The sequence below is a fragment of the Ruegeria sp. AL7 genome (genome assembly GCF_056536105.1).
In genome coordinates this window covers 55269-112939 of the sequence record NZ_JBQFJF010000001.1, presented here as the reverse complement: position 1 = coordinate 112939, position 57671 = coordinate 55269, and the positions used below count along the sequence as shown (strand labels likewise).

The 57671-nt window shown below is 58.1% G+C and carries 50 protein-coding genes, 2 tRNA genes and 2 pseudogenes (2 of these 54 cut by a window edge); 33 read left to right on the top strand and 21 right to left on the bottom strand.

The genetic code is table 11. The features are described 5' to 3' along the window. Positions 1–844: the 3' portion of an NAD(P)/FAD-dependent oxidoreductase gene (locus ACR3E2_RS00590; protein ID WP_480482092.1), read on the top strand. 497 nt of this gene lie to the left of the window's left edge; the window shows 844 of its 1341 coding nt (coding positions 498–1341); its start codon lies off the left edge, out of view; the stop codon is at positions 842–844. 9 nt (positions 845–853) lie between these two features. Here the strand turns inward: ACR3E2_RS00590 and ACR3E2_RS00585 are convergent, their stop codons facing one another. Next, positions 854–2401 (bottom strand): trimethylamine methyltransferase family protein, encoded by a 1548-nt coding sequence (locus ACR3E2_RS00585; protein ID WP_480482094.1) that lies wholly within the window; start codon positions 2399–2401, stop codon positions 854–856. A 228-nt stretch (positions 2402–2629) separates the two neighbouring features. Between ACR3E2_RS00585 and ACR3E2_RS00580 the strand changes: the two genes are divergently transcribed. The 3 genes from ACR3E2_RS00580 (at position 2630) to ACR3E2_RS00570 (ending at position 5230) form a co-directional block, all read left to right on the top strand. Next, positions 2630–4096 carry a flavin-containing monooxygenase gene (locus ACR3E2_RS00580; RefSeq protein ID WP_480482096.1) on the top strand — a complete coding sequence of 489 codons (1467 nt, stop codon included), beginning with the start codon at positions 2630–2632 and terminating at the stop codon, positions 4094–4096. Then, complete coding sequence (locus ACR3E2_RS00575) at positions 4097–5098, top strand: alpha/beta fold hydrolase (protein WP_480482098.1); 1002 nt, start codon at positions 4097–4099, stop codon at positions 5096–5098. 55 nt (positions 5099–5153) lie between these two features. Beyond that, positions 5154–5230: transfer RNA gene (locus tag ACR3E2_RS00570), tRNA-Met, on the top strand. 57 nt (positions 5231–5287) lie between these two features. Here the strand turns inward: ACR3E2_RS00570 and ACR3E2_RS00565 are convergent. Beyond that, complete coding sequence (locus ACR3E2_RS00565; RefSeq protein WP_480482100.1) at positions 5288–5845, bottom strand: ZrgA family zinc uptake protein; 558 nt, start codon at positions 5843–5845, stop codon at positions 5288–5290. A 248-nt stretch (positions 5846–6093) separates the two neighbouring features. Here ACR3E2_RS00565 and ACR3E2_RS00560 point away from each other — a divergent pair, with 248 nt between their 5' ends. From ACR3E2_RS00560 to speB, 10 genes are all read left to right on the top strand, one after another. Then, a complete protein-coding gene (locus ACR3E2_RS00560; protein WP_480482102.1) occupies positions 6094–7365 on the top strand; it encodes an imelysin family protein in 1272 nt (423 codons plus the stop codon). A 93-nt stretch (positions 7366–7458) separates the two neighbouring features. Then, entirely contained in the window at positions 7459–7752 is a 294-nt protein-coding gene (locus ACR3E2_RS00555) for a (2Fe-2S)-binding protein (RefSeq protein WP_480482354.1), read from the top strand. Then, the gene (bfr, locus tag ACR3E2_RS00550; protein WP_267365109.1) at positions 7700–8185 is read left to right on the top strand and encodes a bacterioferritin; all 486 of its coding nucleotides are present in this window, start codon (positions 7700–7702) and stop codon (positions 8183–8185) included. The genes ACR3E2_RS00555 and bfr overlap by 53 nt, the downstream gene beginning before the upstream one ends. Continuing rightward, positions 8145–9692 carry a di-heme oxidoreductase family protein gene (locus tag ACR3E2_RS00545; protein ID WP_480482104.1) on the top strand — a complete coding sequence of 516 codons (1548 nt, stop codon included), beginning with the start codon at positions 8145–8147 and terminating at the stop codon, positions 9690–9692. Before bfr ends, ACR3E2_RS00545 begins: the two co-directional genes overlap by 41 nt. 3 nt (positions 9693–9695) lie before the next feature. Next, positions 9696–10706, top strand: a complete 1011-nt coding sequence (locus tag ACR3E2_RS00540) for an imelysin family protein (protein WP_480482106.1) — start codon at positions 9696–9698, stop codon at positions 10704–10706. A 3-nt stretch (positions 10707–10709) separates the two neighbouring features. Next, positions 10710–11795: a DUF1513 domain-containing protein gene (locus ACR3E2_RS00535; RefSeq protein ID WP_480482108.1), complete on the top strand. Its 1086-nt coding sequence runs from the start codon at positions 10710–10712 to the stop codon at positions 11793–11795. Between the two features lie 100 nt (positions 11796–11895). Further along, positions 11896–13785, top strand: coding sequence for a biosynthetic arginine decarboxylase (gene speA / locus ACR3E2_RS00530; RefSeq protein ID WP_480482110.1), 1890 nt, complete (start codon positions 11896–11898; stop codon positions 13783–13785). Between the two features lie 22 nt (positions 13786–13807). Further along, positions 13808–15031 carry a saccharopine dehydrogenase family protein gene (locus ACR3E2_RS00525; protein ID WP_480482112.1) on the top strand — a complete coding sequence of 408 codons (1224 nt, stop codon included), beginning with the start codon at positions 13808–13810 and terminating at the stop codon, positions 15029–15031. Positions 15032–15116: 85 nt separating this feature from the next. Then, positions 15117–16286 (top strand): carboxynorspermidine decarboxylase, encoded by a 1170-nt coding sequence (gene nspC / locus ACR3E2_RS00520; protein ID WP_480482114.1) that lies wholly within the window; start codon positions 15117–15119, stop codon positions 16284–16286. Then, positions 16283–17125, top strand: coding sequence for an agmatinase (gene speB, locus ACR3E2_RS00515; protein WP_480482116.1), 843 nt, complete (start codon positions 16283–16285; stop codon positions 17123–17125). Before nspC ends, speB begins: the two co-directional genes overlap by 4 nt. On the opposite strand, the gene ACR3E2_RS00510 is transcribed toward speB, so the two are convergent. Further along, positions 17122–17712, bottom strand: a complete 591-nt coding sequence (locus ACR3E2_RS00510; RefSeq protein WP_267365093.1) for an HD domain-containing protein — start codon at positions 17710–17712, stop codon at positions 17122–17124. The two genes, speB and ACR3E2_RS00510, sit on opposite strands and share 4 nt — an antisense overlap. Before the next feature lie 101 nt (positions 17713–17813). Here ACR3E2_RS00510 and ACR3E2_RS00505 point away from each other — a divergent pair, with 101 nt between their 5' ends. Then, positions 17814–18647 (top strand): LysR family transcriptional regulator, encoded by an 834-nt coding sequence (locus tag ACR3E2_RS00505; protein WP_480482118.1) that lies wholly within the window; start codon positions 17814–17816, stop codon positions 18645–18647. 2 nt (positions 18648–18649) lie between these two features. Here the strand turns inward: ACR3E2_RS00505 and lptF are convergent, their stop codons facing one another. Further along, positions 18650–19789 (bottom strand): LPS export ABC transporter permease LptF, encoded by a 1140-nt coding sequence (gene lptF / locus ACR3E2_RS00500; protein WP_480482120.1) that lies wholly within the window; start codon positions 19787–19789, stop codon positions 18650–18652. A gap of 444 nt (positions 19790–20233) precedes the next feature. Between lptF and ACR3E2_RS00495 the strand changes: the two genes are divergently transcribed. Further along, entirely contained in the window at positions 20234–20446 is a 213-nt protein-coding gene (locus ACR3E2_RS00495) for a hypothetical protein (RefSeq protein WP_480482122.1), read from the top strand. 164 nt (positions 20447–20610) lie between these two features. On the opposite strand, the gene ACR3E2_RS00490 is transcribed toward ACR3E2_RS00495, so the two are convergent. Further along, positions 20611–20686, bottom strand: a tRNA-Trp gene (locus ACR3E2_RS00490). Positions 20687–20827: 141 nt separating this feature from the next. Here ACR3E2_RS00490 and ACR3E2_RS00485 point away from each other — a divergent pair. Beyond that, entirely contained in the window at positions 20828–21532 is a 705-nt protein-coding gene (locus tag ACR3E2_RS00485; RefSeq protein WP_480482124.1) for a lysophospholipid acyltransferase family protein, read from the top strand. On the opposite strand, the gene ACR3E2_RS00480 is transcribed toward ACR3E2_RS00485, so the two are convergent. The 5 genes from ACR3E2_RS00480 to ACR3E2_RS00460 form a co-directional block, all read right to left on the bottom strand. Beyond that, the gene (locus tag ACR3E2_RS00480) at positions 21529–21774 is read right to left on the bottom strand and encodes a MoaD/ThiS family protein (RefSeq protein ID WP_170346142.1); all 246 of its coding nucleotides are present in this window, start codon (positions 21772–21774) and stop codon (positions 21529–21531) included. The genes ACR3E2_RS00485 and ACR3E2_RS00480 overlap by 4 nt on opposite strands. Then, positions 21767–24022 (bottom strand): xanthine dehydrogenase family protein molybdopterin-binding subunit, encoded by a 2256-nt coding sequence (locus ACR3E2_RS00475; protein ID WP_480482125.1) that lies wholly within the window; start codon positions 24020–24022, stop codon positions 21767–21769. Before ACR3E2_RS00475 ends, ACR3E2_RS00480 begins: the two co-directional genes overlap by 8 nt. Next, positions 24022–24501 (bottom strand): (2Fe-2S)-binding protein, encoded by a 480-nt coding sequence (locus ACR3E2_RS00470; RefSeq protein WP_209597982.1) that lies wholly within the window; start codon positions 24499–24501, stop codon positions 24022–24024. The genes ACR3E2_RS00475 and ACR3E2_RS00470 overlap by 1 nt, the downstream gene beginning before the upstream one ends. Next, entirely contained in the window at positions 24498–25364 is an 867-nt protein-coding gene (locus ACR3E2_RS00465) for an FAD binding domain-containing protein (RefSeq protein WP_480482127.1), read from the bottom strand. Before ACR3E2_RS00465 ends, ACR3E2_RS00470 begins: the two co-directional genes overlap by 4 nt. 125 nt (positions 25365–25489) lie before the next feature. Further along, a complete protein-coding gene (locus ACR3E2_RS00460) occupies positions 25490–28702 on the bottom strand; it encodes a 2Fe-2S iron-sulfur cluster-binding protein (protein ID WP_480482130.1) in 3213 nt (1070 codons plus the stop codon). Positions 28703–28777: 75 nt separating this feature from the next. Between ACR3E2_RS00460 and ACR3E2_RS00455 the strand changes: the two genes are divergently transcribed. Together ACR3E2_RS00455 and ACR3E2_RS00450 are read left to right on the top strand one after the other, a co-directional pair. Continuing rightward, positions 28778–29680 (top strand): LysR family transcriptional regulator, encoded by a 903-nt coding sequence (locus tag ACR3E2_RS00455; protein ID WP_480482132.1) that lies wholly within the window; start codon positions 28778–28780, stop codon positions 29678–29680. Positions 29681–29811: 131 nt separating this feature from the next. Further along, complete coding sequence (locus tag ACR3E2_RS00450) at positions 29812–30513, top strand: SDR family oxidoreductase (RefSeq protein ID WP_480482134.1); 702 nt, start codon at positions 29812–29814, stop codon at positions 30511–30513. Positions 30514–30515: 2 nt separating this feature from the next. Here ACR3E2_RS00450 and ACR3E2_RS00445 read toward each other — a convergent pair whose 3' ends face one another. From ACR3E2_RS00445 to ACR3E2_RS00435, 3 genes are all read right to left on the bottom strand, one after another. Next, positions 30516–31787 (bottom strand): NAD(P)/FAD-dependent oxidoreductase, encoded by a 1272-nt coding sequence (locus tag ACR3E2_RS00445; protein WP_480482136.1) that lies wholly within the window; start codon positions 31785–31787, stop codon positions 30516–30518. A 176-nt stretch (positions 31788–31963) separates the two neighbouring features. After that, entirely contained in the window at positions 31964–33121 is a 1158-nt protein-coding gene (locus tag ACR3E2_RS00440; protein ID WP_480482138.1) for an acyl-CoA dehydrogenase family protein, read from the bottom strand. Between the two features lie 142 nt (positions 33122–33263). Further along, the gene (locus ACR3E2_RS00435; RefSeq protein ID WP_480482140.1) at positions 33264–33827 is read right to left on the bottom strand and encodes a TetR/AcrR family transcriptional regulator; all 564 of its coding nucleotides are present in this window, start codon (positions 33825–33827) and stop codon (positions 33264–33266) included. Positions 33828–34130: 303 nt separating this feature from the next. Here ACR3E2_RS00435 and ACR3E2_RS00430 point away from each other — a divergent pair, with 303 nt between their 5' ends. Further along, positions 34131–34595: a nuclear transport factor 2 family protein gene (locus ACR3E2_RS00430; protein ID WP_209504702.1), complete on the top strand. Its 465-nt coding sequence runs from the start codon at positions 34131–34133 to the stop codon at positions 34593–34595. 11 nt (positions 34596–34606) lie between these two features. Beyond that, a complete protein-coding gene (locus ACR3E2_RS00425; RefSeq protein ID WP_480482142.1) occupies positions 34607–35227 on the top strand; it encodes a pyridoxamine 5'-phosphate oxidase family protein in 621 nt (206 codons plus the stop codon). 220 nt (positions 35228–35447) lie between these two features. On the opposite strand, the gene ACR3E2_RS00420 is transcribed toward ACR3E2_RS00425, so the two are convergent. Further along, positions 35448–36110 carry a TetR/AcrR family transcriptional regulator gene (locus ACR3E2_RS00420; protein ID WP_480482144.1) on the bottom strand — a complete coding sequence of 221 codons (663 nt, stop codon included), beginning with the start codon at positions 36108–36110 and terminating at the stop codon, positions 35448–35450. A gap of 65 nt (positions 36111–36175) precedes the next feature. Here ACR3E2_RS00420 and ACR3E2_RS00415 point away from each other — a divergent pair, with 65 nt between their 5' ends. The 8 genes from ACR3E2_RS00415 (at position 36176) to ACR3E2_RS00380 (ending at position 47162) form a co-directional block, all read left to right on the top strand. Further along, complete coding sequence (locus ACR3E2_RS00415) at positions 36176–37492, top strand: flavin-containing monooxygenase (RefSeq protein ID WP_480482146.1); 1317 nt, start codon at positions 36176–36178, stop codon at positions 37490–37492. Further along, positions 37489–38391, top strand: a complete 903-nt coding sequence (locus tag ACR3E2_RS00410) for a bile acid:sodium symporter family protein (RefSeq protein WP_480482148.1) — start codon at positions 37489–37491, stop codon at positions 38389–38391. Before ACR3E2_RS00415 ends, ACR3E2_RS00410 begins: the two co-directional genes overlap by 4 nt. Continuing rightward, complete coding sequence (locus ACR3E2_RS00405) at positions 38328–39320, top strand: SDR family oxidoreductase (RefSeq protein WP_480482150.1); 993 nt, start codon at positions 38328–38330, stop codon at positions 39318–39320. Before ACR3E2_RS00410 ends, ACR3E2_RS00405 begins: the two co-directional genes overlap by 64 nt. Then, on the top strand, positions 39317–40081 hold the full coding sequence (locus ACR3E2_RS00400) for an SDR family NAD(P)-dependent oxidoreductase (protein WP_480482152.1): 765 nt from the start codon (positions 39317–39319) through the stop codon (positions 40079–40081). Before ACR3E2_RS00405 ends, ACR3E2_RS00400 begins: the two co-directional genes overlap by 4 nt. Positions 40082–40160: 79 nt before the next feature. Beyond that, the gene (locus ACR3E2_RS00395; RefSeq protein WP_480482154.1) at positions 40161–42629 is read left to right on the top strand and encodes a heavy metal translocating P-type ATPase; all 2469 of its coding nucleotides are present in this window, start codon (positions 40161–40163) and stop codon (positions 42627–42629) included. Then, positions 42626–43015, top strand: a complete 390-nt coding sequence (cueR, locus tag ACR3E2_RS00390) for a Cu(I)-responsive transcriptional regulator (RefSeq protein ID WP_480482156.1) — start codon at positions 42626–42628, stop codon at positions 43013–43015. The genes ACR3E2_RS00395 and cueR overlap by 4 nt, the downstream gene beginning before the upstream one ends. 59 nt (positions 43016–43074) lie before the next feature. Beyond that, a complete protein-coding gene (locus ACR3E2_RS00385) occupies positions 43075–43989 on the top strand; it encodes an NAD(P)-dependent oxidoreductase (RefSeq protein ID WP_480482356.1) in 915 nt (304 codons plus the stop codon). Between the two features lie 107 nt (positions 43990–44096). Next, on the top strand, positions 44097–47162 hold the full coding sequence (locus ACR3E2_RS00380; protein WP_480482158.1) for an aminotransferase class III-fold pyridoxal phosphate-dependent enzyme: 3066 nt from the start codon (positions 44097–44099) through the stop codon (positions 47160–47162). Between the two features lie 49 nt (positions 47163–47211). Here the strand turns inward: ACR3E2_RS00380 and ACR3E2_RS00375 are convergent, their stop codons facing one another. After that, a complete protein-coding gene (locus ACR3E2_RS00375) occupies positions 47212–47688 on the bottom strand; it encodes a hypothetical protein (protein WP_480475589.1) in 477 nt (158 codons plus the stop codon). Continuing rightward, positions 47685–47852 (bottom strand): hemin uptake protein HemP, encoded by a 168-nt coding sequence (gene hemP, locus ACR3E2_RS00370; protein WP_209504713.1) that lies wholly within the window; start codon positions 47850–47852, stop codon positions 47685–47687. The genes ACR3E2_RS00375 and hemP overlap by 4 nt, the downstream gene beginning before the upstream one ends. A 217-nt stretch (positions 47853–48069) precedes the next feature. Here hemP and gph point away from each other — a divergent pair, with 217 nt between their 5' ends. Both gph and ACR3E2_RS00360 read left to right on the top strand, forming a co-directional pair. After that, positions 48070–48729, top strand: coding sequence for a phosphoglycolate phosphatase (gph, locus tag ACR3E2_RS00365; protein ID WP_480482160.1), 660 nt, complete (start codon positions 48070–48072; stop codon positions 48727–48729). A gap of 327 nt (positions 48730–49056) precedes the next feature. Next, positions 49057–50760, top strand: a complete 1704-nt coding sequence (locus ACR3E2_RS00360) for a SulP family inorganic anion transporter (protein WP_480482162.1) — start codon at positions 49057–49059, stop codon at positions 50758–50760. Positions 50761–50777: 17 nt separating this feature from the next. Here the strand turns inward: ACR3E2_RS00360 and ACR3E2_RS00355 are convergent. The 4 genes and pseudogenes from ACR3E2_RS00355 to ACR3E2_RS00340 form a co-directional block, all read right to left on the bottom strand. After that, positions 50778–50951, bottom strand: a pseudogene (locus ACR3E2_RS00355) (D-lactate dehydrogenase); the annotation flags it as partial. Positions 50952–50973: 22 nt separating this feature from the next. Next, positions 50974–51426 (bottom strand): annotated as a pseudogene (locus ACR3E2_RS00350) (integrase core domain-containing protein); the annotation flags it as partial. A gap of 113 nt (positions 51427–51539) precedes the next feature. Next, complete coding sequence (locus ACR3E2_RS00345; RefSeq protein ID WP_480482164.1) at positions 51540–52106, bottom strand: tetratricopeptide repeat protein; 567 nt, start codon at positions 52104–52106, stop codon at positions 51540–51542. A 30-nt stretch (positions 52107–52136) separates the two neighbouring features. Beyond that, the gene (locus ACR3E2_RS00340) at positions 52137–52619 is read right to left on the bottom strand and encodes an Lrp/AsnC family transcriptional regulator (RefSeq protein ID WP_480482166.1); all 483 of its coding nucleotides are present in this window, start codon (positions 52617–52619) and stop codon (positions 52137–52139) included. 108 nt (positions 52620–52727) lie between these two features. Here ACR3E2_RS00340 and putA point away from each other — a divergent pair, with 108 nt between their 5' ends. Both putA and ACR3E2_RS00330 read left to right on the top strand, forming a co-directional pair. Beyond that, the gene (gene putA, locus ACR3E2_RS00335) at positions 52728–56126 is read left to right on the top strand and encodes a bifunctional proline dehydrogenase/L-glutamate gamma-semialdehyde dehydrogenase PutA (protein WP_480482168.1); all 3399 of its coding nucleotides are present in this window, start codon (positions 52728–52730) and stop codon (positions 56124–56126) included. 42 nt (positions 56127–56168) lie between these two features. Next, entirely contained in the window at positions 56169–56912 is a 744-nt protein-coding gene (locus ACR3E2_RS00330; protein ID WP_480482170.1) for a rhomboid family intramembrane serine protease, read from the top strand. Positions 56913–56930: 18 nt separating this feature from the next. Here ACR3E2_RS00330 and ACR3E2_RS00325 read toward each other — a convergent pair whose 3' ends face one another. Then, positions 56931–57671, bottom strand: partial view of an inositol monophosphatase family protein gene (locus ACR3E2_RS00325; protein ID WP_480482172.1) — the 3' portion only. 45 nt of this gene lie beyond the right edge of the window; only the last 741 of its 786 coding nucleotides appear in the window; its start codon lies off the right edge, out of view — the gene reads right to left on this strand; it ends in the stop codon at positions 56931–56933.

The following is a 57671-nucleotide window of genomic DNA, read 5'->3' as shown; positions in this document are numbered from 1 at the left end:
TTTAGATCAGCAGCAGATGCAAGAGGTCACGGGCAGCCCGCACTATACCTCGGGACTTTATGCGCCGGGGACAGTGATGATTCAGCCTGCGGCTTATGTGCGTGCGCTATCCGCCCGTCTGGCCGGGCAGATCGAAGTGTTCGAGCATTCACCCGTCACCGGTTTGGAACAACAAGGCGCAGGCTGGGTGGTCAGCACCAACAAGGCCAAGGTGAGCACCGGGCGGATAATTCTGGCCAATAACGGCCACCTGGAGAGCTTTGGGTTCTACCAGCGGCAATTGATGCACATTTGCCTTTACGCCTCGCTCACAGCCCCGCTGAACGAGGCGCAGATCAAGACACTAGGCGGGAAGTCGCGCTGGTCGGTGACGCCAGCGAACCCGATGGGGACGTCAGTACGGCGCATTTCCGGCAGCTATGGGGATCGCATCCTGATCCGCACCTGCTCCAGCTTTCATCCAACAATCGAGACCAGTCCAATGCGACTGCGCAATGCAGGCTGGGTGCATGACCGAAAGTTTAGGGAACGCTTCCCGCATCTGCCGGATGTGCAGATGGAACATCGCTGGGCCGGGATGCTTTGCCTCAGCCGCAATGGATCGGCTGCGTTCGGCGAGCTTGAGGACGGTGTCTACTCAGCCTGTTGTCAGAACGGTCTGGGCATTGCACGGGGAACACTGCAAGGCATGGGCATCGCTGAACTGTTGTTGGACCAGCAGTCTGACATCGCCGATCATTTTCTGGCGCAACCGGACTTGCCGCGTTTGCCGCCCGAGCCATTCGCCTCGCTTGCCGCCAACAGCTATCTAATCTGGAAAGAGTGGCGGTCCGGTAAGGAATGAACTTGACCGTCAGTAAGTCTGGTTCAACTCATCTGCTGCCGGAATTTCCCTCTCACGGCGGGCGATATAGTCCAGAAGGGCGTCGTTCTTGGCCTCGTCCAACTTTGGTTCCTGATACTCGGCTAAAAGCTTCCTCGCGTATTTCAGAGCGCGTTCGGTGATTTCAACTTCACCTTCCGCCACCCATTGTTCGATCGAGTTGTTGTCAAACAGTTCGGGCATGAAAAAAGCCGTCTGAAAATTCTCCTGGGTGTGCGGATGCCCCAAATAGTGCCCGCCGGGACCCACATCCGGAATTGCGGCCAAGCCTTCGTCAAAATCATGCCATTTAGGCCCCTCCGCCATCCGATAGGCCATCGCGCATTGTTCCGCGTCCACAACAAACTTGGCGACCGAACAATGCATCCCCGCCTCGTTCCAGCCTGCCGAATGCCAGATGTAGTGGGCCCCTGCATGCAGAACAGCGCCCAGAGTTGTGGCGGATTCGTACCCGGCCTGCGCGTCAAACGTCTTGGCCCCGCCCAGCGTGTTCGAGGTGCGCCATGGCACATCGTAAAAGCGCGCCATCTGACCAATCATGAAATTCATCAGACTGATTTCAGGCGTCCCTGCCATCGGCGCACCGGATTTCATCGAAACGGTTGACAGATAATGCCCCCAAATCGCCGGACAGCCCTTGCGGATCACCTGCGTATAAGCCAGTGCCGAAAGCGCCTCGGCGGTTAGCTGTGCCACGGTTGCGGGTACCGATGCGGGCGTATTGGCACCGCCCAGAACGAAGGGCGAGCACAAAACCGGCTGATTCCGGCGGCAGAAGGCGCGCATTGCACCCAGCATGGTTTCATCCCAGACCAGCGGGCTGTTGCCATTGCAGTTGCCCGTTGTAACCGGGTGGTCATCAATGAACCCTTGGCCGAAAAGGATATCGCACATGTCCATCACGTCTTCGGCATTCCGGGGCGAGGTGGTCATGCCCATGAACGTTTTGTCCGAGTATTTCATCGACGAATAAGTGATGCGCAGGTGCCGCTGGCTGATCGGGTGGTCGTAAGGTTCGACGATATGATGGGCCGAGCTGTGCAATGCGGGCATCATGTGCGACAGTTTGTGAAACATCGCCAGATCGTCCAGCGTCGGGTTCCGGCGCACGTCGTCAAGATCACGAAGAAACGGCGCGCCGGTCATCGGCACGAAGATCGAGTGCTTGCCGCCTAGAGCGAGGTTCTTTTGCGGATCGCGCGCGTGATAGGTGAATTGCGCCGGAATGGTCGCGATCAGCTCGCGCACCATGTTGCGGTCCAGAAAGACCAGCTCTTCTTCGACCTTTGCCCCCGCTTTCTTCCAGTCTTCCACTGCGGTCGGGTCGCGGAACTGGACACCGACGTTCTCCAGAATATCCATGGCGGCCTTGTCGATAAGCTCAACCTGACTTCCGTCCATAACTTCGCAATGCGGGATGCCGCGTGTCAGCCCCGGCAGCATGTCAAAATTCGGCGCAGTGCGAAGAGCGCGGCGCGCGGAACGCCCACCAGCGCGTGTAAGAGTACGGGTCGACAAGGGGCAATCCTCCTGTTTTGAATCAGACTGGCGGAATTACGCCGCGTTCACCTCTCTGATTGCGATATGTGTTTGCAGGAAGCGACACCGCCCTGATGACGGTTTTTCGCCATGTCTGTTCACGTAAGGTCGTTCGGTCAATTTACCTTGTGTGACCTACTTCACTGCCAATCACGTGCAGACATCTGCAACAGATATCCATAAAGTTGTTTCAGGAGGGGCGCTTCAATGCACCACACGACAGAGATGCTGATCATCGGTGCCGGGTTCTCGGGGCTGACGATGGCGCTTGAGGCGCGCAAGCGTGGCATCAAAGATATCGCCATTCTGGAAAAGGCCGAAGATATCGGTGGCACGTGGCGCGAGAACACCTATCCTGGCGTCGCCTGCGATGTTCCTTCGCATCTGTATTCCATGGCGACCCACCCTAATCCGCACTGGAGCCGCGCCTATGCCGGTGGCGCAGAGATACAGAAATATCTGCAAAATGTCGCGCATCAGGAAGGGTTGTATGATCTTTGCCACTTTGGGCAGGCGCTGAAATCGGCAAAATGGGATGGCACGCTTTGGCAGGTCGAAACCATGGATGGCCAGTTCTGGTCGGCCCGGTTTCTGGTCTCGGCCATCGGCGCGCTGCATCATCCCAGCATTCCGGACATTCCTGGCGCGGGCAGTTTTCCCGGCCCCTGTTTTCATTCGGCCGAGTGGGATCACACCGTCGATCTGATCGGAAAGCATGTGGCTGTTGTCGGCACCGGGGCGTCAGCCGTTCAGTTCGTGCCCGAGATTGCCAAGGTTGCGGGCCACGTCACCGTTTTTCAGCGCAGCGCGCCTTACGTCATGCCGCGCCCTGACGGCCCGATCGCACCTTGGGTGCGCAAACTATATGCCTACCTTCCCCTGCTTCCGCGCATCCGGCGCAAACTGATTTTCATGTTCTTCGAGTTTCGTCACCGCGTGTTCAGGGGCGAGGAACGCGCGATGAACTTTGCTCTGAAGATGTGGCGAAAATCGTTGGAAGGCGCGATTGCCGACCCCGAAGAACGGCGCATTCTGACCCCGGACTATCGAATTGGGTGCAAACGCATTCTCAGTTCAAATGACTGGTACCCGGCGCTGGCCCGCGACAATGTCAGCGTCATTCCGCACGGCGTGGCCAGTATCGATGGCAACAGCATCCTCGCGTCAGATGGCACCAGGGCAGAGGCAGACTCGCTGATCTGGGGCACCGGGTTTCAGGTTACCAATGTCGTAGAGAGGTTGGATATTACTGGCACAGATGGGCTAACGCTGCGGTCGGCCTGGACAAACGGGATGTCTGCTCATCTGGGCACGGCGATAGCCGGTTTTCCCAACTTCTTCATCCTTCTGGGGCCTCATACCGGGCTTGGGCATAATTCGGTCGTGTTGATGATCGAAGCCCAGGTCGGGCATATCGGCCGGGTTCTGAGCGAGATGCAACGCAAGGAACTGTCGGTGATCACCCCCGATGCGGCGAAACAGGCGGCCTTTACACAGGAAATGCAGGACCGCCACGCGGACAGTGTCTGGCAGACCGGAGGCTGCACATCCTGGTACATTGATGCGGACGGGCAAAACACGACGCTTTGGCCCGGAACAGTTGCCGAGTTTCAGAAACGCATGTCACAATCGGGATTGGAGCAATACATCCCTATTAGGACCGGAGACAGCTAGATGACAATTTTTCTTAGCCTGGTTGCGGCCTTTGCCGTCTTTCTTCTGGCCATGGCCCTGTGGACCCGGCGTATAACCCGTCAGGGGCTAAAAACCGTGCCGCAGATGGGCCAGATCGTGCCCGTGCAGGGCGGCAGCATCCACTATGTGGAAAAGGGCAATCCGGACGCGCAGACGGTTATCCTGATTCATGGTCTGGCTGGGCAGTTACAGCATTTTACCTACGCGTTGGCAGATCAACTGGCCGAGGATTTCCACGTCATCGCGCTGGATCGCCCCGGTTGCGGATATTCAACCCGGGATACGGCAGAACTCGCACAATTGCCGCAGCAGGCCGCGATGATAGCTGAGTTTCTTGAAACCAAAGGCGTGAATCAGGCCGTGCTGGTCGGGCATTCACTGGGTGGTGCGGTGTCGCTGGCGCTGGCTTTAGACCACCCCGAGCGGGTATCCGGCCTCGCTCTGTTGGCACCACTAACGCACAGGGTGCCTGAAACACCGGTGATCTTCAAACCGCTCGAGATCCGGACCAAATGGCTGCGCAGCCTGATTGCCAACACGATTGCAGTGCCCATGGCCTCAATAACAGCGCCGCACAGTCTGGGCGTGGCATTTGATCCTGAAACCCCACCAAATGACTTTCTGGACCGTGCGGGTGGTGCACTCGGGCTGCGCCCGTCGGCCTTTGTCACGGCCTCGCAGGACGTTATCGGGTTGGATGCCAGTTGCGATGTGCTGGTGGCCAGATACCCCGAGCTGTCGGTCCCCGGCGGGATATTGTATGGAAGTCAGGATGCGCTTCTGTCCCCTGCCCTTCACGGGCCGCCGATGGTCAAATATGGTCTGAGCTATGAAGAGCTTGACGGTCTGGGTCATATGATCCTGATCACAGAACCGGAGATATGCGCCGCGTTTATCCGCAGAACGGTGGACACCACGATATTCCGTCAGACGCCCTTGCAGGACCCGGTGAAAGAGCCCGTGAAAGAATTCCCCGGTTAGGGCGATTTCCCTCTTGACCCTTCCCGGCCCCTCGCTTACATCGCCTCTCACTCACGGCGGAGTAGCTCAGTTGGTTAGAGCAGCGGAATCATAATCCGCGTGTCGGGGGTTCAAGTCCCTCCTCCGCTACCAATTCCCCAGAGCATCAAACCGAAACACCACTTGTGGTTTTTCTTTTGATTTCAGCGCTCATCGATCCGGCTGAAGATCGAGATATGGTGCCGCGCGTGTGATTTCGACAGCGTCCTGTACCCCGTTCGTATTCAAGTGGATGTTCAGCTGGTCGGTCCCACTGAACCGCGCGAAATAGGCGAACTCGATCATGTTCAGCGCATTCATATCCTGACACTGAATGACATAGTCCGCCTGAAACTCCGAGTGACCCTCCGCCGTTGTGGAGCCTGTGACTGCGTTCGCCTCACCACTCTGCAGTGTGATGCCATATGTCAGAACCACATGGGCGGCCACCGTAGAGCACCCAGCTTCGGGCGGGGTTACGAACAGGTTCAGCGGGTCGGAAAGTTTTGACATTGCTATGGCCACACGTGTGCGGCTGTCATCGTTTTCAACCGGGGTTTCAAACCCGACGATGTCCATGCTTGGCACCCTCAGCGCCAAGGCGAACCCGGTGTCAGAAAACACGATGTCGATCTGGGCCGAACCATGGTGATGAGGCGTGGAAACCTGCGTTGCTTGCGCCGCAAGTGCCGCAGGAAACAGGAACAAGGCCAGAACCACGCGCTTCATGAACAACAAACCACCTACAAAGAATCACTTGGCTGATTTTAGCCCGAAACATGTACCGCACAATGTGATCCGCCGGACCGAACCCCCGCCAGATATGGGGATAGTGGCAACCGAGTCAGCGGTTTCATTATCCGACAAAAAAACTCAGATTGACAATGTTGACTTTTTAACTCAGTTATTTCAACGGAAGCCGCCGCGGGAACAAACCCGCCTGATCTGACAGTTCTGAAAAGAGAGTATCGACCTCCATGACCAAGTTGTTTGCAACAGCCAGCGCTTTGACATTTGCGACAGCCACTTTTGCTTTTGCCGGTGATGTGCCGACAAAAGCGGATATCCTGGAAACCTATGCCGATATTGCCGAAGCCAAGTATGACGACAGCCTGACTGCGGCAAAGGTTTTGCGGGACGCAGTCGGTGCGCTGATTGCCGAACCCTCGGACGCGACCCTGACTGCGGCACGGGCAGCATGGGTTGCAGCGCGTGTGCCTTATCAACAGACCGAAGTTTATCGTTTTGGCAACGCAATCGTTGATGACTGGGAAGGCAAATTAAACGGTTGGCCACTGGATGAAGGTCTGATTGATTATGTCGACGCGGCCTATGGTGGCGCGACGGATGAGAACGAGTTTGCGGTTCTGAATGTCATCGCCAACCCCAGCTTCGAACTGTCGGGCGAAACCATTGACGCCAGCGAGATTACTCCGGAACTGCTGAGCGAAACCCTGCACGAAGCTGATGGTATCGAAGCCAATGTCGCAACCGGCTACCACGCTATCGAGTTCCTGCTGTGGGGTCAGGACATGAACGGCCACGGCGCCGGTGCAGGCAACCGTCCAGCCACTGATTATGCAAACGGCGATACCTGCACTGGTGGCAATTGCGACCGTCGTGCCCAGTATCTGAGCGCCGCAACCGACCTGCTGGTCAGCGATCTGACCTGGATGGCCGATCAGTGGAAACAAGGCGGCGCGGCGCGCACGGCGCTGATGGAAAATGAAACGGCGGGTGTCAGTGCGATCCTGACCGGTATGGGTTCACTGTCTTACGGTGAACAAGCGGGTGAGCGGATGCGTCTGGGCCTGATGTTGAACGACCCGGAAGAAGAACATGATTGCTTTTCGGACAACACCCACAACAGCCATTACTACGATGGGCTGGGCGTTCTGAACGTCTATCTGGGCAGCTATACCCGCATCGATGGAACACCTGTTTCAGGCGCATCGCTGGCCGATCTGGTAATCGCAACTGATCCGGCACTGGACGCCGAGATGAAGGCGAAACTGGCCGTCACGATGCAAGCCCTTGGCAGGATCAAATCGACCGCGGAAGCAGGGTTTGCCTATGACCAAATGCTGGAACGCGGCAACGAAGGCGGTGAAACCCTAATCATGGCCGGCGTCAACGGCCTGATCGACCAGACCAAGACAATCGAGCGCATCGTGACCGCACTGGAACTGGACCAGATTGAATTTGAAGGATCAGACAGTCTGGATAACCCCGACGCGGTATTCCACTAAACAAGAACGCGCGCCGGGGGCTTGCCTGCCCCCGGTACACTCAGCACACTGACCCGCCAGCCCTTTGAACCACACAAACCCAAGCCAACATTCATGATTGTCTGCCACTGCACCAACATCTCGGACCACGACATCCGCGCCGCCATCGACTGGATGCGGACAGCCGACCCCCAAACCATCATCACCCCCGGCAAGGTTTACCGTGCTCTTGGAAAATCGGCGGATTGCGGCGGATGCATGCCTCTGTTTCTGGACACGATGCGGTCAAGCGATAATCTCGAAGTACCCATGCAACTCCGCGCCCTGCGCGCGGCAGTATCACAGGAGAGTGCAGATGAAGGGCGATCCAAAAGTCATCGAATATCTCAACAAATCTCTGCGGCATGAACTGACTGCAGTCAGCCAATACTGGCTGCACTACCGGTTGCAGGAAGACTGGGGGCTTGGCCACATGGCCAAGAAAAGCCGCGAGGAAAGCATCGAAGAGATGGGCCACGCGGACAAGCTGATCGAACGGATCATCTTTCTGGAAGGCCACCCCAACCTTCAGAAGCTGGACCCGCTTCGGATCGGTCAAACACCAAAGGAAACGCTGGAATGTGACCTTGCGGCCGAGATCGATGCACGGGCCTTGTACAAGGAAGCGCGCGAATATTGTCGGGATGCCGGCGACTATGTCTCGATGTCGCTGTTCGAGCAGTTGATGTCCGATGAAGAGGGCCATATCGACTTTCTCGAAACGCAGCTCGACCTCTATGAAAGGATCGGCGAAGCCAACTATGCGCAACTCAACGCATCGAAAATGGACGAAGGCGAATAGCCTTGTCGCCCTGTCGGTGGTCGCCTTTGCGGCCACCCCTTCCCTGTCAGCCGAGCTACAGGACCTGCATCTGAACGTCACCCCCCGCACTGACGAAGAACGCGCCCGAATTGCCGTTGTCACAGCACCGCCCCAGGATTTCAGCGCACCGCAGCAGTTTGAAGAACTGCCCGCCGGGGCTGCGACTGTTCGGGTCCGTACTGACGCGGATGCGTTCTCGCAACCGTCAGACAACCTGAGCTTTGAACAGGAGCTGAATTTCAAAGTCGGAAACGGGCTGTTCAAGAAGGTCTGGGTTTCGTCGCCCTCATCGACGCTCGCCTCTGACGGGTTGGGGCCGCTCTATAACGCGCGGTCGTGCCAGCGCTGCCACATCAAGGATGGGCGCGGACACACGCCAAACGGGCCCGATGACAACGCGGTTTCGATGTTTCTGCGGGTCTCGATCCCCGGCACGTCGGAAGATGGCTATGCAGCGATAGAAGATTACATCGCCACTCTGCCCGAGCCTACCTATGGTGGGCAGATGCAGGATTTCGCACTGGCAGGTCATCCAGCGGAATACCGGCTGGACATCTCGTACGAAGAAATCCCGGTGGAGCTTTCTGACGGTGAAACCGCCTCACTGCGCCGCCCGACTTATCAGGCAGCCGATCTGGGTTATGGCCCGCTGCACCCCGACGCGATGCTAAGCCCCCGGGTCGCGCCGCAGATGATCGGGCTTGGCCTGTTGGAAGCGATCCCGGTCGAAGACCTGCTTGCCAACGCCGACCCGGACGATTTGGATGGGGACGGCATATCGGGCCGCCCGAATATCGTCTGGTCTGTCGAGTTTGACACGCCGATGATGGGCCGGTTCGGACACAAGGCGGGGATGCCGACAGTGATGGAACAATCGGCTGCTGCTTTTGCCGGGGATATCGGCATATCGAACCCACTCTACCCTGCTCCGCACGGGGATTGCACCAATGTGCAGGTGAACTGCATCCAAGCCCCGCATGGCGACAATGATGAGCGCGGCTTTGAGATCGATCATCAGGGTATGGACCTAGTCGCTTTCTACAGCCGCAATCTGGGCGTGCCGGGTCGCCGCGACATGGACAACCCCAGGGTCCTTCGCGGGAAAGAGGTGTTTCATGCAACCGGCTGCGCGTCATGCCACACACCGTCACATGTCACTCATCGGATGGAAAACCGGCCCGAGCACAGTTTTCAGCTGATATGGCCCTACACCGACCTGTTGCTTCATGACCTGGGCGAAGGTCTGGCCGACAATCGCCCCGAGGCCCGCGCAACGGGCCGGGAATGGCGCACGCCGCCTTTGTGGGGCGTTGGCCTGACCGAACGCGTCTCTGGCCACACAGAATTTCTGCATGACGGGCGTGCGCGCGACTTGCTTGAAGCAATCCTGTGGCATGGCGGTGAAGCGCAGGCTGCCCGCGACACCGTTATCTCGATGCCCAAGGCAGACCGTGACGCCCTGATCCAATTTCTGGAGAGCCTCTGACCCATGCGAGTTCTTACCCTTGTTGCAGCGTTGATCATGCCACTTACCGCGCAGGCACAGGATCGCGCGCCGATCCTGATGGATGTAACAGAAACCCATATCCTGCCCCGGTTCGACACACTCCCGGAAACGACGGGCGCGCTAGTCAGCGCATCACTGGTTGAGTGCGATCCGACCTCACCGGCGCTGCGCGCGGCCTACGATGCGGCTTTCGATAGCTGGATATCCGCCAGCCACCTGCGGTTTGGTCCGACCGAGGTCGATGACCGCGCTTTCGCCATGGCGTTCTGGCCGGACACGAAAGGGTTCACCACCAAAGCCCTGTCCCAGCATATCGCAACCGAGGATGACACCGTGCAAAGCCCGGAGGCCTATGCCGAAACGTCCATAGCAGGGCGCGGGTTCTTCGCGCTCGAACGGATGTTGTTCGATCCCAATTACGCGGAACAGGGTAGTGCCGAATATCGCTGCGCGCTGATCAGGGCGATCACGGCGGATATCGATGCCAATGCCCGGGCAATGGCGCAGGACTGGCACAGCTATGCCCCTAGCCTTACCCAACCCCAAGAGAACAGACGCTACCGGACGCAGGACGAAGCAATGCAGGAGCTGTTCAAGGCCTTGGCTACCGGTCTTGAGTTCACGGCTGACACTCGGCTGGGTCGCCCCATGGGGACATTTGACCGCCCCCGTCCGAACCGGGCCGAAGCGTGGCGGTCCGGGCGGTCTTTGCGCCATATAGAACTGTCGCTGATATCCTTGCGGGATTTAGCCGCACGGCTGTCTTTTGATCACGCCGAAATCGCGTCGGAACTGGACGCTGCGTTTGCACGTGCCATCCAGAACGCTCAATCCATTGACGATCCCTCGCTGGCCGGGGTTTCAGATCCCCAGGCCCGGTTCCGGATTGAGGCGCTTCAACAGTCGATCCACGATATCCGCAGCATCGCCGTGACCGAGCTGGGTCCGACATTGGGGATCAGCGCAGGATTCAACTCGCTGGACGGAGACTAACCCGTGACGTCACGCCGCCATTTTCTTGCCGGTCTTGCCGCAGCCACGATTTCCCCAGTCCGCGGGTGGGCCTCGGCCGGTTCACCTGATTTTCTGGCCGCAGGGCTGTTTCCCGACGGGTCCTTTCGACTTGCCGGGTTGAGCACATTGGGGAAAATCGTGTTCTCCGTGCCTCTACCCGGACGCGGACATGCGGCCGCTGCCCATCCACACAAGGCCTTGGCGGTCGCGTTTGCCAGACGTCCGGGCACCTTTGCCATCGTCATCGATTGCGCAACCGGCGCGCAGATTGCGCAGCTAAAGGCCCCTGAAAGCCGACACTTCTATGGCCACGGTACATTCTCGGCGGATGGCGCGTACTTTCTTGCCACCGAAAACGACTACGAAGCCGGGACTGGTATCGTCAGTGTCTGGGACGCTGAAAGCTTTGCGCGCCTGGATGAGTTTTCATCTGGCGGAATAGGCCCACATGACATACGCCTGATGCCCGACGGGGAAACGCTGGTGATTGCCAATGGCGGGGTCGAAACCCACCCCGAAACCGGGCGCACAAAGCTGAACCTGCCGACGATGGCACCCAACCTGAGCTATCTCACCCTGTCGGGCAGTATCCAAGAGCAGGTGTCGTTACCTCACGAGCTTCACAAGAACTCGATCCGCCATCTGGCCGTGCGACGTGACGGTCTGGTTGGTTTTGCCATGCAATGGCAGGGCAGCAAGTCCGACCATCCGCCCCTGCTGGGCCTGCATCGTCAGGGTGAAGCCCCGCGCCTGCTGGCGGCACCGGATCACGAACAAAGCATGTTGCAGGGATACGCTGGCAGCGTCGCGTTTTCAGCCGACGCCGATATGATCGCAATAACCTGTCCGCGCGGCAATGCGCTGCACCAGTTCGACATAACCAGCGGCACACTCACCGGCGCCTTCGCGCTTGAGGATGTCTGCGGGCTTGGGGCCGGGGCGGGCGGGTTGGTCTTTACCACGGGAACAGGCGCTTTCGGGACATTGATGGGCGCGCGCCCAGCTGTTAGAACCCGCGCCGAATGCCAATGGGACAATCATCTGATCCCGATCCACCCGTCCGCGTAAAATTCGGAATCCCCAATCAGATAGTTTACACTTGGAAGAATCAAACTGCTGCCGTATTGGCGGGCGCGAAACTGGCACCCTACGTTAAGGACCGACTTGATTGAAACAGACGCCCGACGCACCGCATTCCATCTACGGAGTTGAGAAATGGGGCAAAGGCCTCATCGAGGTGACCGAACAGGGCGAGATCGGTCTGCGCAATCCCATGGCCCCCGAGGCAGCGGCGATTAGCCTGCCCGGTATCCTCAGCGATCTGGACGACCGCGGCATCAAGGCACCGATGGTCCTGCGAGTCGCGTCTTATCTGGAACACGAAATCACCCATCTGAACGAAAGTTTCCAAGATGCGATTACGCGCGTGGGCTACTCAGGCAGCTATCGCGGCGTATTCCCGATCAAGGTAAACCAACAGGCCCAGGTTGTTGACCGGATCGTCGAGTTTGGGAAGAAATACAACTATGGGCTCGAGGCCGGTTCCAAACCCGAACTGGTGATTGCGCTGGCGCATCGTCTTGCCCCCGACGCGCTGATCGTGTGCAACGGCGTCAAAGATGCCGAGTTCATCCAACTGGCGATTCTAAGCCGCAAGATCGGGTTCAACACGGTCATCGTTCTGGAAAGCCCGAAAGAGGCCGACACGGTAATCGAAGTTTACAACGAACTGGGCATCGAGCCCCTGATCGGTGTTCGGGTGAAGCTGACCAACCAGATTAGCGGCAAATGGGAAGAAAGCTCGGGCGACCGCTCGGCCTTTGGGATGAACACCGATCAGCTTATCGCCACGGTAGACAAGCTGAAAGACGCAGGCTTGCTGCACTGCCTCAAGCTGCAGCACTCACATCTGGGCAGCCAGGTTCAGGATGTCAACGATGTGCGCCGCGCTGTCGGCGAAGCCTGTCGCTATTACACCGAGCTTACACGCGAAGGCGTGCCATTGACCCACCTGGATCTGGGTGGCGGCATGGGGGTCGATTACACCGGCGAAAAGAAAGCCGCCGAAAACTCGATCAACTACACAGTCGAAGAATACTGTGCCAATGTCGTCGAAACCGTGGCCTACGCCATGGACGAGGCAGAGGTGGACCACCCGACACTGGTCACGGAAAGTGGGCGTGCGGTGGTGGCAACGTCCTCGATGCTGGTCTTCAACGTGCTCGAAAGCACGCTTTACGATGCGCCCAATGGCCCCGAGGTTGAAGCTGACGATCACCACATGGTTTCAGACCTTGCTGCGGTGCATGGCTATCTCAGCAAAGACCGTCTTCAGGAATGCTGGAACGACGCCACCTTCTATCGTAACGAGCTGCGCGCCCTGTTTCGTCGCGGCTATGTCGACCTGCGTCAGATGGCCCGGGCCGAACGGATATACCTGTCGCTGATGGCGCGGCTCAAGGCGTTGGCCGCGTCAGAGGATCTGGAAACGGACCTGAACGACCAGCTTGAAAAGGTTGCGGATATCTATCACTGCAACTTCTCGCTGTTCCAGTCGCTGCCAGATGTCTGGGCCATCGACCAGCTGCACCCGATCGTGCCGCTGCAATATCTGAACCAGATCCCCGACCGACGCGCCGTGCTGTCCGACATCACGTGCGACAGCGACGGCAAGATCGACCGGTTTATTCTGGCCGACGGTGTGTCCCCCAGCCTGCCGGTGCATTCCCTGCCTGAAGAGGACGAATACTTCATGGGCGTCTTCTTCGTCGGCGCCTATCAGGAGACATTGGGCGACCTGCACAATCTCTTTGGTGACACCAACGTTGTCACCATCGACCTGCGCCCGGATGGCGGCTTTGACCTGCTGCACGAACAAGAGGGCGACACGATCAGCCAGGTTCTGTCATATGTCGAGTTCGACCCGCAGGATTGCGTCGCCGCCTTCCGCAAAATGGTGGATGAGGCGATTTCGACCGGCACCCTGAAAGCCAAGGACCGCAAAACCCTGATGAGCGCTTACCGCGACTCGATCAACGGTTACACCTATTACGAATAACCCCTGAGAGGAGATCACCCCCATGGGCACTTTGAGTGGCAAAACACTGGTTGTCGGCGCGGGCGGCGTATCCCACGCTGCCGTGCACAAGATGGCAATGAATTCGGATATCTTCACCGAAATCACACTGGCCAGCCGCACGAAATCGAAATGCGACGCGATCGCCACGTCGGTGAAAGACCGTGTGGGAGTTGATATCGCGACCGCCGAACTGGACGCCTACAAGGTCGAAGACACCGTAAAGCTGATCAAGGAAACTGGTGCTGAAATCCTCGTGAACCTCGCCCTGCCCTATCAGGATCTGGTGCTGATGGACGCATGCCTTGAGGCGGGCATTCATTATGTGGATACGGCAAACTATGAGCCCGAGGATGAGGCCAAGTTCGAATACCACTGGCAATGGGCCTATCAGGAACGGTTCAAAGCGGCCGGTTTGACCGCCATCCTTGGTTCGGGCTTCGATCCCGGCGTTACATCGGTCTTTGCCAAATGGTTGAAAAAGCACAAGCTGGACACCATCCGCCAGATCGACGTGCTGGACGCCAATGGCGGTTCGAACGATCAGGAATTTGCCACCAACTTCAACCCCGAAATCAACCTGCGCGAAGTGCTGGCCGAAGTGCGCCACTGGGAAGGTGGCGAATGGAAACACTCTCCCGCCATGACCCACAAGGTCGAGTTCGATTTCCCCGCCATCGGCCCTAAGAACATGTACCTGATGTATCACGAGGAACTGGAATCGCTCTCGACCCACTTCCCCGAGATCGAGCGCGCCCGCTTCTGGATGACCTTCGGCGACGCCTATATCATGCATGCCAAGGTCTTGGAAAATGTCGGCATGACCCGCATCGACCCAGTGATGCATGACGGCAAGGAAATCATCCCGATCCAGTTCCTGAAAACCCTTTTGCCCGATCCCGGTGATCTGGGCGCGGAAACCAAGGGCAAGGCCTGCATCGGCGACATCGCCACAGGTCAGGCCAAGGATGGCTCGGGCGAGAAGACTTATTACATCTACAACATCTGCGATCATCAGGAATGCTACGCGGAAGTCGGCAGCCAGGCTGTCAGCTACACCACCGGTGTCCCCGCCATGATCGGCGCGGCGCAGGTGCTGAAAGGCAACTGGACCGAGCCCGGCGTTTGGAACATGGAACAACTCGACCCGGACGACTTCATGGCCATGCTGAACGAACATGGCCTGCCGTGGCAGGTCCATGAACTCGACGGCCCGGTCACCTTCTGATCCGCTTCAGCTTCATCTGGCCCTAAATATCCCGGGGGTCCGGGGGCAGCGCCCCCGGCCTCTCCACCAAACGGAGACGCCGGTTATGTCCGACATGATGACCACACAGGCCGGAGACGCCGGCGCCTTCCGCAATTTCAACCTCTCCCGTGTACCCAGCCCTTGCTTTGTCGTCGACGAAAAGGCGGTTGAACGGAACCTGAAAATCCTCGCTGATGTCGGAACCCGCTCCGGCGCGCATGTTCTCAGCGCGCTCAAGGCGTTTTCAATGTTCTCACTGGCCCCACTGGTGCGCCAACACCTCGGCGGCACCTGCGCCTCAGGTATCTATGAAGCGCGGCTGGGACGCGAGGAATATGGAGGTGAAGTCGCAACCTTCTGCGCCGGGTACAAAGACGCCGACATCGACGAAATCCTGTCGCAGTCCGATCACGTCATCTTCAACTCCGCTGCCCAAAAGGACCGGTTTCTCGCCAAAGCCCAAACCGCCAAAGTGCAGGTTGGCCTGCGCATCAATCCGGAACATTCCGAAGGCGAGGTTCCGAAATACGATCCCTGCGCCCCGTGCTCGCGCCTTGGCACACCAGTCAGCCAACTGACCGCCGACACGTTGCGCGGCGTTGACGGCTTGCACATGCATACGCTTTGCGAACAGGGGTTTGCGCCTTTGCAGCGCACCTGGGACGCTGTCGAACCGAAGCTCAAACCCTACCTTGATCAACTCAAGTGGGTGAACTTTGGCGGTGGCCACCACATCACCCGCGACGATTATGACCGCGACGGGCTGGTGGCCTTCCTCAAGGACATTCGCGAAACCTATGGCATTGATGTTTACCTTGAACCCGGTGAGGCTGTGGCGCTGGACGCAGGTATTCTGATCGGTGAAATCCTCGACCTGCCGACCAACGGCATGAACCTCGCGATCACTGATATCTCGGCCACATGTCACATGCCCGACGTGATCGAGGCCCCCTATCGCCCTGCCCTTATGGATGAAGCCAAAACAGGCCATACCTATCGCCTTGGCGGCCCGTCCTGTCTGGCGGGTGACGTGATTGGCGACTACACCTGGGGCAAGCCGCTGGAGATCGGACAGCGTTTTGCCTTCCTCGATCAGGCACATTACTCGATGGTCAAGACAAACACTTTCAATGGCGTCCCCCTGCCCACAATCGCCCTGTGGAACAGCGAAACGGACGAGCTGAAGATCATCCGGCAGTTCGGATATGACGACTTCAAGGACAGACTCTCATGAGCATTTTTCTCGACAGCGAATTGACCGCATCCGAACGCACCGAAGATGCCCGCTTTCGCGTGATCCCGGTGCCTTTGGAGCGCACGGTCTCTTACGGGGCCGGCACGGCCAAAGGCCCCGAGGCAATTATCGAGGCCAGTAATGAACTGGAACGCATCACCGGTCACGCGGAGCCCTGTGTCGAAGGGATTTTCACCGAAGAACCGCTAAATTGTGACGGCCCGTTGCCCGAGGTAATGGAACGCCTTGCGCACCGCACCGAAGCTGCAATTCGGGCTGGAAAGGTACCGGTCACTTTGGGCGGCGAGCATTCCCTCAGCTATGGCGCAGTGATAGGTGTGGCCCGTGCGCTAAACCAACCCATCGGCATCGTCCAGATCGACGCCCATGCCGACCTGCGCAACGCATATCAGGGCGAAAAACACTCTCACGCCTCAGTGATGCACCTGCTTGCCGAAGAGGGCGTTCGGCTCGCCCAGTTCGGTGTCCGCGCTTTTTCAACTGAAGAGGCCCAAAGCCGACTGAGAAACCACGTCTTTCACGTGGATGCCGAGGAACTGGTGACAGGTAACATCCATTCGGTCGACCTGCCTGCAGACTTCCCCGAGCTGGTCTATGTCAGTTTCGACGTCGACGGGCTGGATCCATCGCTGATGCCCGCCACTGGAACACCGGTGCCTGGCGGGTTGGGCTATTACCAGGCACTGCGGCTAGTCGAGCACGCGCTCAAGGGGCGCAGATGCGTGGGCTTCGATGTGGTTGAGCTGGCCCCGGACGGCAATGCCGCCTGGGACTTCACCACAGCTCAGATTGTCTATCGCCTGATGGCTGCCTGTTAATCTTCGGCAGTTTCGTTCAGTTCCATATGGCCTTCGCCCTTGCTCAGGATGCGGCGCAGCATGGGTTCAAAAAACTCCAGCGGTTTCGTCGGATAGTCTGGGTCAAACGCCTTCTGATCGTATTCATGGCAGAAATAGCGGCAGTCCTCCCAATGGGGGCTGTCGCGATACTTGTCGCGCGCGTTTCGGTCTCCTCCAAGGTGGTGGTTGTAGTAGTAACCCTGAAACACGCAATGGTGCTTGAGTATCCAATAGGTTTTCTCGCTGACATAGGGCTTCATCATCGCCGCTGACAGCTCTCCATGGTTGTAGGGTGACAGAATATCACCGGTATCGTGGATTAGGGCAGCGACCACCAACTCCTCTTCCGCGCCATCCTCATAAGCCCGGGTCGCGGCCTGAAGGCTGTGCTGATACCGGTTGATGGGATAGGGTGTCCATTCCTCGTCCAGTGACCGAATGGCGTCCAGAATGCGATCCGGCAAGGCGGCATTATACGCCTCTTCATAATCCATAACGGCGTCCCAGTCGGCCTTGGTGGCATTCTCAAAACTAGTCCAGGTCGGTTTGTGGCTTTTGTCCAGCATGGCTGATCCTTTGGCGTGTTTCCCGAAGCCGACAATATTACGAGTCGCAACTTCAAAAAAATGAATTGATTTTATCACAACGATCAAAAAATACTCTCGGTATGCGAACCAAAGCTTTGGAAACCTTTCTATGTGTGGCGGAGACAGGTGGTTTTCATGCCGCTGCCCGTAAGCTGAATGTAACTCAAACGGCCGTCAGCGCGCGCATTCATCTGATCGAAGAAGAAACCGGCAGACCACTATTCACCCGCGGAGCCGGTGGCACTTCGCTGACCGAGTTTGGCCAACAATTCAAACCGTATGCAGAACAAATACTATCCCTTTGGGCCTTCGCGTCGCGGGATTTACCGTTGCAGACACAGAACCGTCCAGCGCTTCGGTTGGGTAGTCAGCTTAGCATCTGGGACCCTTTGCTTGTGGATCTGGCTGTTCGGTTTGAACAGCGCTTTGACAAACTGCTGCTGACACTGAATTACGACCACGATCTGAACATGGTTGAAGCTGTTGCGACCCATGTGCTGGACGTGGCGATCACGCATGAAACGCCATCAGACCGACGCGTCACCTATCACGAGCTGGAACCGGAGCTTCTAACCCTGGTCAGAACCCCGCAAGCAGCAACAGCAGAAAACGATTTGGTCTTCGTCAACCTTGAACTTGGAGAGATTTACCAAGATCACATCAGATCGGCTGTGCGACGCGCCTCGGGGCAGACCTTGTTTCTGGGTAATTGCATGATGGCACTACGTTATGTCCTGCAAAGAGGCGGATGCGGCTACTTCCCCGATTACGTTACTTCGCAACATCTGGCTTCGGGTGCACTCGAACCGGTCGAGGACAGTGTGAGCCTGCGGCTGCCAATGTATCTGGTCGCCCGTGGTGATCGCGAAGAATTCGACGACATTCGTTGTTGTCTGGAAGAACTTCGAACCTGAAATCAAGCGGGTGTTGGGATGACCTCGGACCCGCGCGCACGTTTCCGCAAAAGCGGACGACCTGCGACAAGCAGAAAACAGCACGAAATCAGCACACCCATTATGGCGGGAAGGTAAAGCAGCGCCCAAAGCCTCGGGTCATCAATCACAACCGGGGACACAAACCCGCGAACGCCTTCAAGCAGTACAAGTATGGTAAATGCACCCAAAATCTGAGGCCACAATCCAAACCGTGAAAAGCTGCCCAGCATCAGGGTCGAATACCCCGCCAGCGACACCGCAATGCAAATAACTATCCAGGAAAAACGCTGGTGCAATTCTTCGATCAACTTACCCTGGCTGAACCCTTCGGTTTTTGAGATCGCATCACGGTCGAAGATCAGATCAGATGTCGGAATGGCTTCGAGGCTGCGATGCGCCATTGGGCTTGTGTTCGTCAGCTCAGAGATGTCGTATGATGCGTCCTGAAACAGGGTCGAGGACAGAACCCTGCCCACCTTGTTCAGGCGCAGCGCTACCCCGTCGACCATCACCAGATGAATTCCTGCGTCGTTGTTGACCAGATAGGCGGTCACGCTGGAATAGCTGACCGCGTTTTCCGGGTCGCGGCGATCCGATACGAACACCTCGTGCAACGTACCGTCCAGATCGATGCCCCCGATGTAAACCGTAACGTCTTCGGCGGGGTGCAGAAATTCACCTTCATTCAACAACTGCGCTGTCACATCTCCTGCAACTTCGGCTTGCCGGAATTCCAGTTGTTGGACCGAGGCCGGGCGCAGGAACACGCTGATGGCGGCCATCATCAGACCGGTGATCACACCGAACAAAACCACGGCACGCGCCAGTCGCCACGGGCTTGACCCGGTTGCCAACATCACTGTCATCTCGCTTTCGCGACTCAATCTATTGGTCGCATAGACAGCAGCCGCAAATACCGCCATCGGCATAACCGTACGAACAAGCGTTGGCAGGGTAAGCGCGGTGAATTCAAGAAACACCATAGCGGACTGGCCACCGCTGATGACTTTGTCAAACAGGCTGACGGAACGGGTGATCCAGAACACACCCACCAGGACAAGGGTGAAGAAGCCGAATAAAACCAGCAATTGCCGCAGAAAATATCCATCAAAACGCGACATATATCCTCATCCGGCTGATTGCGTCGTGGCCGGACAATAAGTCAATCGCCCACCCAAGGAAACCTCGATTACCGCCTCAGAACCGGCATCGGCGGTAACCTAGTTATTCGGACATGGGAAGGGCGCACTCAACCACAAGCGCGCCCCAGCCACAGGAGGGAAAAACAAAAACAGCGTCATGTACCGAACGTGAGCGCCAACTCGTAACAATTGTAAGTAAAGCGGAATTCAAGTGATTGGTCTGTGACTTGGTTCACCTTTGGACCGTTCACATGAACACTCTTGTAGACATCTGCCCCAGCAAAAAGTTAATGACACGTTAACGTCTTGTTTCCAGCCCATTCACTTTTCTACCCACATAATGAAATCTGTTGGTTTTGGTGAGTGTCCGGGGCAGGACGATTGCGAGTAACAGTATCAGTTGGCACAAGGGGTCCGATGGCAATGCATAAACCTTCGACATCAGAAGCCGCTGCACTGAATGCGCAATTACTGAAAAAGACCGACTCGGATTACGATGTCGCAATGTGGGCCGCGTGTGCATTGATGGCGCTCCACTCAAACAAGCCGGCGGTGTTTCAAGAATATCAGCATATGTGGGCAGAAAAACTGGATGCCGTAGGTCCGCACGAAAACACAGGTGCCAACAAAAGATAATAACAGGGCACGATGGCCTCGCACCATTGTAGCAGTGTTGCCGAAGCCGATTCTGCGACCAGTAATAACCCAAGCGCGAATTGGCTGAAGACAGGCAAAGCGAACTCAAAGGCTGAAACCCGTTCACCCTTGGATATCACAACTGAGTATTCGGACGATTTTAATGGCAGGGGCAGCAGGGTTCGAACCCGCGACCTACGGTTTTGGAGACCGTCGCTCTACCAACTGAGCTATACCCCTGTAGTGAGCCCCAGATATGCCAGCCGCGCGGCGGACTCAAGAGGCTTTTTCAGATTCCGAGCCACGAAGTGCCCGGACAAACAAGTTGCGCAAACCGCGTGGTGCGCTAAGACAAGGACCGGTTAGCAGAAGGAACCCGGCGTGAACCTCCGAAAGAAGATTGTAGACAGCGAAGCTGTGCTAAACTGGGTGGCGCGTCGGATTGCAAACTATATTCGGCTGGTACACCGCAACACACGCTGGCAGCGCATCGGCTATGAAGAGTTGGACCAGTTGGCCGAACAGGGTGAGCCGGTCATCGTTGTTCTTTGGCATCAACGGCTGGCGCAGTCGCCCTATTTCTTCCCACTGGACAAGGGGCGCATCTGTTCGATTACATCGTCTGCGCGGGCTGGCAGCATGGTGGGTCGCGTGCAAAAGCTGTTCGGAATGGACACGATTGCCATGTCCAGTCATCAGCGCCACGTGGCGTTATCACGCGAAGTGCTTGGAAAGATGAAACAGGGAATATCCATTGGCATAGCGGCGGACGGACCCCGTGGGCCAGAGCGGGTATTGTCAACGGTTCCGCTGGTTTGGGCGCGCACATCAGGCAAACGCGTGTTTGGAATTACCTTTTCAGCGAAACATGGGCGCGAAGCGGGAACATGGGATCATCTTCTAATGCCCCGCCCATGGGGTAACGAGGGGGTGTTTCTGTGCCGGGAATGGACAGAAACAGTTCCGCGCAAAGCAAGTGAAGACGAAATCGAAACCCTGCGCCAAAGCCTTGAGCAGCATATGAACGATATCACGGCCCAGGCAGACCGAATGGTCGGGCGCGAGCCTTGGTCGCCTGACGCTTAACCGCCCCTCAGCCTTTGCATCAGATAGACTTCACTGCCTTCGGGAATCGGTTCGGTCAGTCCGGTCGCGATCACGCGCCCGTCGACAGCGATAGACACGCCAGCGTCGATGGGCGCCTGAAGCTGCGGATGCGCACGCACGAGCGCGCGCAGCAACTCGCCAGTGGTTTTGGCCTCGACCTCAACCACCTGCTGGCCCCCGGTCAGTGACCGGAGGCCGGACCAGAGGTGAACCTCAACCATTGTCCTTGAGAGCGGCCAGAATGCGTGGCGGCGACATCGGCAACCGCTTCATCCGCACGCCAGCCGCGTTGGACACAGCGTTGGCAATGGCGGCCAGTGGCGGCACGATACCCGTTTCGCCCACACCGCGAACGCCAAACGGGTGGCCCGGATTCGGAACCTCGACGATCACGGTGTCGATCATCGGCAGGTCACTGGCCACCGGGATGCGGTAGTCGAGAAAGATCGAATTCTGCAAGCGACCGTCTTCGCCGTAGATATATTCCTCGTTCAGGGCCCAGCCGATACCTTGCGCGGCACCGCCCTGATACTGGCCTTCGACATAGGTCGGATGGATCGCCTTGCCCGCGTCCTGAATGACCGTATAGCGGGTCACACTGGTCTTACCGGTTTCCGGGTCAACCTCGGCATCGACAATATGGGTGCCAAAAGACACGCCGGCACCTTCGGGGGTTGCCTCGAAATGGCCCGAGATCGGACCACCGGTGCGGCCCATATCAGCGGTGATATCGGCCAGCGGCATCGGATCGAAATCACCTGCATTCGGGCCTGAGGGCACCGCACAGCCGTTTTCCCATTTCACCGCATCAACCGGGATGCCCCATTTGGCCGCGGCCCGTTCGCACAGTTTCTCAACCGCATGTCTCGCAGCTTTGATCGTCGCCAGCCCTGACGCGTAGGTCACGCGAGAGCCATGGCTTACGTCATTGTAGCCCAGCGTGGCCGTATCGGCGATGGTCACCCGGATGTTTTCATACGGAATGCCCAGAACCTCGGCCGCCATCAGGGCCATCGACGCGCGCGAGCCACCGATATCAGGCGTTCCGACCATCACCTGAGCCGAGCCATCCTCGGACAAGGCAAGCGAAACGCTGGTCTCGCCACCATGGTTAAACCAGAAGCCACAGGAAATACCGCGCCCCTGCCCTGGCTTCAGCGGAGCCGAATAATGAGGATGCGCCTTGGCTGCTTCCAACGTTTCGACAAGACCGATGCGCTCGTAGGTAGGTCCATAGCTGGCTTTCGTGCCCTCATGCGCGGCGTTCTTCAGACGTACCTCAACGGGGTCGAGTCCCAGCTTGTTGCACAACTCATCGATCACCGACTCGACCGCAAAGGCACCCATTGGTGCACCCGGCGCGCGATACGCTGCCTGCTTTGGGCGGTTGGACATAACGTCATAGCCGATCTGCTTGACGTTGGTCAGGTTGTACGGCGCAAAGGCACACATGGCTGTCATGTCGCCCGGCGCACCGGGAAAGGCCCCGCCCTGCAAGCGGAAAACACCCTGGGCCGCCGAGATCGTGCCGTCTTTCTTCATGCCGATCTTGACGTCCATCGAGGCAGACGAAGTCGGACCAGTGGCCCGGAACACCTCGGACCGGGTCATCACAAGCTTGACCGGGCGATTAGCCTTACGGCTGAGCGCTAGTGCGACGGGTTCGATGAAAACGGTTGTCTTACCGCCAAACCCTCCGCCAATCTCGGACGCAGTGACGCGCAACTGCGAAGTTTCAATTCCCAGAAGCGCGGCACAGGTTTTCTGCGCAATCCAATGCCCTTGTGTCGTGCACCACAACTCACCTTTGCCGTCATTACCCAATATGGCCAGACAGGCGTGCGGTTCGATATAACCCTGATGCGTCGCTTCGGTGACGAAACTGTCTTCAATGACCAGATCCGCTTCGGCAAATCCGGCCTCGACATCGCCGTGACCACTTTCATGATAGCGGACAACGTTCGGGTGCATTCCTTCCGGCACGGAATAATCCGCTGCCCCTTCGCGGATCACAGGCGCATCCGGTGCCATCGCCTTATCCACATCGGTGACGTGGGGCAGAACTTCGTATTCGACCTCGATCAGCTTGAGCGCGTCACGCGCCGCCAATGCCGAAGTCGCAGCGACCGCTGCAACCGCGTGCCCGTCATATAGCGCTTTCTCACCGGCCATAACGTTTTCCAGAACGTTGTAGAATTCACCTTCCAGACCGGGCTTGAACGGCACTTCAGCAAAGTCGGCACGCGTCACAACTGCTTTGACATCCTTATGTGCCTCGGCTTTCGACGCGTCGATCTTCACGATCCGCGCATGCGCATGTGGTGAGCGCAGGATCGCGCCATGCAGCATTCCCGGGGCGTAGGCATCCGCTCCGAATTTGGCGCGGCCGGTCACCTTGTCCAGACCGTCGGGACGGTTGGGGCGGGTGCCGACAAAAGTGAAGTCTGATTTCCGATCGTCCAGAGCCATTACGACGCCTCCCGCATCTCAGCCGCCGTATCCATCACGGCGCGAATGATCTTGTCATACCCAGTACAGCGGCAGAGGTTGCCTGCCAGCCAATACCGCGTCTCTTCCTCGGTCGGGTTCGGGTTTTTCTCCAGCAAAGACTTGGCCGCCACCAGAATGCCCGGCGTGCAGATGCCGCATTGCAGGGCAGCGTATTCGATCATCTTCTTTTGCAGCGGATGCAGAATATCACCGTCGGCAATGCCTTCGACCGTTTCGATCTGCTTACCTTCGGCCTCGACACCCAGCATCAGACATGAACAGACCAGACGGCCATCAACGGTGACCGAGCACGCGCCGCAATCGCCGGTGCCACAGCCCTCTTTCGCGCCTGTCAGGTTCAGCTTGTCGCGCAGACAATCCAGCAGGGTTTCACGCGGATCACACAGGTATTCGACCGCATCGCCATTCACGGTGGTGGTTACGTGGAGCTTTTTCATGCGTTTTCTCCCTTCGCGCGGGCATAGGCAATTTTCGCGGCGCGCTTTGCCAGAACGCCTGCGACCTCGGTACGGAACGCGATCGTGCCGCGCTTGTCGTCAATCGGGTTACAGGCGGCAGAGGCGGCGGCGGCCAGCGCATCCAGGGCCGCATCATCCAGCGCGCTGCCGATAATGGCCTTGGCACAGTCTTCGACCAGCAGAACGGTCGGGGCCACGGCGCCCAGTGATACGCGGGCCTCGGTGATGGTGTCGCCGTCAAGACGCAGGTTCACACCAACGCCAACCACAGCGATGTCCATTTCGGTGCGGGGGATGAACCGCAGATAGGCATCGCCGCCGTTTTCGCCACGTGCAGGGATATTGACCGCCGAGATCAGCTCACCTTTGGCCAGCGAGGTTTTGCCGGGGCCGGTCGGAATATCCTCGACCGCGACTTCGCGAGTGCCGTCCGGGCCGGTCACGGTAACAGTCACACCAGCTGCGACCATGGCGGGCACGGAATCAGCCGCAGGTGAGCCGTTACACAGGTTACCGGTCGGTGTTGCGCGCCCCTGCACCTGGGTTGATCCGATCAGGTCCATCGCCTCGACCACACCGGGCCAGTCACGACCCAACTCGGGATGCTCGCTCATTTCGGCACCGGTTGCGGCAATTCCCAATGTCCAGCTTCCATCAGCATTGCGGGTAATGTCGTGTACACCGTTGATTTTCTTGATGTCGATCAGCGTATCAGGCGTCACTAACTCCGAGCGCAACTGCACCAAAACGTCGGTGCCGCCCGCCAGAAAGCGCGTGATGCCCGTCGCATTTGCGGCCAGAGCCGAAGCCTCGGCAAAGCTGGCGGGGCTGTGATAATCCATAATGCTACCTCGCACCTGTTGGTCAGGGATATCTGGGTTCGGGGCGACGTTAATTCACCACCCACGTGACGTCCATGGGCCGAGCGACCAAATTTTACCGTCTAAAGGTCGCTTTCTGACCATGCTTACAGATCGAGCTCGATCACACCATCCGGCTCCGCAGCGCGGCTTTGGCACAGAATCATCGCCCCTTGGCGCTGCTTTTTGGACAGCACGAAATCCCGATGCTCGACCTCGCCCGAAAGGACGCCACATTTGCACACACCACAGATACCATCGGCGCATTTCACATCCACGTGGAAACCCGCCTCGTTCAGAACCTGCGCGGCATCCTTGTCTGCGGGCACAGGCAACGTTTTACCTGAACGCGCGAGTTTCAGGGTAAATGGGTGGTTTTCGTAGTCCGGGGTTTCCGGGACCGAGAAATATTCAAGATGTCGGACCTCTTCGGGGAAACCCTGATGTTCCGCGGCCTGCATGACTCCTTCCATGTACCGATCAGGCCCGCATGTATAGACGTGCCATCCCTGCTGATACCCCGACAGGATCGCATCCAGATCAGCGCGCGAGCCTTCATCCGAGAAATGGTAGTGGACGCGGTTCGCCCAGGGCATCCCCGCCAGATCATCCAGATACCCCGCCCCACCCCGCGTGCTGGCCGAGTAGTGCAACTCGAAATCCATGCCCAGTGAATGCAGGCGATGAGCAAATGCGATCATCGGGGTTATACCGATACCACCCCCCATCAAAAAGGTCTTGGACGCCTCTTCGTTCAGTTCGAAATGGTTGATCGGTTTCGAGATGAAAACCTTGCGCCCTTCGTTGAAAATTCGGTGCAGCAAGGCCGAGCCACCCCGCCCTTCATCCTCGCGCAGAACACCGATCTGATAAGACCCCCGTTCCGACGGGTCGCCAGACATGGAGTATTGGCGCAGGAACTCTGGCGCGACAAGCACATCCAGATGCGCACCTGCGGACCATTCAGGAAGCGGCGCACCGTCAAGGGAGGAAAACTCATACTTGGTGACATCCGAGGTCATCTTGTCGACCTTGGTCACAGCGACCCGCATCACCGGCGCGTCACCTGCGACCTGATAAAGATGAATGATCGACATATCCCCCGCAGCTTTACGCGCCTTGTACTCTTCGGCTGTCACCAAGGCCTCATAGGCAGCAATTCCTGCCTCGCGATCCATTGCAAACGGATAGGGCCAGGGGTGCGGGGCCAGATAGGCCGGGTAGACCGCCAATGTCTGATCCTCGTATCTAAGGTTCAGATCCTTTTGCAGATCGCGCCGGTTCAAAGGGTGTGTTGTTGGCCGATACGCCCCGTCGGGCTGCAACTCGATATCCCACCACCATTTCTTGGTGTCGTTCAAACCGCCATTGCCAACCGCGTCATCCAGCTTGGCCAATGCAGGCGCAGCCGAGGGGATGTTCATCGCGGCCCAGCGGAACGGGCGCTCCTTGAAGATACCCTCAAGGTTCCAGGGGCAGGTCTTCATGCACCGCCCGCACATCGCGCCTCCCGGAGTGGTCACGCGGTAGGTCGCGCATTTCTGGCTGTCGGATTTCCAGATTTCATAGCCGTTGAACATCAGCTTTGGCCCAGCCGTGATCGCGCCCGATGGGCATTCGCGCGCGCACTTGTTGCAAGACTCGCAAAAGCTTTGCAGACCGAAATCGATGGACCTGTCATGCACGATCGGCATATCCGTGGTCACCACGCCTGATTTCAGTCGCGGCCCAAGATAGGGGTTCAGGATCACTTCGCCGATCCGGCTGACTTCGCCCAGACCGGACAGCAACAAAAGCGGAGGTTGCAGAACTTCGCCATCCATCACCGTATGCGCCTTGGCCTTGTAGCCAAGATTGCGGATCTGCTGTGCAATCACGCCACCCAGCAGCGAAAATCGCAGATAGGCGCGCATCGATTGGGCGACGCTGATCCAGTCGTCGCCGCTGGCACCCTCCATCGTTTCATAACCCTGATCGATGATCATGCTGACGGCCTGATCATGGGGCGGCACGATTTCTTCGCCCGTCGCGTCATGGGAATACCAGGCCCATTCCGGGCAGCGGCTGAGACCCACCGCATCGACCCCCAGAAAATAGGTCGCAGCCTTGATGTTTGCTGCGTTGCGTTGTGCGTCAGATGGCTTGGGCGCGTCAGCGCTTTCACCGTCCTGCAACAGTACAAACGCACCCAAAGCACGGCGTTGGGCAAAACTCGGCGCTGCCTTGCGGACGTAATACCCGCCTTTGGCCGCATCCTGTAGCGACTTGCCCATATCTCCGAACTGCGCCCGAGCAAACATATCTGCACGCTTGGGCACACGAGCGACATTCTCTTCGTCAATAAAGGTCGTTGGTGTCTCGACCCGTTTGAGTTTCTCAAACGGATGCGCCCCGTCCACATAGCGCCGTTTGGCATATGGGTCACGGTTGAGGGCGTTCTTGGCAAAGCCCGTGCCCAACCACCATGCCGGCCCCTGCGTCCGGAACCAGGGCTGATCGGCCATAGGCTTCAGCGGTTTGTCATGGGCGATCGGCATGTCAGTCGTCACGGCGGCCAAACCAAAGCGCTTGCCCAGCCAGGGCACGACAACCTCTCCATCCTCGACCGAAGCCAACCCGGCGGTGACCGCCAGCTTGCCCAAATCAACGTCGGTTGACATCATGCTGTGCGCCCGTGCGTCAAAGCCCAAAAGGCGGATGTAATTGGCGATGACCACCGCATTCTCGGTCGCCAGCAGACAGGCGCGATGGTCCTGCGCGTCGACTATCCAATCAGCGCCGGGTTCGGACGGGTCGGGATTGCGGTTGTGTTCGTAAAGAAAGACAATGCTGTGCCGATGGCTGTCGATCGGCTTGGGCGCGGCCTCCATACTGTCTTTCAGATCAGCCATGATGACGTCGATCCCGGATGCCAGCGTTTTGGTCTGACGGGTGCGCAACGCGTGGGCCAGCCGGTCAATATCGGGATTGCGGCGAGCCTCGGGCAAAAGGGCGTCAGATGGCAGTGGACCGCACCCCATCATCGACGCATCGTTGAAGTAGCCGAACGCTTTTATGTGGTTGGCCCGTTCCTGCGGGTCCGATGGAATCTCGGACGCAACCGGGTTCACCATTCCGTCGCGGATGGCGTCCATCATCGCCTGAAACTCACCCATCGCATTGACGATGCTGTCAGGGTGTTCCGGTCGGTGGAAACTCAGCTCGGCCAAAGCGGGCACAAGCGACAGATCCGGCATGTCATCTTGCCGGGCCAAACGCTCCAGCGGGTAGCCGCCCATATGAACGGGCCGGTTTCTGTCCGAGAATAAACGGATCCCCATCGAATATCTCCTGTTGATGCCCGTCCCGTACCCCGCCATGGACAGCAAAACCATTCATGATTAATCATAAATGGTATGAGCAAATTCGATTTCATTGACCTCGACGGCAAGGTTCTACGCACTTTTTTGACGATACTCGAGGAAAACTCGGTCTCGAAAGCCGCAGATCGGCTGGGGGTTACGCAATCTGCGATCAGTCATACTCTGGCCAAACTGCGGCAGGTCCTGGGCGACCCGCTGTTTGTTCGCTCAGGTCAGGGTCTGACGCCAACCGAACGCGCCCTGTCCCTGAAAGAGCCTGCGCAAAAGGTACTGGACGGGATGCGCGCGCTGACCGACGGCCGGCCGTTCGATCCTTTGTCGGAACAGATCAACATCCGCATCGCCACCAATGACATGCCACGAGAGCTGATCTTTCCATGGTTGCTGCGTGACACACGCGCCGAAGGCGCGCGCCTGCGGTTGGAATTCATCCCATCGGGTGTGCCCGACCCCGAATTGTTGCGCAGCGACCGGTGCCAGTTGATGCTAACCCCGCTGCCGCCCGACGGACCGGATATTTTCCAGAAAAGACTGATCGAAAGCCCGCTGATGGTGTTCTACGACGCCACGCAACGCACGCCCCCGGACAGCTGGCAGGACTATTGCCACAGCGACCATGTCGAAGTGCGCTTTGCCGATGGCCGAAACGCCCGTGCCGTTATGCGCGGCGTTGATCAAAGCCAGATCAATCCTGCGGTTGTAACCCTGCCGCATTTCAACGCGATCCCGGCCTTTGTGCAGGGCAGCGACCTGATCTCGACAGATACGGCACTGATGAAACAGGGCCCACTTGCCGCGCTGGATTGCGCACCTTTACCCTTCGCCTGTCCCCCTGTGTCCATCTACATGGTCTGGCATCAAAGATCGGCCAATGACCCCGCCCACCGCTGGTTACGCGACCGGATAGAAGCCATCGCAGCGTCCCTTCAGACCTGAGACAGCCGTCAGCTGCGCATAACAAAGGCCAGGTTCGGCTGCGGGACACGGTTACGAGTACTCAACAAAACGGATTGGTCAAACCGCAATTCATTCGCCATCCTGAAACCAAATCAAAACGGAGACGTCAGATGGAGAAAGTAGCACTGATCACAGCAGGCGGCAGCGGCATGGGCGCGGATTCCGCGAGGCGGCTGGCCGCGGACGGTTTCAAGGTCGGGATTCTGTCATCCTCGGGCAAGGGCGAAGCGCTGGCGCATGAGTTGGGAGGCGTCGGTGTAACCGGCTCGAACCAGTCCACGGAGGATCTGCAAAAGCTTGTTGATGCGGCCATGGCCCATTGGGGGCGTATTGACGTTCTGGTCAATTCCGCTGGTCACGGCCCCCGTGCCCCGATTCTTGAGTTGACGGACGAAGATTGGCACACCGGTATGGATGTCTATTTCATGAATGCCGTCCGCCCCTCGCGGCTTGTGACGCCGATCATGCAAGCGCAGGGCGGTGGATCGATCATCAATATCTCAACCTTCGCTGCATTCGAACCTGACCCGGTTTTCCCGACCTCAGGCGTGTTTCGCGCCGGGCTGGCCGCGTTCACCAAACTGTTCTCGGACAAATACGCTGCCGAAAACATCCGCATGAACAACATCCTGCCCGGTTTCATTGACAGCCTGCCCGAAAAAGAAGAATTCCGCGCGCGCATTCCCATGGGGCGCTATGGGCGCAGTTATGACGAGGTCGCTTCGGTCGTGGCCCTGCTGGCATCCGAGGGCGGTGGCTACATCACCGGGCAGAATATCCGGGTTGATGGTGGCATCACCCGCTCGGTCTGAGCTCAGAACCGCGCCTTTATCAGATGCGTCAGCGCCGCACCGGATTCAAAAAAGGCGCGGCGCACGCGCGTCCAGCTTTCGCGATGCTCAAGCACCGCAGGAACGGGCAAAAGCGAAAGCTCAGCTGCAAGAAGACTTTCGGCCATCATTCGACCGAACACCGTGCCGGGGCCAATACCACGGCCGGAATACCCGTGCGCGGCCAGAGCGTTAGGGCCAATCTGCGTGATTTTCGGGATATGGTCCGAAGTCATGGCAATCCGACCGTGCCAACCCTGTTCAAACGGCTGATCGGCAAGCTGAGGATAAAGCTCAGCCAGTTTGCGTCGGACCCATCCGGTATGCGCGCTGCGGCCTGCATTCCCCAGATCGCCCATGCCGCCAATGATCATCCGCCCCGCCTGATCCAGCCGGAAGGACGTCATGATCAGCCCTGTATCCCAGCAACCTTCTGCCTGCGGCAGGATGCTGGCGCGCAGATTATGCGACAGCGGGGCCGTAGCGTATTGAAAATAATAAACGGGAACATAGGCGGGCGCAGTATCTGGCAAGCCAAGGTGATAGGCGTTGGTTGCCTGAATGACGGACTTGGCCCTTACAGCCCCTCCCGGTGTGGTCAGCACCCATTGGCCACCTTCGTACCGAAGGGTTTGCACTGGACTTTGTTCATGTATCTGCGCCCCGGCCTGAGACGCGGCACGCGCCAATCCCATGACATAAGCCAAGGGTTGTGTGGTTCCTGCGCGAGGATCGAACAACGCCCCATGGAAAGCATCGCTACCGGTCCGGTCACGGGCCTGATCCGCCGACAGCAGCTCTACCGGCGCGCCAGACCCGCTTAGCTGGGCATGGCGCGTTTGCAGGTTCTTCAGCCCCGAGGCGGAATGCGCGCAATGCAGGGTTCCGTTGCGAATGGGCTCACATGCGATGCCGTGTTCTTCGATCAGGGAAAATACGTCCGACGGTGCCTTGCCCAGCAGATCGATCAGGCGATCGCCAGCCTCTGCACCGATATGCGCGCGAATGTCATCCGGTGGCAGCCACAGCCCGGCATTGACCAGACCGACATTGCGCCCCGACCCGCCAAACCCGATCTTCTGCGCTTCAAGCAAACAGACCGAAGCGCCGGACCGGGCTGCCGTCAAAGCAGCTGAACACCCGGTATATCCGCCACCTATGATGGCCAGATCAACGGTTGTATCACTGCTCAGCGGCAGAGCTGTGACTGCTTCGGTACATGTAGTCCGCCACAGGGTTTGTTCGGGATCGTTCACGTCTGACCTCTGAGTCTTTTTGGCGGATCATCATACCGCTGCACGTCCTTTGCAAGTGGGCAACTGCGGTCGGGTCAGCAAAGAAAAAACCCCGCAAGCACGGGCCTGCGAGGTCCAAAAGAAGCGAATAGTCCGTCAGGGATGATGACATCAGGCAAGAGGCCGCCCGGATACCTTCAGACGTCGAGCGACCGTGCAATCACCTCTTTCATGACCTCGTTGGTGCCGCCGTAAATCATCTGCACGCGCGCGTCTGCGTAGAGGCGGGCAATTGGATATTCCATCATAAAACCGTAGCCGCCGAACAGCTGCAGGCATTCGTGCATGATTTCGTTCTGCACCTCCGAGCCCCAGTATTTGGCCATCGAGGCGGTTGCCGCGTCCAGTTCTCCTGCCTCCAGCTTGCCGATACAGTCATTGACGAAACTGCGCAGAACCTCGGCCTTGGTCTTGCATTCTGCAAGCTTGAAACGCGTGTTCTGGAAATCCATCACCCGCTGACCGAACGCTTTGCGCTCCTGCACGTACTTTACTGTTTCGGCAATGGCAAAATCTATCGAACCCAGCGCCATGATCGCGATATTCAGCCGTTCCCATGGCAGTTGCTTCATCAGCTGATAAAACCCCTGACCTTCCTCAGCCCCCAGCAGGTTCGTCATCGGAACTTTGACATCTTCGAAAAACAGTTCGGCCGTGTCGTTGCCCTTCATCCCCAGTTTCTTGAGGTTGCGCCCCCTGCGAAACCCCTCGGCCCCCTCGGTTTCGACCACGATCAATGACACACCCCGCGCGCCCTCGGACTTGTCAGTCTTGGCGGCCACGATGATCAGATCAGCCGTCTGGCCATTCGTGATGAAAATTTTCGAGCCATTCAGCCGGTAGGAGTTTCCGTCTTTCTCGGCTGTTGTGCGCACAGCCTGAACATCCGAGCCGGTGCTAGGTTCCGTCATGGCAAGTGCGCCGACCATTTCGCCCGAAGCCAGTTTGGGCAGCCATTTCCGTTTCTGATCTTCGCTGCCATAGGCGGTAAGATAATGGGTCACGATCGACTGAATACCATAGCCCCAGCCGGCGTCGCCCCGTGCGCCCTGTTCGTACGCAGTGATGGCGTCAAAGCCCATACCACCGCCGACGCCGCCATATTCTTCGGGGATTGCACCAGCCATCAGGCCGGTTTCACCCGCTTTGCGCCAGAAGTCGCGATCAACGGCCCCGTTTTCAACCCAGGTTTCGATATTCGGTGACAGTTCGTCATCCATGAACCGGCCAGCCATATCTGCAAACATGCGGTGTTCGTCGGTGACCCATGCTGCGGTCGAAGTGAAAAGTGACATCAAAGGCTCTCCAAACTGTCTTTCGCAAAAGCCTAGCGGTCCGCCCGATTCCCGCCAATCCATGTGACGCGGCGTTCCGACTTCGAACAACGCAACGTTTCTATGCTAGGTAACTTAAAGAACCTGCTTGTTTTTAAGGAAATTAAGTCAGCGCCAATGCCAGCAATTGCTGTGCCGCATCCCTGGCGTCTTCCGCAGGATCACAATTCTTGAGCAAAACCGCAGACACGATTGCCCCTTCCTGCAACAACACGATCTGGCTGGCGAGTTTCTGAGGATCACGCGCACCAGCCTGTTCGGCGACGGACGTGAAATGCTCCAGCAACAGCTGTTTATGTTCGGCTGCCTGCACATGGATCGGATGATCTGTTTCCTGATATTCTGCCCCGGCCTTGATGAACATGCAGCCCCGGAACCCATCTTCTTCGAACCATTCCTTCAAGGCATCAAAACTGACGATGAGTTGCTCGGCCGGTGTATCCGACATCTCGTCAATGCGCTGATAGAACCACTCGCGAAAATTCTCATCCCGCAAGCGCAGAGCGGCTACAATCAGGTCTTCTTTAGTACGGAAATGTTTGTACATCGACGTTTTCGACACGCCCGTTTCCGCCACCAGCTTATCCATGCCGGTCGCGTGAAACCCGTCGCGGTAAAAAACCTTCAGGGCTTTGCGGACAAGTTCATCCCGTTTGTTTGGACGCATGATTCGGCTCCATGGTGTACCGTTCTGTACATATTACCCCGAAACATGAAGTGCAACCGGCCCCGCCCAAAGCATTGTTTTCATTATAATTCATGGCTCACCTTAAACTGCGAGGAAAATTTTCAACTTTTCCTCTTGCAAAAGTTAACAGATCGGTACACCTTATTGCTAAGTTTACCGATCAGTACACCAGAGGATTTGACCGATGAAACGTCGCGCCAGCATATTCCCCCCTCAGTACGTTCCATTTCTTCTGACACTGGCCATTCTTGCCGCTTCTCTGACCTGAAAGCCCCCTGCACCATGTCTCGACCCCCTCTTCCCCCGTTCACGTTGGAAACTGCCACGCAAAAAGTGCGCATGGCAGAGAATGCCTGGAACAGCCGCGATCCCGACCGCGTCACCCCCGCATACACAGATGACAGTCAGTGGCGAAACCGGGCGGAATTTCTGTCAGGGCATGACGAAATTCACGCCTTCCTAAGCCGTAAATGGCACAAGGAGCTGGACTATCGGCTGATCAAGGAACTCTGGGCCTTTACCGGTAATCGCATCGCTGTGCGTTACGCTTACGAATGGCACGACGATAGCGGTCAGTGGTTCCGGTCATATGGCAACGAGAATTGGGAATTTGCCGAAGACGGACGCATGTCGCATCGGCATGCCTCGCTGAATGATCACCCCATAGCCGAAAGCGACCGCTTGTTTCATTGGCCATTGGGTGAGCGCCCCGATGACCATCCCGAGCTGTCTGATCTGGGTCTTTGAAAGGACATACTGTGCCGCGTGCGTTTTCCGAACTGACCTTCACCCCCACCGTCCGCGCCCATCAGGAGCGGATGGGATCGGCAAAAACCTATGCCAAATTCATTGAAGGTGGCCCGCAACAGGGCCATCTGATCGGCGAACCCGAAAAACAGTTCATTCAGGCGCGCGACGGGTTTTATCAATCCTCGGTGTCTGAAACAGGCTGGCCTTATGTGCAGTATCGCGGCGGGCCGGTCGGGTTTCTTAAGGTGCTGGGGCCGCAAACCATCGGATATGCCGATTTTTCGGGCAACAAACAGTATATCTCGCGTGGGAATCTGGATGGCAACGATCGGGTCGCGATGATCCTGATGGATTACGCCAATCAACGCCGTTTAAAGATCCTGGGGCGTGTCGAATTCACGGAGGGTCAAGCCGCCGCTGCCAGCTTGCATCCAGAAGAGGCCGAAGCCCCTGCAGAGCGGGCGGTGATCATACGTGTTGAGGCGCTTGACTGGAACTGCCCGCGCCACATCACGCCGCGTTTCACCGAAGCCGAACTGCGACCGCATCTGAACAGTTTGGGCCAGCAACTCGCGCAGTTGCAGGCTGAAAATGAAAGGCTGAAACAAGAGCTGTCAAAGCTCTCGTGACGCGTAAGACACCACAGATTTTATTGAGTATAAACAGGGAATAAGCCAATGGTTCGTTCGGTCTTTCAGCTTTCTGCGGCGTGCCTTGCCGGAGCGGCCCTGATCCTTATGATCATGATGTTCGGTTTTTTTGTCTCACCCAGCGCCGTCCGAACGTCACCACCTTCTGTGTTCAGCACCATCCTGTTCAACCATTTGCAGCAATAGCAATGCCGCGCGTTCAACCACGACTGGTCTGAACCATCGCTTCGATACCGGCTGCACAAAAATCGATCAGGCGTTCCGCCTCCGACACTCCGCCGCCTTGCGACAGGGCCCCGACCCGCCAGCCACTGTTGAGATGCGCCAGCATTGCCGAAACTGAATAGACCTGGCCGCTGGCCAGCAGCGCAGGGTCAACATCCGGATAAAGCGCAGCGATTTCGTCGATAAAAAGCCGGGCGGTCGGGTCGAAACACTCAGCCGCGATATCGCGCCAGCGGGGATCGACCGAGACATGCGCCACGAGGCGCCCATACGCCATCCATCCCGAACCACCTGTTTCTGCCAGTTCCACATAAGGCCGGATAAAACTGTCCAGAATGCTGCGCAATGTTAGCGGACCTGCTTTTCTTGCCTTGGCCAGCGCATCGGTTCTGATTTGTGCCAGCTTGCCCGCACGGCGTTCGATCGCTCGAAAAAACAGCTCCTCCTTGCCGCCGCCATGGTGATGAACAAGGCCAACCTGAACCCCTGCAAGCGCAGCGATATCGCGGATCGACGCGCCTTCGAATCCGCGTTCGGCAAAGACTGTTTCGGCCGCGTCCATGATCCGCGCTTTGGTTTCCAAAGATCGCTTGGACGGTGCCCTTTGTCTTGGCTTTTCTACGTTTTTCAGCGTCATAAAATTCACCTTGCCTTATTTTGGACGTTCGTTCAATTTAAACCTCACGAACTTTGGGAGGGTTCATGACAGAAACGCGCGACACATTCGCCCTGATTGGGGCGGGGCCAATGGGTTTGGCCGCGGCCAAGGTGCTGAAAGAACAGGGAATCGCATTTCAGGGGTTTGAATTGCATTCGGATGTGGGCGGTCTGTGGGACATCGATGCTCCAAGATCAACCATGTACGAGTCGGCGCACCTGATCTCGTCCAAGCGCATGACCGAGTTTACGGAATTCCCCATGGATGACGCGGTTGCCGAGTACCCCTCGCACCGGGCGATGCGCGACTATTTCCGCGCATTTGCGGACCGTTTCGGGTTGCGAGAGGGTTACAAATTCAATGCGGAAGTCACTCAGGTCGCTCCGCTGGGCAATCCGGGTGACGGTTGGCGCGTGTGCTGGCGAGACCAAGATGGCGACCATCAGGCCGAATATGCCGGCGTACTCATTGCGAACGGTACCCTGTCGGAACCGAATGTACCCAGCTTTCCGGGTACATTTGACGGCGAGTTGATCCATGCCTCGCAATATCGGTACCCAAGCCAATTCGACGGCAAGCGTGTGCTGGTCGTGGGCGCAGGCAACTCCGGCTGTGACATCGCCGTCGACGCCATCCACCACGCGAAACGCTGCGATCTGTCGATGCGGCGCGGGTATTATTTCGTCCCGAAATACGTCTTTGGCAAACCCGCTGACACAATAGGTGGAAAGATCCGTCTGCCGATGTGGCTGAAGCGTAAGGTCGACAGCCTGATCCTTGGCTGGTTTGTCGGCGATCCACAGAAATACGGCTTTCCCAAACCGGATTACAAGCTGTACGAAAGCCACCCCGTGGTGAATTCGCTGGTCCTGTATCACGCAGGCCATGGCGATCTGAGCATCCGCCCGGATATCGACCGGCTGGAGGGCCACACCGTGCATTTCAAGGACGGCTCCTGCGACGACTATGACATGATCCTCGCCGCGACCGGATACAAACTGCATTACCCGTTTATCGACAAGGGCCTGCTGAACTGGCAGGGCGACGCCCCGCATCTGTATCTGAACACGATACATCCCGAACGGGACGATCTGTTCGTGCTGGGCATGGTCGAGGCCACGGGCCTGGGCTGGCAGGGCAGGCACGAGCAGGCCGAGATGGTGGCGCGCTACATCAAGGGGCTTCGACACGGCTGCCCCGTGGCAGCCGATCTGCACGCAGAAAAGCAAAAAGGTTATACGCGCGCCACCGGAGGCATGAACTATATCGACCTGCCCCGCATGGCCTATTACGTGGACAAGAATACCTACAGAAAGGCTGTCACCGGCTGGATCGACCGGCTGGGGAAGGCCGCCGCATGAGTGGTATTGACCAGATCACACTGAATTTCAGTCCGGCGTCTCTGACGCTGTTGAATGCTATTCTGGCAATCGTGATGTTCTCGATTGCCATCGACCTTACGCCTCGGGATTTTGACCGTTTAAGGCGCGCACCCAAACCAGTGGTTGTCGGATTGTTTTCACAACTCGTCGTCCTGCCTGCGCTGACCTTTGTGATGGTGTGGATTGCAGCACCGCAACCGTCAATTGCGCTTGGCCTGATCCTTGTCGCGGCCTGCCCAGGGGGCAATATCTCGAACTTCATCACCCACCGCGCGGGCGGGAATGCAGCGCTTTCGGTGTCGATGACAGCCTTCGCCACCATCTGTGCGATCTTCATGACACCTTTCAATATTGCGCTTTGGGGTGGGCTTTACCCACCGACCCGCGCAATCCTGCAACAGACCCAGATCGACCCAATGCAGATCGCAATCCTGGTCGGTCTGATGCTGATCCTGCCGCTGGTTCTGGGAATTACGCTGAATCAACGCCTCCCCGCCTTGACGGCACGGTTGCGCGCACCGCTGCAACTTCTGTCGATGGGTATCTTTGCTGGGTTTATCGTACTTGCTCTGGCTGCCAACTGGGGGTTTTTCCTTGGGTTTGCCGGGGCTGTTGCCGGGCTTGTAATCCTTCACAATGCCCTGGCGCTGGGGGGCGGTTGGGTTGTGGCCACTCTGACCGGGCTGTCCCCCTTCGATCGCCGCGCCATCACCATTGAGACCGGCATTCAGAACTCCGGGCTTGGGCTCGTCCTGATCTTTGCATTCTTCAACGGTCTTGGCGGCATGGCCGTGGTCGCTGCATTCTGGGGAGTATGGCACGCTATCTCGGGCCTGGCTTTGGCTTCGGTCATGGCAAGAACCGAGGCCGCGCGATGACCCGCATCCTGATTACCGGCGCTGCCGGGATGGTCGGGCAAGCGCTGTTGCCCGAACTTGTTGGGCACGAGGTCTTTGCAACCGATCTGAAACGCCCGGTTAACCTGCCGGAAGACGCCTCATATTTGTCCATGGATGTTACAACCGACGCTCCTGCACGTGTGATTGCCAAGGTGAATCCGGATGTGATTGTGCATTTGGCTTCAGTCGTGACGCCGCCGCCGAAGATGGGGCGCGCGACAGCCTATGCTGTCGATGTCGAAGGCACGCGAAATGTGGTGAATGCCGCCATCGCAAACGGGGTGCGCAGACTGGTTGTTACGTCTTCCGGTGCCGCTTATGGCTATCATGCAGACAATCCTGTGCCGTTGCGCGAAGGCGATCCATTGCGCGGCAACCCCGAGTTTCCTTATTCAGATCACAAGCGTCAGGTCGAAGAGATTTTGGCCGAAGCCCGCAGAACCGCCCCCGATCTTGAGCAGGTTGTTCTGCGTGTGGGTACGGTTCTGGGAGCCGGAACCGAGAACCAGATCACCGCCCTGTTTCGAAAGCCCCGGTTGCTGGCGGTGTCCGGCAGCGAAAGCCCGTTTGTCTTTATCTGGACCCGGGACCTGGCACGCATCCTTCAGCGCGCAGCAACCGACGGGCCAGCCGGGATTTACAACGTCGCCGGTGACGGCACGATGGGCGTGAACGACTTGGCGCGCGCCATGGGAAAGCCGGTTCTGCGCCTACCCCCCTGGGTGCTGAAAGCGGCCCTAGCCTTGGCGCGCCCACTGGGTTTATCTCGCTATGGGCCGGAACAGGTAAGGTTCCTTCAATATCGGCCAGTTCTGGATAATTCTGCCCTGAAATCTGAATTCGGCTATACGCCTGAAAAATCCAGCGCCGAGGTTTTTGCGCTCTGGCAACGGCAGGCCGGGTTATGAAAACCGCGGTCATCTCTGGCGGTGCGGGCGGTTTGGGACAGGCTTTAAGCCGTGCATTGCAAGCCCGTAGGTGGCGGGTGGTGCTGTTAGACCTTGATGTGTCCGGTCTGCAAACAGAACCGAACCAACTGCCAATTGCCTGTGATCTGACTGACCCCGAACAGCTTGCCAACGCAGCTCAAAGGGCGATCACGTCAAGCGACAGCATTGATCTGGTCATCTACAACGCCGGGGTTACGCAAATTCGGGGGTTTGACCAGTCCGACACGGCCAGTCACCGTGCACTGTTTGATATCAACTATTTTGCAGCCGTTGAGATGGCTCGCGTATTTTTGCAGCCTCTCCGCGCGTCAAAGGGAACACATCTGGCGATCTCGTCGGTGGCTGGTTTCGCTCCGCTCTGCCATCGCACGGCTTATGCAGCCTCAAAACACGCGCTTGAGGGTTTTTTCAAATCGCTTCGATCCGAAGAAAAGCCACATGGCGTTCAGGTTCAGATTGCAGCGCCGTCTTTTGTGGCCACCAACCCCGGCAACGCAATGGAGCAACCCGATGGAACCGCGCGCCCCGGATCGGCCAAGGACGGAATGGACGAAATGAGCCCCGAGAGCGCCGCCGTGGCGATCCTGCGCGGACTGGACAAATCGCAGCCCATGATCCCGGTCGGACGCGTTGCACACATATCGTGGTGGCTCAACCGTCTGTCACCACGCCTGTATCAGCGCTTAATGGAGCGTAACATGCGCGGGCCGGGATCGTAGAATTTTGCCGCGACCCCCTTGACCTTCCCGTCACTGGAACCCCCATCTGGAGGGCAGAAAACCACGTGGGATGAGTCGCATGGCGCAAAAAGCACTGACAGAACTGAAAATCACCGGCATGGGATGCGCATCCTGTGTGGGCCGTGTCGAGGCTGCACTGCGTGATGTGTCTGGTGTTGATGCGGCCTCGGTCAATTTCGCGACCAAAACGGCACAGGTGGAATTTGACGGGCCAGTTTCGGCCCTGACAGCGGCGCTGGATGCAGCTGGCTATCCGGCTGAAACAAGCCATTCAGATCTGAGCATCGAGGGCATGAACTGCGCATCCTGCGTTGGCAAGATCGAGCGCGCGTTGGCTTCCACCGCTGGCGTGATCGAAGCGCAGGTCAATCTGGCAACTCGGACAGCTACGGTGACTTACGCCACAGCTGCAACTACGCCCGAGGCGCTGGCTCAGGTTGTTACCGGAATTGGATACCCCGCGCGTATCCAAGGCGTTGCGGAACCAGAAAGCCGGGAAGACGATGAAATTCAGCGGCTGGTCCGTTCCACAATACTGGCAGCGGCACTAGCCCTGCCCGTATTCATTCTTGAGATGGGCGGGCACATGATCCCCGTCTTCCACCATTGGATACAGGCGACCATTGGAACGCAGACGAGCCATTTGATTCAATTTGCCCTGACCTCGGCTTTGCTTATCGGACCGGGCCGTGTGTTTTACCGCAAAGGTATCCCGTCGCTGTTGCAGGGCACGCCGGACATGAACGCGTTGGTAGCGCTTGGGACCGGCGCGGCTTATCTGTATTCGGTCACGGCCACATTCGCGCCCGGCCTGCTGCCGCAAGGTACCGCCAATGTCTATTTCGAAGCGGCCGCGGTGATCGTAGTTCTGATCCTTCTCGGCCGGTTGATGGAGGCGCGTGCCAAAGGCAAAACAGGGGCTGCGATCCGAAAACTGGTGGGTTTGCAACCAAAAACCGCGCGGGTCGAACTGGATGGACAGATACAGGACCGGCCAATCGCCGAAATTGTTGTCGGAGATATCCTGCACATCCGCCCCGGCGAGCGTGTACCGGTGGATGCCGAAGTGGTTGAAGGTACCTCTTACGTCGATGAAAGCATGATCACGGGCGAGCCTGTACCCGTTGGCAAGTCGGTTGGCGCGCCTGTTGTCGGTGGTACTGTCAATGGCACCGGCGCTTTACGGGTAAGCGCTACCCGCGTCGGCGGCGACACGGCTCTGGCACAGATCATTCGTATGGTGCAGCAGGCGCAGGGCGCGAAGCTGCCGATCCAGGGGTTGGTGGATTGGATCACCTATCGCTTTGTTCCTGCGGTCATCGCTGTTGCGGTGATCACTGTCGCGCTCTGGCTGATCTTCGGCCCCAGCCCGGCCCTTCCCCTGGCGCTTGTCGCAGGTGTTTCAGTTCTGATCATCGCCTGCCCCTGCGCTATGGGGTTGGCGACCCCAACCTCGATCATGGTGGGCACCGGGCGGGCGGCAGAATTGGGGGTATTGTTCCGCAAGGGTGATGCGTTGCAACAGCTTCAGCAGGCGCGCGTCATCGCGTTGGACAAGACCGGAACCCTGACGCTGGGACGCCCCGAACTGGACAGCGTGACAACGGCGAAGGGGTCTGACCGGGAGGAGGTTCTGCGACTGGCCGCGGCCCTTGAGGCGCGGTCGGAACACCCGATCGCATCCGCCATCACCCGCGCGGGGCCCTCGACACTGCCAGAGGTATCGGATGTCCGTTCGCTTACCGGGCTTGGCCTGCAAGGGTTGGTCGAAGGCCGCGACGTATTGATCGGGTCGCACCGACTGATGCAGCAGAGTGGGATCACCCTTGGAGCTCTGACGGATGAGGCCGAAACCCGTGCCGCCCAAGGGGCAACCCCTCTGTTCGTCGCTCTGGATGGGCAGGCGGCGGCCACGTTGTCCGTTTCCGACCCGATCAAGCCCGGCACAGTGGAGGCGCTGAAACGGTTGCACCAGATGGGTTTGACCGTGGCCATGATCACCGGTGACAACGCGCGCACGGCGCAGGCTCTGGCCGACCGGCTGGGGATTGATCATGTCACTGCCGAGGTACTTCCCGATGGCAAGGTAGACGCAATCACGGCCTTGCGGGACCGGTTCGGAGTGCTGGCCTTTGTCGGTGACGGGATCAACGACGCCCCCGCTCTGGCGGCGGCTGATATCGGCATCGCCATCGGAACCGGAACGGATGTAGCCATCGAAACAGCCGACGTTGTCCTCATGTCTGGTGATCTGCGTGGTGTCGCAAATGCGACCGAGATCAGTCGCCGGACAATGAAGAATATTCGCCAGAATTTAGGCTGGGCCTTCGGATACAATGTCCTACTGATACCGGTGGCTGCCGGTGCGCTGTACCCGTTTGGCGGCTATCTGCTGTCCCCTGCACTGGCAGCTGGCGCAATGGCACTGTCGAGCGTTTTTGTGGTCTCAAACGCGCTGCGCCTGCGCCGTATTCGCGCCAGCGTGCCGGAAACATCAGGTACGGCCACCAAAGAGGTGCACGCATGAACATCGGAGATGTTTCCGCCCGCACCGGCCTGCCCGCCAAGACGATCCGGTATTATGAGGACATCAAGCTGATCAAACCGATGCGCGACGACAATGGCTATCGCCGGTTTCGCGACCAGGACGTGCATAAGCTGAATTTTCTGGGCCGCGCCCGGGCTCTTGGGTTCACCATCGAGGATTGCCGGACCTTGCTGGCGCTCTACGAAGATGAAACCCGTGCCAGTGCCGACGTGAAACAAGTTGCACGCGACCATCTTGTTCAGATCGAAACCAAGATCGCAGACCTGAACGCCATGCGCGATACGCTAAGCCACCTGATCGACGCCTGCGCCGGGGACGACCGGCCCGATTGCCCAATCCTGCGGGATCTGGGTGGGAAAGGCTGACTTGGGGTTGCCCTTTGGGCGCAGCTTTGCTTTGTCTTCGCCAGAGATTTTGGTCAGGCCTGTTTCGCGGAAGCCGACCGAACAGCGGAGAGGATCACAAAATGGCAAAAGTCGCGTTCCTTGGCCTTGGTGTCATGGGCTATCCCATGGCCGGACATCTGCAAACCGCAGGCCATGACGTCACCGTTTACAACCGTACGACCACCAAGGCCGAGGCCTGGGTCGCGCAGCATGGCGGCGCGATGGCAGCCACTCCGAAAGACGCCGTCAAGGATGCTGAGTTTGTCATGGCCTGCGTCGGCAATGACGACGACTTGCGCATGGTTTGCACCGGTGAGGATGGCGCGTTTCAGGGAATGTCCAACGGGGCCATTTTTGTTGACCACACGACGGTTTCAGCAAAGGTCACGCGCGAGCTTTACGCTGCTGGCCTATCTCAGGGTATCGCTTTTGTGGACGCCCCGGTTTCGGGCGGTCAGGCCGGCGCTGAAAACGGCGTTCTCTCAATTATGTGTGGCGGCGATCAGACAGCTTATGATGCGGCTGAGCCGGTAATGAACGTCTATTCCAAAATCTGCCGTCGACTCGGAGCCAGCGGCGCGGGCCAGATGACCAAGATGTGCAACCAGATCGCGATTGCCGGTCTGGTTCAGGGTCTCAGCGAAGCCTTGCACTTTGCCGAAAAAGCGGGCCTGGACGGGAAGGCCGTTGTTGAGGTGATCAGCCAGGGTGCGGCTGGCAGCTGGCAGATGTCAAACCGGTATGAAACCATGCTGAATGATCAGTTCGAACATGGCTTTGCTGTGGACTGGATGCGCAAGGATCTGGGGATTTGTCTGAATACGGCCAATGAAACCGGCGCGTCTCTGCCGGTGACCGCTCTGGTCGATCAGTTCTACAAGGACGTGCAGAAACTGGGCGGCGGACGATGGGACACGTCATCGCTGTTCAAACGTTTGCGTGCCTTGGATTAAGGGGTCGGGGGGCTGTCTGCCCCCTCTTGTCCCTTTGGGCCAATTCACCCCCGAGGATATTTTCGGCCAGATGAAGAGGATCCCGGATGAGCGGGACGGAGAAAGACATGAACGATTTGGTGAACTTCTGGGCGGACGCGCTGCGCCAAAACTGGGGACTGGACGCACGGTTGACCCGGCTGGATGGCGAATATGATCTGAACTTTCTGGCGCAAGCCACAAATGGCCAAGACTATGTGCTGAAAGTCATGCGCGCAGGGTGCGATGCGGGTCTGGTAGATCTTCAGATCGAAGCACTTGCGCATATCGCCTCGGAAGCTCCCGGGTTGCCGTTTCCAAAGGTGTTCCCGGCGTTGAACGGCGCAATGTTGCCGGAAATTTCCGATTCCGAAGGGAAATCGCGGCTGGTGTGGTTGCAGGAACGCCTGCCCGGGCGCTGCTATGCACAAGCGAACCCGAAATCCGAAGAGCCGATCCTGAAATTGGGTCGTGTTGTGGGCGCAACAGATCGCGCGCTGGAGGGGTTTCAGCATGAAGCTTTGCACCGCCCAGATTTCAAATGGGACCTGACGCAAGCGAGTTGGATCAATGACAAGCTGGGCGCCATCAGCGATCCCGCGCGTCGGGCGTTGCTTCGGGATATCTGCAACGAATTCACGGCGATCACGGATAGGCTTGAGGGCCTGCCGAAACAGGCCATTCACAACGACGCCAATGATTATAACGTTCTGGTTGAAGGCGAATTGGGCGAGCGGAGGCGGGTTTCCGGCCTGATTGATCTGGGTGACATGTGTGCAGCACCGCGCGTCTGTGACCTTGCAATCGCCGGGGCCTATGTGGTGCTAGATCATGCCAGACCCGAGCGGGCATTAACTGCTCTCATACGGGGGTACCATGCCGCAAACCGACTGCAAGCCGAGGAGATCGACCTGATCTGGCCTCTGCTGCGGATGCGACTGGCAGTATCTGTCCTCAACTCGACCCTGATGGCGGTCGAAAACCCGGACGATCCATATGTGACAATCTCGCAGGCACCTGCGTGGCGGTTTCTTGAGAATGCATCCGTCAACGGCGGACTGATGTCTGCGCGTCTTCGGGCAGCGTGCGGGCTGCCGGTCGTGGACGGCGCAGAACGCATCCATGCGTATCTGCAAGAACATCGCGGCCGGTTTTCCCAACTGTTCGGTCAGGACCTAAGCGATGTTCCTATGGGGTCGTTGTCGGTTGAAAATTGTGTGTGGCCCCAGAACCCTTTCCACATGCCATTGGCCGAGGCCGCACATGTTGGTGAAGAATACGGCGAAGGGCTGTGGCTGGGCTATTACAACGAACCCCGCCTGATTTATGCCGAGCCAGGATTTCGCAAAGGGCCATGGAAAGCCTCGGACCGGCGAACAGTGCATCTGGCGGTGGATGTGTTTGCACCCGCAGGGACGGTGCTGCACGCACCAATGAGCGGGCGGGTCGAAGTGGTCGAGAACCGAGATCATCACCTCGATTACGGTGCGGTGATAATCCTGCACCATGGAACGCCGGATGGCGATCCGTTCTACACGCTCTATGGTCATCTGGACCCGGAATGCTGTGACCGGTTGAAACCCGGCGATCCGGTGGCACAGGGGGCGGCGTTCGCCCGGTTGGGCGACGCCAGCCAGAATGGCGGATGGGCACCGCATGTGCATTTCCAGCTGGCGCTGACAACCAATGGCATGGAGGCGGATTGGCCCGGTGTCGGCGATCCGGATGAGATGGAGTTGTGGCACGCAGTCTGCCCGAACCCGGCGGCCTTACTGAACCTGCCGGATGACAAGGTTTTCTACCAACCCACAGACAAACAGGCGATCCTGCAGGGTCGCCGCGATCACTTTGGCGGCAACCTGTCGCTGACTTATGATGACCCTGTCATGCTCGTACGCGGGTGGAAACATCACCTGTTTGACGAATGGGGCCGCCCCTATCTGGACGCCTATAACAACGTCCCTCATGTGGGTCATGCGCATCCCCGCATTCAAGCTGTAGCGGCGGATCAGTTGAAGCGGATGAACTCGAATACCCGCTACCTGCATCCGGCACAGACAACTTTTGCTGACAAGATCCTGTCCAAACTGCCCGATCACTTCGAGGTCTGCTTCTTCGTCAATTCCGGAACTGAAGCGAACGAACTGGCCCTGCGGCTTGCCCGTGCCCATACCGGCGCCAAGGGGATCGTGACGCCAGACCATGGCTATCACGGCAATACGAATGCGGCTGTGGCGATATCGGCCTACAAGTTCAACAAACCGGGTGGCATCGGGAAAGCCGATTGGGTCGAACTGGTCGAGGTTGCGGACGACTATCGCGGCTCGTTCAAGCGTGACGATGCGGATCGGGCGCAGAAATTTGCTGATCTTGTGGACCCGGCCATTGCTGCCTTGCAGGACCGGGGTCAAGGTCTAGCCGGGTTCATCGCCGAAACTTTCCCATCTGTCGGTGGACAGATTATTCCGCCCAAGGGCTACCTGCCTGCGGTTTATGAAAAAATCCGCGCCGCCGGGGGTGTCTGCATTGCAGATGAGGTACAGACCGGTCTGGGTCGCCTGGGTGAGTATTACTTTGGATTTGAACATCAGGGCGCGCTTCCTGATATCGTGGTGATGGGTAAACCCATTGGTAACGGGCACCCTCTTGGCGTATTGGTAACGACGCGGGCGATTGCCAACAGCTTTAACAACGGGATCGAATTCTTCTCGACCTTTGGCGGATCAACGCTGTCTTGCCGGATCGGCAAGGAAGTATTGGACATCGTCGATGACGAAGGCCTGCAGGACAATGCGCGTCAGATGGGTGAGCGCCTGATGGCGGGGCTGCGCCAGATCGAAGCCGACTTTGGTTGCGTTGGCGACGTACGGGGCATGGGACTGTTTCTGGGTGTTGAGCTGATCAATCCCGACGGAACCGAAGGAACCGAGATTTGCAGCTATGTCAAAAATCGGATGCGTGATCACCGAATTCTGATCGGCAGTGAGGGACCAAAGGACAACATCCTGAAAATCCGCCCACCGCTGACGATTGAGGCCGAGGATGTGGACATGATCCTGTGGGCGCTAAGGGACGTGCTGTCCGAGGTCGGTGACTTCTCTCCTGCTCCGGTTTGCGGTCACGACCATCACCACGCGGGATGCGGGTGCTGCTGAAGGATTGACCCCGGCGCTTTGCCGGGGTTTGACCGTCCTGCAAGCACAGTCAATGCAAAACGGCAGTGCGGGTATCGTGGCCTGTCGTCGGAATCGCATTTCCCGTCGTCATACGCCGGAGCGTCAGGCCCAGTTCCTCCGACAGGGATGCCAGAGCAGGCGCAAAATCCGGGCGCACGATCAGTGACGCCATCATCATCGCGTCTTCGCGTGCCCCTTCGGATGCGGCGGCAACCATTTGGGCAAAACAATTCTCATCCGCGCCCAGACATGCACACCCCAGACCGTGCCTGATTAGCGGGCGTCGACAATGCGTTGCGCAAAGCGAACACAGACGATCCAGCGTCAGCATGGCGGCACGCCCATAATCTGATCCCAGCGCTATGCAAAAATCGCTCGCGATATCAGCGCGACCGCTTTCACCCTGGCTCCACATCCGCAGATACATCACCGCACCCGCTTCGACTGGATCAAGATCCGCCAGACGGCCGACCGCGGCACCGCCGCGCAATGAATGCGCGCTCATTTCGTCAGGATCAGTTTACCTGCACGGGTGATGCGCAGGGTATACAATTGGTCACCCAACTCGATATGGGCCAGGTGGCCACCTTTGGTCAAATCCTCGGCCTTGTGCGCAGGCAGCATCGAGACAGCATAACCTTGGGTTGGGGTCGGGTTCTGTACGTTCATCGGGGCATCTCCAGAGCGAGTCGGCATGGTGCCATACCTGTTGCGTTTCGTTTTATCTGGCTGACCCGAGAGGGTTGGCTTTCCGTTCCTGTCATTAAATCTGATTATTTTAGTAAGGAATGTCAAGCGCTGTTTCAAATCAGGCGTCATTGAGCCGATTGCGCCCCTGAAAACGACGGGTTAAGACTTGGGGCGGGTATTGAAAGGCAAGCAAAACGTGACCGCAGCAGTTGTTTTTGATCTGGATGGAACGTTGGTCGACAGCGTCGGGGACCTGGCAGCAGCGGCCAATAAAACGCTGAACGGTCTGGGTCACGATCCTGTGCCCGTTGATGTGATCAGAGGGTTTGTTGGCAATGGCCTTCCCAAACTGGTCGAGCGTTTGATGCGACACTGTGATTTGCCCATGGATCGCCACGCGGAACTGACCCAACAGACACTGAAGCATTACAATGCGGCGGTCAGTGCAACGACAGTGCCTTATCCCGGGGTTCTGGAGGCCCTGGAAACACTGAAACAGATGGGTTGCGTTCTTGGTATCTGCACCAACAAACCCGAAGCACCCGCACGTCACGTGCTGGAGGCGCTCAACTTATCCCGGTTCTTCGACGTTGTTTTCGGCGGTGATACATTGCCAATTCGCAAACCGGATCCGGGCCACCTGCTGGAAAGCTTCAAAGCACTTGGGACCTCGGGCACACGCTTGTATGTGGGTGACAGCGAGGTCGACGCAGAAACAGCTGTAAACGCCAGGATACCGTTTCTGCTGTTCACGGAAGGGTACCGCAAAACCCCGGTGGCCAATATACCGCACACCGTTGCTTACAGTGCGTCCGAAACACTGCCGACACTCGTGACCAAATTGATCCAAAACTAAGTAAGTTCACTCGACACGAGTCATAAAACGAATGACTTGGGCTTTCGCAAACCCCAAAAAGTTAAGAGGGGCCGGCCGAGGGGGTGTGACCAGCCCCTCATCGGGGAAAGTAAATACCGTGTTTGTGTGTGGTAAGTACGGTAGGTCATGTTTACCCCTGATCGGCAGTTTGCGAAATTGGGGGATTCCCGTAGTTCGGCGAAAATAACTGAAAAACTGGAAAAAGAGGCACGTCAGACCACACAATTTACCTGTGATAATTTGCCTGTAAGATAGCCCGACGGTTCGAACATTCGGTTCGCTGGTTGAATGGGTATAGGGTAACCCATGAAAAAACAGGACAGAAATCAGAGAGCGGCGCGTCTGCAAATCCTGCAGGGCATTCTGCCTGTTGACCGCGCGCGCCTTCCGGCGGAAATGCTGGCTGGTCTGAGTTTTGCCTGCCTCGCGATCCCCGAAGTCATGGGTTACACCAAAATCGCCGGCACTCCGGTCATGTCCGGGCTGTATACGATCCTGATTCCCATGGCTCTGTTTGCGCTGTTCGGATCGTCCCGACACCTTGTTGTCGGTGCCGATTCGGCGACAGCAGCCATCACCGCCTCGGGACTGGCGGGCTTGGCGATGTCCGGAACGTCTGAGTATCTGGCACTGGCGTCCTTGCTGGCGCTTATGGCTGCCATGCTTTTGATTGCCGCGCGTGTCATCGGGCTGGGGTTTCTGGCTGATTTTCTGTCCAGAACGGTATTGGTCGGCTTTCTGACCGGCGTGGGCATTCAGGTTGCAACGGGTCAAATCCCCGGATTGTTGGGCATCGAATCCGCTGGGCACGGAACACTTGCAAGGTTGAAGGACGTTTACTTCAACATATCCAACGTCAACTGGCCAACCGTGATCGTCTCATCAGCCGTGTTAGGCATTGTCCTGGGATGCACAAGACTGTCGCGCAAAATCCCGGGGCCATTGGTTGCCATTGTCGGGGTGATCCTGTGCAGTTGGGCCTTTTCATTCAACATTTCCGGAATCTCGGTGTTGGGAGAGGTTGTCGGCGGTTTGCCCTCGTTCTCGATCCCGGACGTGCAGTGGAGCTGGACCTTGTTCAAACAATTGCTCCCCACGGCCTTGTCCATCTTCGTTGTTATTCTGGCACAAAGCGCCGCAACATCACGGGCATACGCCTCGAGATATGATGAGACTTTCAACGAAAACACGGACCTGATCGGACTGGGTCTTGCGAACTTCGGAGCCGCATTCACGGGGACATTCGTGGTCAATGGCAGCCCCACAAAGACCGAGATGGTCGCCAGCGCCGGAGGGCGCAGCCAGGTGGCGCAACTGACAACAGTGGTAATAGTCCTGTTGGTTATCCTGTTTCTGACCAAGCCTTTAGCCTATCTTCCCACAGCAGCACTTTCGGCCATCGTTTTCCTGATCGGTCTCAAGCTGATCGACCTGCACGGAATGGCAACAATTTACAGGCAGGCCCGGTCCGAGTTCTGGGTTGCCACGGCAACCGCCACCGTGGTTGTTCTGGTTGGTGTCGAGCAAGGCGTCATTTTTGCCATGGTCCTGTCTTTGGTCGACCACACACGCCGGGGATACCACCCAAAGAATTCGGTAGTATTGCGTACCGAGTCCGGTGGCTGGCGTTCAAAGGGATTGGAAGCACCAAACCAATTCGAGCCCGGTCTGGTAATCTACCGGTTTTCCCACGGCATGTACTACGCGAACATGCAGATATTCACCGAGGAAGTCACAACAATCGTTCAGAACGCAGACGGAAAACTGACATGGTTCTGCATCGACGCCTCGGCAATTGACGTTGTCGATTTCACAGCCGGGTTCACGTTGCGCAGTATCGCCAATTTCCTGCAATCCAAGGGGATACGGCTGGTTTTCACGCTGGTCGAGCCAGACGTGAAAGCCGAGTTGGATCGCTACGGTGTAACAGAACTGGTTGGCGAAACTGCGTTCTATGAAAACGGCAAAGCTCTGCTGGATGCCTATCACATGCGCCCAAGTCCCATCTGACATTGTCACCGGTAGGTTCACGCCTTGGACATCTTCCCGACCCCCGGATTGAAAGAGTTGGTCGGATCACAGGATTTGTAATGCGCCGCCAAATCGGGTTTGGCTTTGTACAAGTGGCCCACATTGTGTTCGGCAGGATATTCAAAAAGGGTCAGCATAGCCGCCTTCAGCGCCTTCGGCGGCGTGCCCCTATCGGGTGGTCCGGTTTGTTTGTTACTGCACCGTGGGCCTCTGGTCTATTGGGACGATTATTTCGGGCGCAGGCCGGCGGTAGCCCAACGCGCTGTGCGGCCTGACGGAGTGATAGTGGACACGACATTGCTCAATCAGGATTTGCGCCTTCCTTAGGCTGTAGAAGATTTCACCGTTGAGCAGCTCATCCCGGAACCGGGCGTTGAAGCTTATGCAATGGCCGTTCTCCTAGGGTGATCCCGGCTCGATTTAAGCCGTCTTCGCCCCGACAGCTGTGATCCACCCTCGCAGCTTCTGGGCGACAAATCCCGGCCCATTGTCGGATCTTATGTATTCCGGCGGGCCGCGGAGGATGAACAGGTCAGCCAATGCATTCAGCGCATCGGTTGAGTTGAACTTGCGATCGACACGGATCATCAGCCCCTCGTTGGTGTATTCGCCAATGATGCTCAGCGTTCGATAGACGCGCCCATCAGCCAGAAGTCATGCCATTGGATAGCCAGTGAACAACTCGGGTGGGTCCAACACGACCAGTTTGCTTGCAAATAGGTTCGGTTTCCCATTGCGGTTCTTTCGAAAACCCGGCGTCAGATATCTTGACCGGGCGGTTCCAAAAGACCGCCGGGTTCCAACAATGCCCGCTCTGACAGCCATGGGTTAAGTTCTAGCGCTTCGGCAAGTGCCGCGCGCGCGTCGTCAAGGCGCTTCAGACCCAACAGTGACAAGGCGCGCCCGCTCAGCGCACCTATATGGTTCGGCGACAACTCGATCGTGACATTCAGATCCTGCAAGGCAGCAGCGAAGTCTTGTCGAAGATAGTTCACAAACGCACGCTGATTGTAGCCTTCGGCGTAGTTCGGGCAGTATTCGACAAGCTGGTCAAGCTCGTCCAACGCGCCCGGTAAATCCCAGGCCTCCCGCCGCGCCATTCCTCGGTCCAGCAAGCCTTGTGCACGCGCATCTGGCGCATCGGTCCAAAGCTCCCACATCTGGTTGGAAATAGCGCGCGCATCACTTTGCGATTCTGCCTTCTGAACCTGATTGATTAGCGCATCCACACCTTCTGAATGATCCGGAGAATCAGGGCAGGACTGGGCGTGCGCCGCGCAGGACAAGGCAACAACAGCAAGAGCGGCGAGGAAAGCGTGTATCATGTACCAAGGATGGCTCGTAATCCCGATCCGTCAAGCCTGATGCTCGAACCCACCCAAACTGCCGGTTTCCTTAACCGCCTCCATCGCCACAAAGGTCGAGGTGCTGGCGACATGCGGCAAGGATGAAATCTTTTCGGCCAGAACACGACGATACTCTGACATGGTGGCTGTGCGGACCTTCAACAAATAGTCGAAATTCGAAGCGATCATATGGGCTTGCTCGACCTCGGCAGTTTTTCGGACAGCCGCGTTGAACTCGGCCAGTGCCTTTTCGCGGGTATCGGTCAGACGCACCTCGACAAAGGCAACGTGGTCCAGCCCCAGTCTGATCGGATCCAGCATCGCCCGGTATCCCTTGATCACCCCGCTTGCTTCAAGCCGTTTCAGGCGCGCCTGTGTCGGTGATTTCGACAGACCGATTTCGCGTGCAAGATCGGCGACCGAAATGCGCCCATCCTCGGCCAGAATTCTCAGAATCGACCGGTCAAACCGGTCCAGGTCGGGAAAGTTCATTTGCGCTGCCTTCTGGCGAAATTTCAGGTATTCCGCCTTCAATTACCGTAAACTCAGGCGATTGTCCTGAGTTTTCGCAGTTATATTGGCACAAAGACCGGAGGACCCATGTCTCATACCCTGCGTACATTAATCGACACCTCAACCTATGCTGACCAGTCGGCGATCCTTGAAACCCTGATCTCTCAGGCCAGCCTGAGCGCCACGGACCGCGGCGCCATCAGCGCCGCTGCCGCGCAGCTTGTGCGCGACATCCGATCCAGCACGTCTCCGGGGTTGATGGAGGTGTTTTTGGCCGAATACGGCCTGTCCACCGACGAAGGCGTCGCCCTGATGTGCCTGGCCGAGGCGCTGTTGCGCGTGCCGGATGCCGACACGATTGACGCGTTGATTGAAGACAAAATCGCCCCTTCGGATTGGGGTAAGCATCTTGGGCACTCGTCTTCATCCTTGGTGAACGCCTCAACCTGGGCACTGATGCTGACGGGCAAGGTTCTGGACGAAGGCAAGACCTCGCCTGTTGGCGCCCTGCGCGGGGCCATCAAGCGATTGGGGGAACCCGTGATCCGTACCGCCGTGTCGCGGGCGATGAAGGAAATGGGGCGGCAATTCGTGTTGGGTGAATCCATTCACGCTGCGATGGAACGCGCGCGCGGGATGGAAAGCAAGGGATATACCTACTCTTACGACATGCTGGGAGAGGCCGCGCGAACCGAGGCGGACGCCGCGCGTTATCACCTGTCGTATTCACGCGCCATCTCGGCCATCGCCGAAGCCTGCACCCATGATGATATCCGCGCCAACCCCGGCATTTCGGTCAAGTTGTCGGCCCTGCACCCCCGCTATGAACTGGCACAAGAAAAGCGGGTGATGGATGAACTGGTTCCACGCCTGCGGGCGCTGGCCCTTTTGGCTAAGGCCGCTGGCATGGGGCTAAACGTCGACGCCGAAGAGGCGGATCGCCTGTCTTTGTCATTGCAGGTGATTGAGGCGGTGATGTCCGATCCGGCTCTGGCCGGCTGGGAGGGGTTTGGCATCGTGGTTCAGGCCTATGGGCCACGCGCTTCGCTGGTTCTGGACACGCTCTATGACATGGCTGAACGCCACGATCGCAAGCTGATGGTGCGTCTGGTCAAAGGCGCCTATTGGGACACCGAGATCAAACGCGCGCAGGTCGAAGGCGTGGATGGCTTTCCCGTCTTCACGCACAAGGCGGTCACGGACGTGTCCTATATCGCCAATGCGCGCAAATTGCTGGGCATGACAAACCGGATCTATCCGCAATTCGCCACCCACAACGCCCATACAGTCAGCGCCATCCTGCACATGGCCGAAGGTCAGCCTTTTGAGTTCCAGCGCCTGCATGGCATGGGCGAGACATTGCATCAGCTTGTGATGAACAGGCAGAAAACGCGCTGTCGCATCTACGCACCGGTTGGTGCGCATCGTGACTTGCTGGCCTACCTTGTGCGGCGTCTGCTGGAAAACGGGGCAAACTCATCCTTCGTCAACCAGATTGTCGACGAAAACGTCCCGCCGGAAGTGGTTGCCGCAGATCCGTTTGTTACTGTTCAAACGCCCCCACCCCCTTTGCCCACCGGCCCCGAACTGTTCCAGCCGGATCGCCCCAATTCCATGGGATTCGATCTTCACCACACTCCGACGCTGGACAAGGTTGATGCAGCGCGGGACCAGTTCCGTGCATATCACTGGTATGCACAGCCCTTGCTGGCTGACGCTGCAAAACCCCGGGCGGATGAGCCGGTAGTCAACCCGGCAAATCCTGCCGACAAACCAGGTGAGGTCGCCTCGGCAAGTGACGCGGATGTTGAACTGGCGCTGGCTTCGGCAAAGCCGTGGCAGGCCCCGGCAGCCGAACGTGCCCGCATCCTGAACTCTGCTGCCGATCTTTATGAATCGCATTACGGCGAGTTGTTCGCCCTGCTGGCGCGCGAGGCTGGCAAATCGCTGCCTGACGCCGTGGCCGAACTGCGTGAGGCGGTGGATTTCCTGCGCTACTACGCCGCCAACATACCTGATGCCGAGCCCGCTGGCGTATTCACCTGCATCAGCCCTTGGAACTTCCCGCTGGCGATTTTCTCAGGGCAGATATCGGCAGCTTTGGCGACCGGGAACGCCGTTTTGGCCAAGCCTGCGCCGCAAACACCCCTGATCGCACACCGCGCCGTTCAATTGCTGCATGAGGCCGGTGTGCCGCGCGACGCGCTGCAATTGCTGCCGGGTGGTCCGACCGTGGGCGCGGCGCTGACATCGGATGCGCGCGTTTCTGGCGTGGCCTTCACCGGCTCGACAACAACCGCTCTCAGAATCCGGTCGGCAATGGCTGGGTCCATGCGCCCCGGCACGCCGCTGATTGCGGAAACTGGTGGCCTGAACGCCATGATCGTTGACAGCACCGCACTTCCCGAACAGGCCGTGCAATCGATCATTGAAAGTGCCTTTCAATCCGCAGGCCAGCGGTGTTCCGCACTGCGATGCCTGTACCTGCAACAGGATATCGCAGATGACGTGCTGACCATGCTCAAAGGGGCAATGGACGCCCTGCGCATCGGGGACCCCTGGCTGATCTCTACCGATTGCGGCCCGGTGATTGACGCGCAGGCCCGGCAGGTCATCGCCGATCACGTCGCTATTGCACGGGCCGAAGGGCGCGTTCTGAAAGAGCTGCCTCCGCCGACAGAGGGCATCTTTGTTGCCCCCACGCTGATCGAAATCTCGGGCATTGCCGCGCTGGAGCGCGAGATTTTTGGCCCCGTGTTGCACGTGGCACGGTTCAAAGCGCAGGAAATCGACAAGGTCATCGCGGATATCAACGCAACCGGATACGGGCTGACCTTTGGCCTGCAAACCCGGATCGACGACCGGGTGCAGCATGTGACCGAAGCAATCCATGCCGGAAACATCTATGTAAACCGCAATCAGATTGGTGCCATCGTTGGCTCCCAACCTTTTGGCGGTGAAGGGCTGTCAGGCACCGGCCCGAAGGCGGGCGGCCCGAATTACATGGCCCGGTTTTGTGCACCGGATCGGCAAATCACGACAGAATCCTGGGAGCATTTGGCAGACCTACCTGCCCCTCAAGGCCAACCTGCCCCAATCCGGACCCGTTCTCTGCCCGGCCCAACCGGAGAATCGAACCGGCTGAGCGAATATCCCCGCCCGCCTCTTCTGTGCATGGGGCCGGGGGAAACGGCGGCGCGCGCGCAGGCTGAAGCTGTACAGGCGCTGGGTGGAACCGCCATTCAGGCAACCGGAATGCTTGACCTTCATCGGTTGGAGAACCTGACCGGTATCTCTGGTGTCCTTTGGTGGGGCGACGCTGAAACCGCGCACCAGATCGAACAGCATCTGGCTCGCCGGGACGGCACCATTTTGCCCCTGATTCCCGGCAGACCCGACCGCGCGCGTGTGTTGGGTGAGCGCCATGTGTGTGTCGATACGACCGCAGCTGGCGGAAACGCTGCGTTGTTGGGAGGTGCGGCATAAGCTTGCCTTGACGCTGGGCGCGCAAAAGCCCAGCGTCACCTCATGTTTCCGATACGTGACCATAACCCCTCGGGGCGCACGCCTTATGTTGTCTACGTCTTATTGGCGGCCAACATCCTGATCTTCCTCAGCTATGTGGGGATCATGAATGATGCGCCACTTATCAACCGGCTGTTCTTCGATTACGCCATCATCCCGGCGCGGGTCAGCGACGGGGTTGGTCTGGAAACCCTTGTAACATCCATGTTCCTGCATGGGGGATGGATGCATCTGGCCGGGAACATGCTGTTCTTATGGATATTCGGCGACAATCTGGAAGACGAAATGGGCCATCTGCCCTTTTTGCTGTTCTACCTGGTCGCAGGTATCGGCGCAGGTCTGATCCATGTGGTTACAGGGCCGGACTCTCAGGTGCCTACCGTCGGCGCCTCGGGCGCGATTGCGGGTGTCATGGGGGGATACCTGCTGCTGTTTCCCAAGGCGCGTGTGGATATTCTGCTGATCCTGGTTGTCTATTTCAGGGTCTTTACCATCCCCGCCTTCATCATGCTGGGCTTATGGCTGGCGATTCAGTTCTTTGGCAGCGTCACCAGCAACCCGGACGAAGGCGGTATCGCCTACTGGGCCCATACCGGCGGGTTTGCCGTGGGGTTGATCTTATGCGTACCATTGTGGCTGCGGCGCGGCGGCGTGCAATTCTGGAACCGCACGCACGGGCATCCGCCCCACCCAGAGACAAAGTACAAGCTGTCGCAGTCTCGTATACCGCGCGTTCCGCGTCGATAAAGCTGGGCTAAGGGGCGATCAGCCCCGGATGACTTTGGCGAATTGATCAAAGATCGGTTCATTCGAACAGATCACTTCACCATCTTCCAGCGCGTTACCCTCGGGGTTCAGGGCCTGGACGAAGCCGCCCGCCTCTTTCACGATGATGATACCGGCGGCGACATCCCACGCGTTCAGGCGGCGTTCCCAGAAGCCTTCGTACCGGCCCGCAGCCACATATGCCATGTCAAGCGCCGCAGCACCCCAACGGCGCACACCGGCGCAAGCGGGCATCAGACGCGCCAAATCCTGCAGGGTTGCAGGCAGGTCAGAACGACCCCCAAAGGGCAGGCCGGTTGCAAAGATCGATTCTATCATGCGGTGACGCCCCGACACTCGAATTCGGGTGTCGTTCATCCACGCGCCCTCGCCTTTTTCGGCAAAGAATATCTCATCCTTGGCGGCGTCATAGATCACGCCGGCTACGATCTTGCCTTTGTGCTCCAGCGCGATGGAAATCGCCCAGTGCGGCAGGCCATGCAGAAAATTGGTGGTGCCGTCCAACGGGTCAACGATCCAGCGGCGGGTCGGGTCTTCTCCGTCGATGGAGCCACCCTCTTCAGCCAGCCAGCCATAGGTCGGGCGTGCGCCCAGCAACTCGTCCTTCAGGATGGCTTCGGCCGCGATATCGGCCTTAGACACAAAGTCACCAGCGCCTTTCATCGACACCTGCAGATTCTCGACTTCACGAAAGTCCTTGACCAAAGAACGCCCCGCCTT

What these genes read in the sequence shown, in the direction of transcription:
- ACR3E2_RS00580 (WP_480482096.1), top strand. Translation starts at nt 2,630, where the DNA reads ATGCACCACACGACAGAGATGCTGATCATCGGTGCCGGGTTCTCGGGG.
- ACR3E2_RS00575 (WP_480482098.1), top strand. Translation starts at nt 4,097, where the DNA reads ATGACAATTTTTCTTAGCCTGGTTGCGGCCTTTGCCGTCTTTCTTCTG.
- ACR3E2_RS00565 (WP_480482100.1), bottom strand. Translation starts at nt 5,845, where the DNA reads ATGAAGCGCGTGGTTCTGGCCTTGTTCCTGTTTCCTGCGGCACTTGCG.
- ACR3E2_RS00560 (WP_480482102.1), top strand. Translation starts at nt 6,094, where the DNA reads ATGACCAAGTTGTTTGCAACAGCCAGCGCTTTGACATTTGCGACAGCC.
- ACR3E2_RS00555 (WP_480482354.1), top strand. Translation starts at nt 7,459, where the DNA reads ATGATTGTCTGCCACTGCACCAACATCTCGGACCACGACATCCGCGCC.
- bfr (WP_267365109.1), top strand. Translation starts at nt 7,700, where the DNA reads ATGAAGGGCGATCCAAAAGTCATCGAATATCTCAACAAATCTCTGCGG.
- ACR3E2_RS00545 (WP_480482104.1), top strand. Translation starts at nt 8,145, where the DNA reads ATGCGCAACTCAACGCATCGAAAATGGACGAAGGCGAATAGCCTTGTC.
- ACR3E2_RS00540 (WP_480482106.1), top strand. Translation starts at nt 9,696, where the DNA reads ATGCGAGTTCTTACCCTTGTTGCAGCGTTGATCATGCCACTTACCGCG.
- ACR3E2_RS00525 (WP_480482112.1), top strand. Translation starts at nt 13,808, where the DNA reads ATGGGCACTTTGAGTGGCAAAACACTGGTTGTCGGCGCGGGCGGCGTA.
- nspC (WP_480482114.1), top strand. Translation starts at nt 15,117, where the DNA reads ATGTCCGACATGATGACCACACAGGCCGGAGACGCCGGCGCCTTCCGC.
- speB (WP_480482116.1), top strand. Translation starts at nt 16,283, where the DNA reads ATGAGCATTTTTCTCGACAGCGAATTGACCGCATCCGAACGCACCGAA.
- ACR3E2_RS00510 (WP_267365093.1), bottom strand. Translation starts at nt 17,712, where the DNA reads ATGCTGGACAAAAGCCACAAACCGACCTGGACTAGTTTTGAGAATGCC.
- ACR3E2_RS00505 (WP_480482118.1), top strand. Translation starts at nt 17,814, where the DNA reads ATGCGAACCAAAGCTTTGGAAACCTTTCTATGTGTGGCGGAGACAGGT.
- lptF (WP_480482120.1), bottom strand. Translation starts at nt 19,789, where the DNA reads ATGTCGCGTTTTGATGGATATTTTCTGCGGCAATTGCTGGTTTTATTC.
- ACR3E2_RS00495 (WP_480482122.1), top strand. Translation starts at nt 20,234, where the DNA reads ATGCATAAACCTTCGACATCAGAAGCCGCTGCACTGAATGCGCAATTA.
- ACR3E2_RS00480 (WP_170346142.1), bottom strand. Translation starts at nt 21,774, where the DNA reads ATGGTTGAGGTTCACCTCTGGTCCGGCCTCCGGTCACTGACCGGGGGC.
- ACR3E2_RS00475 (WP_480482125.1), bottom strand. Translation starts at nt 24,022, where the DNA reads ATGGCTCTGGACGATCGGAAATCAGACTTCACTTTTGTCGGCACCCGC.
- ACR3E2_RS00470 (WP_209597982.1), bottom strand. Translation starts at nt 24,501, where the DNA reads ATGAAAAAGCTCCACGTAACCACCACCGTGAATGGCGATGCGGTCGAA.
- ACR3E2_RS00465 (WP_480482127.1), bottom strand. Translation starts at nt 25,364, where the DNA reads ATGGATTATCACAGCCCCGCCAGCTTTGCCGAGGCTTCGGCTCTGGCC.
- ACR3E2_RS00460 (WP_480482130.1), bottom strand. Translation starts at nt 28,702, where the DNA reads ATGGGGATCCGTTTATTCTCGGACAGAAACCGGCCCGTTCATATGGGC.
- ACR3E2_RS00455 (WP_480482132.1), top strand. Translation starts at nt 28,778, where the DNA reads ATGAGCAAATTCGATTTCATTGACCTCGACGGCAAGGTTCTACGCACT.
- ACR3E2_RS00450 (WP_480482134.1), top strand. Translation starts at nt 29,812, where the DNA reads ATGGAGAAAGTAGCACTGATCACAGCAGGCGGCAGCGGCATGGGCGCG.
- ACR3E2_RS00440 (WP_480482138.1), bottom strand. Translation starts at nt 33,121, where the DNA reads ATGTCACTTTTCACTTCGACCGCAGCATGGGTCACCGACGAACACCGC.
- ACR3E2_RS00435 (WP_480482140.1), bottom strand. Translation starts at nt 33,827, where the DNA reads ATGCGTCCAAACAAACGGGATGAACTTGTCCGCAAAGCCCTGAAGGTT.
- ACR3E2_RS00430 (WP_209504702.1), top strand. Translation starts at nt 34,131, where the DNA reads ATGTCTCGACCCCCTCTTCCCCCGTTCACGTTGGAAACTGCCACGCAA.
- ACR3E2_RS00420 (WP_480482144.1), bottom strand. Translation starts at nt 36,110, where the DNA reads ATGACGCTGAAAAACGTAGAAAAGCCAAGACAAAGGGCACCGTCCAAG.
- ACR3E2_RS00415 (WP_480482146.1), top strand. Translation starts at nt 36,176, where the DNA reads ATGACAGAAACGCGCGACACATTCGCCCTGATTGGGGCGGGGCCAATG.
- ACR3E2_RS00410 (WP_480482148.1), top strand. Translation starts at nt 37,489, where the DNA reads ATGAGTGGTATTGACCAGATCACACTGAATTTCAGTCCGGCGTCTCTG.
- ACR3E2_RS00405 (WP_480482150.1), top strand. Translation starts at nt 38,328, where the DNA reads ATGGCACGCTATCTCGGGCCTGGCTTTGGCTTCGGTCATGGCAAGAAC.
- ACR3E2_RS00400 (WP_480482152.1), top strand. Translation starts at nt 39,317, where the DNA reads ATGAAAACCGCGGTCATCTCTGGCGGTGCGGGCGGTTTGGGACAGGCT.
- ACR3E2_RS00395 (WP_480482154.1), top strand. Translation starts at nt 40,161, where the DNA reads ATGGCGCAAAAAGCACTGACAGAACTGAAAATCACCGGCATGGGATGC.
- cueR (WP_480482156.1), top strand. Translation starts at nt 42,626, where the DNA reads ATGAACATCGGAGATGTTTCCGCCCGCACCGGCCTGCCCGCCAAGACG.
- ACR3E2_RS00380 (WP_480482158.1), top strand. Translation starts at nt 44,097, where the DNA reads ATGAACGATTTGGTGAACTTCTGGGCGGACGCGCTGCGCCAAAACTGG.
- ACR3E2_RS00375 (WP_480475589.1), bottom strand. Translation starts at nt 47,688, where the DNA reads ATGAGCGCGCATTCATTGCGCGGCGGTGCCGCGGTCGGCCGTCTGGCG.
- hemP (WP_209504713.1), bottom strand. Translation starts at nt 47,852, where the DNA reads ATGAACGTACAGAACCCGACCCCAACCCAAGGTTATGCTGTCTCGATG.
- ACR3E2_RS00360 (WP_480482162.1), top strand. Translation starts at nt 49,057, where the DNA reads ATGAAAAAACAGGACAGAAATCAGAGAGCGGCGCGTCTGCAAATCCTG.
- ACR3E2_RS00345 (WP_480482164.1), bottom strand. Translation starts at nt 52,106, where the DNA reads ATGATACACGCTTTCCTCGCCGCTCTTGCTGTTGTTGCCTTGTCCTGC.
- ACR3E2_RS00340 (WP_480482166.1), bottom strand. Translation starts at nt 52,619, where the DNA reads ATGAACTTTCCCGACCTGGACCGGTTTGACCGGTCGATTCTGAGAATT.
- putA (WP_480482168.1), top strand. Translation starts at nt 52,728, where the DNA reads ATGTCTCATACCCTGCGTACATTAATCGACACCTCAACCTATGCTGAC.
- ACR3E2_RS00330 (WP_480482170.1), top strand. Translation starts at nt 56,169, where the DNA reads ATGTTTCCGATACGTGACCATAACCCCTCGGGGCGCACGCCTTATGTT.